44 protein-coding genes, 1 tRNA gene and 2 pseudogenes are annotated in these 48,277 nt (G+C 69.5%); 23 read left to right on the forward strand and 24 right to left on the reverse strand.

The features are described 5' to 3' along the window. On the forward strand, positions 1 to 360 hold a 360-nt coding region (locus AB0959_RS48220), incomplete at its 5' end, for a dihydrofolate reductase family protein (RefSeq protein WP_366833319.1). A gap of 213 nt (positions 361 to 573) precedes the next feature. On the opposite strand, the gene AB0959_RS48225 is transcribed toward AB0959_RS48220, so the two are convergent. The 5 genes from AB0959_RS48225 to AB0959_RS48245 form a co-directional block, all read right to left on the reverse strand. Beyond that, positions 574 to 1,848: a beta-ketoacyl-[acyl-carrier-protein] synthase family protein gene (locus tag AB0959_RS48225; RefSeq protein ID WP_366833320.1), complete on the reverse strand. Its 1,275-nt coding sequence runs from the start codon at positions 1,846 to 1,848 to the stop codon at positions 574 to 576. A 120-nt stretch (positions 1,849 to 1,968) separates the two neighbouring features. Further along, entirely contained in the window at positions 1,969 to 2,217 is a 249-nt protein-coding gene (locus AB0959_RS48230; RefSeq protein WP_152775753.1) for an acyl carrier protein, read from the reverse strand. 101 nt (positions 2,218 to 2,318) lie between these two features. Beyond that, positions 2,319 to 3,350 carry a ketoacyl-ACP synthase III gene (locus AB0959_RS48235; protein ID WP_366833321.1) on the reverse strand — a complete coding sequence of 344 codons (1,032 nt, stop codon included), beginning with the start codon at positions 3,348 to 3,350 and terminating at the stop codon, positions 2,319 to 2,321. Positions 3,351 to 3,369: 19 nt separating this feature from the next. After that, positions 3,370 to 4,341 (reverse strand): ACP S-malonyltransferase, encoded by a 972-nt coding sequence (locus AB0959_RS48240; protein WP_366833322.1) that lies wholly within the window; start codon positions 4,339 to 4,341, stop codon positions 3,370 to 3,372. An 89-nt stretch (positions 4,342 to 4,430) separates the two neighbouring features. After that, positions 4,431 to 5,624: a helix-turn-helix domain-containing protein gene (locus tag AB0959_RS48245; protein ID WP_366833323.1), complete on the reverse strand. Its 1,194-nt coding sequence runs from the start codon at positions 5,622 to 5,624 to the stop codon at positions 4,431 to 4,433. Between the two features lie 63 nt (positions 5,625 to 5,687). On the opposite strand from AB0959_RS48245, the gene AB0959_RS48250 reads away from it, so the two are divergent. Beyond that, entirely contained in the window at positions 5,688 to 6,344 is a 657-nt protein-coding gene (locus tag AB0959_RS48250; RefSeq protein ID WP_366833358.1) for a pirin family protein, read from the forward strand. Between the two features lie 28 nt (positions 6,345 to 6,372). Here the strand turns inward: AB0959_RS48250 and AB0959_RS48255 are convergent. After that, a pseudogene (locus AB0959_RS48255) lies at positions 6,373 to 6,714 on the reverse strand (GNAT family N-acetyltransferase); the annotation flags it as partial. Between the two features lie 130 nt (positions 6,715 to 6,844). Further along, positions 6,845 to 7,117 carry a hypothetical protein gene (locus AB0959_RS48260; RefSeq protein ID WP_366833324.1) on the reverse strand — a complete coding sequence of 91 codons (273 nt, stop codon included), beginning with the start codon at positions 7,115 to 7,117 and terminating at the stop codon, positions 6,845 to 6,847. 160 nt (positions 7,118 to 7,277) lie between these two features. On the opposite strand from AB0959_RS48260, the gene AB0959_RS48265 reads away from it, so the two are divergent. Then, positions 7,278 to 7,898, forward strand: a complete 621-nt coding sequence (locus AB0959_RS48265) for a helix-turn-helix domain-containing protein (RefSeq protein WP_366833325.1) — start codon at positions 7,278 to 7,280, stop codon at positions 7,896 to 7,898. Between the two features lie 119 nt (positions 7,899 to 8,017). Here the strand turns inward: AB0959_RS48265 and AB0959_RS48270 are convergent, their stop codons facing one another. The 4 genes and pseudogenes from AB0959_RS48270 to AB0959_RS48285 all read right to left on the reverse strand — a co-directional run bounded on the left by AB0959_RS48270 (position 8,018) and on the right by AB0959_RS48285 (position 9,655). Then, complete coding sequence (locus AB0959_RS48270; RefSeq protein ID WP_366833326.1) at positions 8,018 to 8,215, reverse strand: DUF397 domain-containing protein; 198 nt, start codon at positions 8,213 to 8,215, stop codon at positions 8,018 to 8,020. Further along, positions 8,175 to 8,282, reverse strand: a pseudogene (locus AB0959_RS48275) (XRE family transcriptional regulator); the annotation flags it as partial. The gene AB0959_RS48270 and the pseudogene AB0959_RS48275, both read right to left, overlap by 41 nt. 61 nt (positions 8,283 to 8,343) lie before the next feature. Further along, positions 8,344 to 9,165: a serine hydrolase domain-containing protein gene (locus AB0959_RS48280; protein WP_366833327.1), complete on the reverse strand. Its 822-nt coding sequence runs from the start codon at positions 9,163 to 9,165 to the stop codon at positions 8,344 to 8,346. Between the two features lie 19 nt (positions 9,166 to 9,184). Then, a complete protein-coding gene (locus AB0959_RS48285) occupies positions 9,185 to 9,655 on the reverse strand; it encodes a GNAT family N-acetyltransferase (protein WP_366833328.1) in 471 nt (156 codons plus the stop codon). Positions 9,656 to 9,766: 111 nt separating this feature from the next. On the opposite strand from AB0959_RS48285, the gene AB0959_RS48290 reads away from it, so the two are divergent. Together AB0959_RS48290 and AB0959_RS48295 are read left to right on the forward strand one after the other, a co-directional pair. Next, positions 9,767 to 10,228 carry a MerR family transcriptional regulator gene (locus tag AB0959_RS48290; protein ID WP_366833329.1) on the forward strand — a complete coding sequence of 154 codons (462 nt, stop codon included), beginning with the start codon at positions 9,767 to 9,769 and terminating at the stop codon, positions 10,226 to 10,228. Continuing rightward, positions 10,228 to 11,244 carry an aldo/keto reductase gene (locus tag AB0959_RS48295; protein WP_366833330.1) on the forward strand — a complete coding sequence of 339 codons (1,017 nt, stop codon included), beginning with the start codon at positions 10,228 to 10,230 and terminating at the stop codon, positions 11,242 to 11,244. Before AB0959_RS48290 ends, AB0959_RS48295 begins: the two co-directional genes overlap by 1 nt. Positions 11,245 to 11,302: 58 nt before the next feature. Here AB0959_RS48295 and AB0959_RS48300 read toward each other — a convergent pair whose 3' ends face one another. The 5 genes from AB0959_RS48300 to AB0959_RS48320 all read right to left on the reverse strand — a co-directional run bounded on the left by AB0959_RS48300 (position 11,303) and on the right by AB0959_RS48320 (position 16,366). Further along, positions 11,303 to 11,989 carry a response regulator transcription factor gene (locus AB0959_RS48300; protein WP_366833331.1) on the reverse strand — a complete coding sequence of 229 codons (687 nt, stop codon included), beginning with the start codon at positions 11,987 to 11,989 and terminating at the stop codon, positions 11,303 to 11,305. Continuing rightward, complete coding sequence (locus tag AB0959_RS48305; protein ID WP_366833332.1) at positions 11,986 to 13,275, reverse strand: sensor histidine kinase; 1,290 nt, start codon at positions 13,273 to 13,275, stop codon at positions 11,986 to 11,988. Before AB0959_RS48305 ends, AB0959_RS48300 begins: the two co-directional genes overlap by 4 nt. 183 nt (positions 13,276 to 13,458) lie before the next feature. Next, positions 13,459 to 14,322, reverse strand: a complete 864-nt coding sequence (locus tag AB0959_RS48310) for a DUF4429 domain-containing protein (RefSeq protein ID WP_366833333.1) — start codon at positions 14,320 to 14,322, stop codon at positions 13,459 to 13,461. A 67-nt stretch (positions 14,323 to 14,389) separates the two neighbouring features. After that, complete coding sequence (locus tag AB0959_RS48315; protein ID WP_366833334.1) at positions 14,390 to 15,607, reverse strand: alpha/beta hydrolase; 1,218 nt, start codon at positions 15,605 to 15,607, stop codon at positions 14,390 to 14,392. 117 nt (positions 15,608 to 15,724) lie between these two features. Further along, entirely contained in the window at positions 15,725 to 16,366 is a 642-nt protein-coding gene (locus AB0959_RS48320; RefSeq protein ID WP_366833335.1) for a TetR family transcriptional regulator, read from the reverse strand. Positions 16,367 to 16,517: 151 nt separating this feature from the next. Between AB0959_RS48320 and AB0959_RS48325 the strand changes: the two genes are divergently transcribed. Further along, positions 16,518 to 18,137: an MFS transporter gene (locus AB0959_RS48325; RefSeq protein WP_366833336.1), complete on the forward strand. Its 1,620-nt coding sequence runs from the start codon at positions 16,518 to 16,520 to the stop codon at positions 18,135 to 18,137. A 250-nt stretch (positions 18,138 to 18,387) separates the two neighbouring features. Further along, on the forward strand, positions 18,388 to 18,696 hold the full coding sequence (locus AB0959_RS48330) for a small hydrophobic protein (RefSeq protein ID WP_366833337.1): 309 nt from the start codon (positions 18,388 to 18,390) through the stop codon (positions 18,694 to 18,696). 191 nt (positions 18,697 to 18,887) lie between these two features. Here the strand turns inward: AB0959_RS48330 and AB0959_RS48335 are convergent, their stop codons facing one another. Beyond that, positions 18,888 to 19,634, reverse strand: coding sequence for a potassium channel family protein (locus tag AB0959_RS48335; RefSeq protein ID WP_366833338.1), 747 nt, complete (start codon positions 19,632 to 19,634; stop codon positions 18,888 to 18,890). A gap of 82 nt (positions 19,635 to 19,716) precedes the next feature. Next, complete coding sequence (gene aceE / locus AB0959_RS48340) at positions 19,717 to 22,464, reverse strand: pyruvate dehydrogenase (acetyl-transferring), homodimeric type (RefSeq protein ID WP_366833339.1); 2,748 nt, start codon at positions 22,462 to 22,464, stop codon at positions 19,717 to 19,719. A gap of 438 nt (positions 22,465 to 22,902) precedes the next feature. Here aceE and AB0959_RS48345 point away from each other — a divergent pair, with 438 nt between their 5' ends. The 6 genes from AB0959_RS48345 (at position 22,903) to AB0959_RS48370 (ending at position 27,775) form a co-directional block, all read left to right on the forward strand. After that, positions 22,903 to 23,340 carry a DUF3052 domain-containing protein gene (locus tag AB0959_RS48345; protein WP_366833340.1) on the forward strand — a complete coding sequence of 146 codons (438 nt, stop codon included), beginning with the start codon at positions 22,903 to 22,905 and terminating at the stop codon, positions 23,338 to 23,340. A 292-nt stretch (positions 23,341 to 23,632) separates the two neighbouring features. Continuing rightward, complete coding sequence (locus tag AB0959_RS48350) at positions 23,633 to 24,091, forward strand: peroxiredoxin (RefSeq protein WP_366833341.1); 459 nt, start codon at positions 23,633 to 23,635, stop codon at positions 24,089 to 24,091. 112 nt (positions 24,092 to 24,203) lie between these two features. After that, entirely contained in the window at positions 24,204 to 24,779 is a 576-nt protein-coding gene (locus AB0959_RS48355; RefSeq protein WP_366833342.1) for a TerD family protein, read from the forward strand. A 235-nt stretch (positions 24,780 to 25,014) separates the two neighbouring features. Then, entirely contained in the window at positions 25,015 to 25,590 is a 576-nt protein-coding gene (locus AB0959_RS48360; RefSeq protein WP_366833343.1) for a TerD family protein, read from the forward strand. Positions 25,591 to 25,715: 125 nt separating this feature from the next. Further along, the gene (locus AB0959_RS48365) at positions 25,716 to 26,864 is read left to right on the forward strand and encodes a DUF475 domain-containing protein (RefSeq protein ID WP_366833344.1); all 1,149 of its coding nucleotides are present in this window, start codon (positions 25,716 to 25,718) and stop codon (positions 26,862 to 26,864) included. 176 nt (positions 26,865 to 27,040) lie between these two features. Then, entirely contained in the window at positions 27,041 to 27,775 is a 735-nt protein-coding gene (locus tag AB0959_RS48370) for a Tellurium resistance (protein WP_366833345.1), read from the forward strand. A gap of 117 nt (positions 27,776 to 27,892) precedes the next feature. Here AB0959_RS48370 and AB0959_RS48375 read toward each other — a convergent pair whose 3' ends face one another. Continuing rightward, positions 27,893 to 28,747, reverse strand: coding sequence for a TerD family protein (locus tag AB0959_RS48375; RefSeq protein ID WP_366833359.1), 855 nt, complete (start codon positions 28,745 to 28,747; stop codon positions 27,893 to 27,895). Between the two features lie 192 nt (positions 28,748 to 28,939). Here AB0959_RS48375 and AB0959_RS48380 point away from each other — a divergent pair, with 192 nt between their 5' ends. The 3 genes from AB0959_RS48380 (at position 28,940) to AB0959_RS48390 (ending at position 33,515) form a co-directional block, all read left to right on the forward strand. Next, a complete protein-coding gene (locus AB0959_RS48380; RefSeq protein WP_366833346.1) occupies positions 28,940 to 30,106 on the forward strand; it encodes an HpcH/HpaI aldolase/citrate lyase family protein in 1,167 nt (388 codons plus the stop codon). 86 nt (positions 30,107 to 30,192) lie between these two features. Further along, complete coding sequence (locus tag AB0959_RS48385) at positions 30,193 to 32,712, forward strand: phosphoribosyltransferase (protein ID WP_366833347.1); 2,520 nt, start codon at positions 30,193 to 30,195, stop codon at positions 32,710 to 32,712. After that, positions 32,712 to 33,515 (forward strand): HAD family hydrolase, encoded by an 804-nt coding sequence (locus AB0959_RS48390; RefSeq protein ID WP_366833349.1) that lies wholly within the window; start codon positions 32,712 to 32,714, stop codon positions 33,513 to 33,515. The genes AB0959_RS48385 and AB0959_RS48390 overlap by 1 nt, the downstream gene beginning before the upstream one ends. A 139-nt stretch (positions 33,516 to 33,654) precedes the next feature. Here AB0959_RS48390 and AB0959_RS48395 read toward each other — a convergent pair whose 3' ends face one another. Together AB0959_RS48395 and AB0959_RS48400 are read right to left on the reverse strand one after the other, a co-directional pair. Continuing rightward, complete coding sequence (locus AB0959_RS48395) at positions 33,655 to 34,317, reverse strand: DedA family protein (protein ID WP_366833350.1); 663 nt, start codon at positions 34,315 to 34,317, stop codon at positions 33,655 to 33,657. Between the two features lie 75 nt (positions 34,318 to 34,392). Then, complete coding sequence (locus AB0959_RS48400) at positions 34,393 to 34,614, reverse strand: zinc ribbon domain-containing protein (RefSeq protein WP_366833351.1); 222 nt, start codon at positions 34,612 to 34,614, stop codon at positions 34,393 to 34,395. 541 nt (positions 34,615 to 35,155) lie between these two features. Here AB0959_RS48400 and AB0959_RS48405 point away from each other — a divergent pair. From AB0959_RS48405 to AB0959_RS48415, 3 genes are all read left to right on the forward strand, one after another. Further along, on the forward strand, positions 35,156 to 37,207 hold the full coding sequence (locus AB0959_RS48405) for a transglycosylase domain-containing protein (RefSeq protein ID WP_366833360.1): 2,052 nt from the start codon (positions 35,156 to 35,158) through the stop codon (positions 37,205 to 37,207). Positions 37,208 to 37,482: 275 nt separating this feature from the next. Continuing rightward, positions 37,483 to 38,697: a hypothetical protein gene (locus AB0959_RS48410; RefSeq protein ID WP_366833361.1), complete on the forward strand. Its 1,215-nt coding sequence runs from the start codon at positions 37,483 to 37,485 to the stop codon at positions 38,695 to 38,697. Between the two features lie 124 nt (positions 38,698 to 38,821). Then, complete coding sequence (locus AB0959_RS48415) at positions 38,822 to 39,979, forward strand: amidase domain-containing protein (RefSeq protein ID WP_366833352.1); 1,158 nt, start codon at positions 38,822 to 38,824, stop codon at positions 39,977 to 39,979. Position 39,980: 1 nt separating this feature from the next. On the opposite strand, the gene AB0959_RS48420 is transcribed toward AB0959_RS48415, so the two are convergent. From AB0959_RS48420 to AB0959_RS48430, 3 genes are all read right to left on the reverse strand, one after another. Then, positions 39,981 to 40,592, reverse strand: a complete 612-nt coding sequence (locus AB0959_RS48420) for a DUF4383 domain-containing protein (protein WP_366833353.1) — start codon at positions 40,590 to 40,592, stop codon at positions 39,981 to 39,983. Between the two features lie 109 nt (positions 40,593 to 40,701). After that, positions 40,702 to 42,171: a hypothetical protein gene (locus AB0959_RS48425; RefSeq protein WP_366833354.1), complete on the reverse strand. Its 1,470-nt coding sequence runs from the start codon at positions 42,169 to 42,171 to the stop codon at positions 40,702 to 40,704. Positions 42,172 to 42,245: 74 nt separating this feature from the next. Further along, a complete protein-coding gene (locus tag AB0959_RS48430) occupies positions 42,246 to 43,061 on the reverse strand; it encodes a DUF4097 family beta strand repeat-containing protein (protein WP_366833355.1) in 816 nt (271 codons plus the stop codon). A 431-nt stretch (positions 43,062 to 43,492) separates the two neighbouring features. Between AB0959_RS48430 and AB0959_RS48435 the strand changes: the two genes are divergently transcribed. The 4 genes from AB0959_RS48435 (at position 43,493) to AB0959_RS48450 (ending at position 47,819) form a co-directional block, all read left to right on the forward strand. After that, entirely contained in the window at positions 43,493 to 45,070 is a 1,578-nt protein-coding gene (locus AB0959_RS48435; protein WP_366833362.1) for an IS200/IS605 family accessory protein TnpB-related protein, read from the forward strand. A gap of 67 nt (positions 45,071 to 45,137) precedes the next feature. Further along, a tRNA-Val gene (locus AB0959_RS48440) sits at positions 45,138 to 45,209 on the forward strand. A gap of 606 nt (positions 45,210 to 45,815) precedes the next feature. Continuing rightward, positions 45,816 to 46,598: an aminoglycoside phosphotransferase family protein gene (locus AB0959_RS48445; protein ID WP_366833356.1), complete on the forward strand. Its 783-nt coding sequence runs from the start codon at positions 45,816 to 45,818 to the stop codon at positions 46,596 to 46,598. 270 nt (positions 46,599 to 46,868) lie between these two features. Further along, positions 46,869 to 47,819, forward strand: coding sequence for a MerR family transcriptional regulator (locus AB0959_RS48450; protein WP_366833357.1), 951 nt, complete (start codon positions 46,869 to 46,871; stop codon positions 47,817 to 47,819). The last annotated feature ends 458 nt before the right edge of the window (positions 47,820 to 48,277 follow it).

A 48,277-nucleotide genomic window follows, 5' to 3' on the forward strand; every position in this document is an offset into this window, starting at 1 on the left:
GCCACACCGGCGGCGATCGAGTACGCCCGCCGCTGGCGGGACATGCCGAAGGTGGTGTTCTCCTCTACGACCAGCACGGTCGACTGGAACACCCGTCTGGTCACGGGCGACGCGGTCACCGAGATCACCAGGCTCAAGGCCGACGACGGCGGCCCCATGGACATCGTCGGTGCCACACTCGCCGCGGCGGCCATGCGGGCCGGGCTGATCGACGAGTACGCGGTCGTCACCCATCCGGTCCTGGTGGGCGGCGGCACGCCGTTCTTCACGGCCCTGGACCACTGGGTGAACCTGAGCCTGGTGGAGACCCGGACGTTTCCTGACGGCGTGGTGCTGACCAGGTACGAGACAAGGCGCTGAGTGCCCGACGTCGGATCAGCGCGGCTGACGCCCTGGCGCGCGGACGAGGTGGGGTCAGAAGGGCCGGCAGTCACCCGAATGAGGCAACAGGGCCCAGGCCCAGGCACTCTCAGCCGTGCCAGGTCGGCCGACAACACACGAAAAACGGTGTGTGGCCCGAACCCCTACCCAGGGCCCGGGCCACACGCCGTTCAGCAAAAGCCGACGCCGAACTCACACCGTCCGGAACGCCAGCACAACATTGTGCCCACCAAACCCGAACGAGTCGTTCAGCGCCGCGATCCGCCCCTCGACGGGCAGCTTCCGGGCCTCCCCGCGCACGACATCCGCGTTGGCCTCGGCCTCGGGGTCGAGGTTCTCCACGTTGATCGTCGGCGGAGCCACCCGGTGGTACAGCGCCAGCACCGTGGCGACGGACTCGACACCACCGGCGCCACCCAGCAGGTGACCGGTCATGGACTTCGTGGCGGAGACCGCGAAGTGGTCCGTGTCGTCGCCGAAGACCTTGCGCAGCGCCTTCAGTTCGGCGACGTCACCGGCCGGCGTAGAGGTCGCGTGCGCGTTGACGTGCACGATCTGGGACGGGTCCAGATCGTTCCTGTCCAGCAGGTTCTGCAGGGCGTGGGCGATGCCCCGCCCCTCCGGCTCCGGCTGCACGATGTCGTGGCTGTCGGCGGAGATGCCCTGGCCGACCGCCTCGGCGTACACCCGCGCACCGCGCCTGGCGGCGTGCTCGGCGGACTCCAGGACGATCACGCCGGCGCCCTCACCGAGGACGAAGCCGTCGCGGGCGACGTCGTAGGGACGCGAGGCGCCCTGCGGGTCGTCGTTGTTCTTGGACATCGCCATCATGTTGCCGAACGCGGCGATCGGCAGCGGGTGGATGGCCGCCTCGGTGCCGCCGGCGACGACGATGTCGGCGCGGCCGGAGCGGATCATCTCGATGGCGTAGCCGATGGCCTCGGCGCCCGACGCGCAGGCGGAGACCGGGGTGTGCACACCGGCGCGGGCGCCGACGAGCAGACCCACGTTGGCGGACGGGCTGTTCGGCATCAGCATCGGCACGGTGTGCGGGGAGACACGGCGGACGCCCTTCTCCCTCAGCACGTCGTACTGGTCGAGCAGGGTCGTGACGCCGCCGATGCCGGAGGCGATGACCGCGCCCAGCCGGTCGGGGTCGACGTCCGAGCCCTCGGCGCCGGCCTTGTCGGTGAAACCGGCGTCCGCCCACGCCTCCTTGGCCGCGATCAGCGCGAACTGCGCCGAGCGGTCCAGACGGCGGGCCTGCGGCCGGGGAATGACCTCGGACGGCTCCACGGCGATCTGCGCGGCGATACGGACCGCCTGCTCGGAGGCCCAGTCCTGCTTCAGCGGGCCGGCGCCGGAACGTCCGGCGACCAGGCCCTCCCAGGTAGAGGCCGCGTCGCCACCCAGCGGTGTGGTTGCGCCGATACCGGTGACGACCACGGTGCGATTGGTCGAGCTCACGGGAATTCTTTCTCCAACGGATACGAGGATTCAGCGGCGCCACCGCCGGGTGGCGGGGCAGTCGGCCCACGGACCTGTCTGTCGATCAGGTCCGGGAGGCCGGCCCGGGTGATCGGTCGATCAGCCCTGGTGCTTGAGGATGTACTCGGTCGCGTCGCCGACCGTCTTGAGGTTCTTGACGTCGTCGTCGGGGATCTTGACGTCGAAGCGCTCTTCGGCGGCGACGACGACCTCGACCATGGACAGCGAGTCGACGTCCAGGTCGTCGGTGAAGGACTTGTCCAGCTGGACGTCCTCAACCGGGATGCCGGCGATCTCGTTCACGATGTCGGCGAGACCGGCGACGATCTCTTCCTGAGTGGCGGCCATGTCAGGCGCTCCTTCGTTGTTGTCCAGAGGGTGTGGCGCCCGCCGCGTTGGCGGCAGGTGGTGCATTTCCCGCACCGGAAGCATGATCCGGCACGGAGTGCCTAGGGGAGGGTAACGACCGTCGCTGCGTACACGAGACCCGCCCCGAAGCCGATGACGAGCGCGGTGTCGCCGCTCTTCGCCTCGCCGGTCGCCAGGAGCCGCTCCATCGCGAGCGGGATCGAGGCGGCCGAGGTGTTGCCGGTGGTACGGATGTCACGGGCGACCGTGACGTGCTCCGGCAGTTTGAGGGTCTTCACCATCGAGTCGATGATCCGCACGTTGGCCTGGTGCGGGATGAAGACATCCAGGTCGTCCGAGGTGATCCCGGCCGCGTCCAGCGCCTGCTGGGCGACCTTCGCCATCTCGAACACGGCCCAGCGGAACACCGCCTGGCCCTCCTGCGTGATCGCGGGGAACTTGACGTTGCCCGCGCTGTCCAGCGGAAGCTTGGAGACATCGCCGATCCGGAACTGGTCCCACGGCACCGTCTGCTTGATCGTCTCGGACTTGTCACCCTCGGAGCCCCACACCGTCGGGCCGATGTGCGGTTCCTCGGAGGGGCCGACGACCACGGCACCCGCGCCGTCACCGAACAGGAAGGCCGTGGCCCGGTCCTCCAGGTCGGTCAGGTCGCTCAGCCGCTCCACGCCGATGACAAGTACGTACTCCGCTGATCCCTCGACGACCATGCCCTTGGCGAGCGTCAGCCCGTAGCCGAAGCCCGCGCAGCCCGCCGAGATGTCGAACGCGGCGGCCTTGTCCGTGCCGAGCTTGTCGGCGATCTCCGTGGCGACGGCCGGGGTCTGGCTGAAGTGCGAGACGGTCGAGACGACCACCGCGCCGATCTGCTCGGCCGTGATCCCGGCGTCCGCGATGGCCTTGCCGGACGCCTCGATCGACATCGCGGCGACGGTCTCCTCGTCGCTCGCCCAGTGCCGGGTCTCGATGCCCGAGCGTGAACGGATCCACTCGTCGGACGAGTCGATCGTCTCCAGGATCACCTCGTTGGGCACCACCCGGGTCGGGCGGTAGCCGCCGACACCCAGGATGCGTGCGTAAGGTGCGCCCTTGCGTGCCTTGATCTTCGACATTGCTCTGCGGGCTCCTTGGTCAGGCACCCGCCGCGTCAGCGGCAGATGTCGCTGTCTCCGCGATGAGCTCGCGAGCAGCGTCGAGGTCGTCGGGGGTCTTGAGCGCCAGCGTCTTCACGCCGGGCAGCGCGCGCTTGGCGAGACCCGTGAGCGTGCCGCCCGGGCACACCTCGACGAGCGCGGTCACGCCCAGCTCCTTGAACGTCTCCATGCACAGGTCCCAGCGCACCGGGTTGGCGACCTGCCCGACCAGCCGGGACAGCACCTCGGAGCCGGTGGCGACGGCCTGACCGTCCTTGTTCGACACGTAGGTGACCTTCGGGTCGGCCGGCGTCAGGGCCTCGGCGGCCTTGGCGAGCGCGTCGACCGCGGGGGCCATGTGGTGCGTGTGGAAGGCGCCCGCGACCTTGAGGGCGATCACCTTGCGCACGCCCTCGGGCTTGTCCTCGTTCAGCGCCGCGAGCTGTTCCAGGGTGCCCGCGGCCACGATCTGGCCCGCGCCGTTGACGTTCGCCGGGGTCAGACCCAGCTTCTCCAGGTGCGGGATCGTCGTCTCGGGGGCGCCGCCGAGCAGCGCGGACATGCCGGTCTCGGTGATCGCGGCGGCCTCGGCCATGGCCAGCCCCCGCCTGCGTACGAGGCTCAGGGCGGCCGCGTCGTCGAGGACGCCCGCGAAGGCGGCCGCGGTGATCTCACCGACGCTGTGCCCGGCGACCGCGCCGGGAGCGAGGTCCGCGCCCGCCGCGTCAGCGGCTGATGTCTGGGTACCCAGTGCCGCGGCGGACAGCAGACCGGCCGCGACCAGCAGCGGCTGGGCCACCGCGGTGTCACGGATGGCGTCCGCGTCGGCCTTCGTGCCGTAGTGGGCGAGGTCCAGCCCGATGGCGTCCGACCACGTGCCGAGACGGTCGGCGGCGCCGGGCAGTTCGAGCCAGGGGGTCAGGAAGCCGGGCGTCTGGGCGCCCTGGCCGGGAGCGACGAGTACGAGCACTCTCACACTCTCTCTTGGGGACGGCCGCAGCCGCCCGTGGGGACAGGGACGAAGAACAGGGGGGCGTTTTGTGGGCCTCCAACAAAACCCTATGCCTGGAGATCTCCGTCGACCAGACGCCCCAGGATCAGTGCGATGCGCAGTGTGAACGCGGAGCGTACATCAGAAGGCGACCAGCCGGTGACGTCTGTCACACGTCGAAGCCGGTAGCGCACGGTGTTGGGATGGACGAAAAGCATCCGTGCGGCGCCCTCCAGACTTGACGCCTGCTCCAGATACACGCTGAGGGTCTCCAGCAGCGCCGAACCGGCCTCTTCCAGTGGTCTGTAGATCTCCTCCACCAACTGCTCGCGAGCGCTCGGATCCCCGGCGATCGCGCGTTCCGGAAGCAGATCGTCCGCCAGAACGGGCCGGGGCGCGTCCTGCCAGGCGGAACACGCCTTGAGCCCGGCCGCGGCGGCCTGCGCCGACCGCGTGGCGGCCAGCAGATCGGGCACGATCGGCCCGGCGACCACGGGCCCCGCGGCATAGGGCCCGATCAACGACTTCGCCACCTGCAACGGATCGTTGCTGCCACCCGCGATCACGACGAGCCGGTCGCCCAGCACCCCCGTGAGCACCTGCAGCTTGGCGTGCCGGGCCGCGCGCCGGATCGCCTCGACGGTCAGCTCACTGTCACCGTCGGGGGCGGTCCCCAGCACCACGCACACGTTCTCGGGAGCGTTCCACCCGAGCGCGGCCGCCCGCGACACGGCCCCCTCGTCCGCCTCGCCCGACAACACGGCGTTCACCACGAGCGACTCCAGCCGGGCGTCCCACGCGCCGCGTGCCTCGGCGGCCTGGGCGTACACCTGGGCGGTGGCGAAGGCGATCTCACGCGCGTACACGAGGAGTGCCTCGCGCAACACGGACTCGTCCCCGGGAGCGGCCACCTCGTCAATGGCGCTCTCCATCACCTCGATGGTCGTCCGCACCATCTCCACGGTCTGCCGCAGCGTGATGGCCCGGGTCAGTTCGCGAGGAGCGGTCCCGAAGACATCGGTGGAGATGGCCTGCGGGGCGTCCGGATGCCGGAACCACTCCGTGAAGGCGGCGATACCCGCCTGTGCCACCAGCCCGATCCACGAACGGTTCTCCGGCGGCATCGCCCGGTACCACGGCAGCGTCTCGTCCATGCGCGCGATGGCCTGGGCGGCGAGGCTTCCGGACGACTTCTCCAGCCGCTTCAGCGTTCCGGAGTGCGGGTGGACATCGTGGGGCGAGGACTTGCTGGCTTCGGGCACGGGACAAGACTGCCTTATCGGTACGCCGGGATGGGGCGGTGGGTCGCTACCGTGTAGTACGTGATGGACGTACGCCGTGCTGGTGAGCGCTACAGCGGTGGGGACGCGGCAGCGGGGATCTCCTCGTCGCACGCCTTCTCCTTCGGCCCGCACTACGACCCGGACAACCTCCGCTTCGGGCCGTTGCTCGCCTGCAACGAGGAGCGGCTGGCCCCTGGCGCGGGCTTCGACGAGCACCCGCACAGCCACACCGAGATCGTGACGTGGGTGGTGGAGGGGGAGCTGACGCACCGCGACTCGTTCGGTCACGAGACGGTCGTACGGCCCGGGGATGTGCAGCGGCTCAGCTCCGGGGGCGGTGTGCGTCACGTGGAGCGCAACGACGGGAACGTCCCGCTCACCTTCGTCCAGATGTGGCTGGCACCCCTTGAGCCCGGCGGCGAGCCCGCGTACGAGATCGTCCACGGCATCGCGGACTCCACGCCGTACGCGGTTCCGGAGGCGGGGGCCATGCTGCACGTGCGGCGGTTGGGGGCGGGGGAGCGGACGGCGGTTCCGGACGCGGCGTTCGTGTACGTGCATGTGGTGCGGGGGGAGGTGCGGCTGGACGGGGTTGAGCTGGGGGTGGGGGACTCGGCCAGGATCACGGACGGGAAGGACCTGGAGACGATGGCGGTGTCGGAGGCCGAGGTGCTGGTCTGGGAAATGACCGTCGGCTGAGCGCGCGTGGTGGTGTGGTTTCCTGCCGTGTCTCAAAAGCCCAGCCGGTGAGCGCCTCCAGGGCTCGGGGAGCCACCCCTCGCCCGCGAGCGTCCGCGGCGGTCCAGTAGCCCACTTCGGCCGAAGCTTTGCCGGGGGCTACGTTCTTGAGGACCACATCGCCGACCAGCCGCCCGCGATCTAAGCTGCGTTGCGTTTCAAGGACCGCAAGGCTGAACCGGACACCTGCCGTCCAACCCCGTTCCTGGGCCCGCACCCATCGGACCGCGTCGGCCTCGTCGTCCACGACAGAGCTCGTCCAGTGGCGCAGTGCGGGATCGCGGTATGCCTCGACCAGCGCCGCGACGTCCTCCGTACACCACGGGCGAAGTCCCGCAACTTTTCAGTGGACTGAGGGGCAGATGGGTCGCCGGCCTCGAAACCTGCAATGGCACAGGGTCGGTTGCCCTGACGCCGCTGTCCACCTGATCCGGCTTCCGCAGCTCTTCCGTGCAGGGGCGTCAATGACGGCGAGCGGTCAATAGCCAAGCCGTGTCGACGAAGGCGATGGCACCCCAGATCCAGCAGACGACCGGGACTGTGGCAGGCGCTAACGCCGTAGCGAGGGTGCCCAGGCTGATCGTGCCCAGCACCACTCCTGCACTGCGCCTGGTGGCCAGTGCGGTGCGGAGGGGGCCTGGCTCAGCCAGCCGCCCCGCCAGGTACGCGTCGAACGCTTCCGCGACCTGGTCGTCGATCTCGTCACGCATCTGTGCATTCAGTGAGTCGGACACGGCTGGCCCCCTCCAGTCCGGCGAACGTCAAAGTGGCAGCCGCTACTTGCCGCATGTCAGTAGCCGCGAGCACCCTTGCCCCGAATCTAGCGTCTACAGAGTATTTTTGCAAAGAATCTCTGCACCTACTGCAGAGAGTCTCTGCAGTAGAATGAGGCGCATGGCTGAGCGTCCCGAGACAAGAGTGCTGACCGGCCCGGACCTCAAGGCCTTCTACAAGGCGCTGGCCAATCCGGTGCGCCGCGACATCCTGAGCTACCTCGGCGAACACGGTGAAGCGAACTCCACCAGCGTCGCCAAGGCGCTCGGCGAGAGCACCGGCACGACGAGCTACCACCTGCGCAAGCTCGCCGACCTCAAGCTGATCGCTGAGATCGAGGAGCGCTCCAGCGGCCGTGAACGCTGGTGGAAGTCGCTCATGACGGATATTTTCACGCCCCCGGGGCTGGAAATGACAGCCGACGAACGCGAGGCCGCACTGAAGATCGGTGCGCTCAAGATGACGCAGGATCTGAGTCTGGTCGTCAAGGCCTACACGGGGTACGACAGTTCGGCAGGCTGGAACCAGATTTACCGTTCTCGTCTTTGGATGACGAAGGACCAGGCAGCGGCGTTCGCCGAGGAGTACCAGGCGCTGCTGCACAAGTACGTGACCGAGCCAGGTGACCGCCCCGCCGGCTCGAGGCGCATGGCCGTACGTCTGGTAATGCTGCCGGATGAAGGGTCCGGCTTCGCTCTCCCTGAGGAGGGCGCGCGACAAGAGGGCTCCGATCTAGGCTGAACGGCCCTCGTGCATGAACCCGGTGAGGGCCAGGTTGTGGAGCCGGGCGATGCCGAGCATGGCCTGGTGAACGCCGTCGCCCTTGAGCCGGCAGTCGCGCAGGATCTCGGGCCTGTGGACTACCGCAGACCGTCGACGAACGCCTGCCAGGCGGCCGTGCTGACGATCATGACGGGGCCGGACGGGTCCTTGCTGTCGCGCACCGGTACGGCGCCGGTGGGGCAGCCGTCGGCCACCTCGACGCAGTCACCGCCCGTGTTTCCGCTGTAGCTGGACTTACGCCACTGCGCGTTCTTCAGACCGGGGTCGTTCTCCATAACGCTCCTCCATCACCCGGGTGATCAATGCCGCCGAGGCCTCAACGCAGAGGGCAGCAGCTTGGAGTTCGAGTGCCTGGCCAAGACGCCGGACGTATTGATGGAAACCTGCGCCGACCGCACTGCTCTCAGCCCCGCAGATCCCCCAGCACCGCATCCGTGAACACCGGCCACGCCTCGATCGCCCACGGCCCGAACGCACGGTCGGTCAGCGCCACACACGCCACCCCCGCCACCGGATCCACCCACAGGAACGTGCCCGACTGCCCGAAGTGACCGAAGGTCCGAGGCGAGGACGAGGAACCCGTCCAGTGAGGCGACTTGGAGTCGCGGATCTCGAAGCCGAGTCCCCAGTCGTTGGGGTTCTGGTGGCCGTACCCCGGCAGCACTCCCTTCGTGCCGGGGTAGTGGACGGACATCGCCTCCGCGACCGTACGAGGGTCGAGCAGCCGGGGCGCCTGCACCTCCACCGCGAACCGCACGAGATCGTCCACCGTCGAGACCCCGTCCTTGGCGGGCGAGCCGTCGAGCGAGGTCGACGCCATCCCGAGCGGCTCAAGGACCGCCTGCCGCGCGTACTCCGCGAACGGAATGTCCGTCGCCTTCGCCACGTGGTCCCCCAGCGCCTCGAACCCCGCGTTGGAGTACAGCCGCCGCTCCCCGGGCGCGGACGTCACCCGGTGCTCGTCGAAGGCCAGCCCGGAGGTGTGGGCGAGCAGATGCCGGACCGTGGAGCCGGGCGGGCCCGCAGGCTCGTCCAGCTCGACGGCCCCCTCCTCGTACGCGACCAGCACGGCGTACGCGGCGAGCGGCTTGGTGACCGAGGCCAGCGGGAAGCGGTGCCCGGTGGGGCCGTACGACCCGAGGACCCTGCCGTCCGCACGGACGACGGCCGCCGCGGCCGTGGTCACCGGCCAGTTCTCGATCAACGCAAGGCTCTGAAGGGACATGTGTACGAGGTTATGCGGCTCAGAAACGCAGCCGCATCAAGGGGTCCGGTGTGCGCTGGAAACCGAGCGAGGCGTACAGAGGCCGGGCGTCGGCGGAGGCGGTGAGGTCGACCTGACCCGCTCCCTTCTCGCGGAACCAGTCCAGGAGCGCCTCCATACAGGCGCGGGCGTGCCCCTGGCGGCGCTGGTCCGGGTCGGTGGCCACGCTGAACACGTACCCGACGGTGCCCTGTGGGTTCCGGGCCCGCCCGATCCGGTACTCGATCGTCCCGACCACCAGCGCGGCGAGCGCCCCGGGCCGGGACGGGTGGTCCACCACGAAGGCCGCGAAGTCCCCGTCCGCGTCGGCCAGTCTGCCGCGTATCGTCGGGAGGGATGCGGCATGCCAGTCCGTGGAGGTCTCCGCCCCCGCCATCGCATCGATCATCACCTGACGCAGCCGGAGCACTTCCTCCGCGTCCTCGGGCACCGCACGGCGTACCAGACTCATGATCCACACGGTATCCAGTGGAGCCGTGAGCCGTCGCCGCAATTTCAGTCGCCGGAATTTCATCTGAATCCGCTTGCTTGGAGTGCACTCCAAGGTTCTAGCGTTGAGGTCATGACGGTGATGGAGACAACAGGCACCAGGACCGACAGCTGCGCCGTCGCGTGGCACGCCGACCGGCGGCCGGACGGCCAGGACAAGTACACGATCAGCGAGGTCGTCGGCCTCACCGGCCTGACGGCGCACACCCTGCGCTGGTACGAGCGCATCGGACTGATGCCGCACATCGACCGCTCCCACACCGGCCAGCGCCGCTACAGCAACCGCGACCTGGACTGGCTCGACCTCGTCGGCAAGCTCAGGCTCACCGGCATGCCGGTCGCCGACATGGTGCGGTACGCGGAACTGGTCCGCGAGGGCGACCACACGTACGGGGACCGTTTCGACCTGCTGAAGGCCACCCGGGAGGACGTGCTGGCCCGGATCGCCGAGCTCCAGGACACGCTGGCGGTGCTCGACCGGAAGATCAATTTCTACGCGAACGCCGGGCAGGCCCTGGCATCGGAGAGGGCCTGATGACCAACGGCAAGATCACGACGGCACGGCTCGGCGACGGCGGGCCCGAGGTCGGCGTACAGGGCCTCGGCTGCATGGGCATGAGCTTCGCGTACGGCCCCTCGGACGCCGGGGAGTCACGGGCGACCCTGGAGAGGGCGCTGGAACTCGGCGTCACGCTCTACGACACGGCCGACGCGTACGGCCTGGGGGAGAACGAGACGTTCCTGGCGCCCTTCTTCAAGGCGCACCGGGACGAGGTCGTCATCGCCACGAAGTTCGCCCTCTCGATCCCGCCGGACGACCCCACACGGCGGATCATCCGCAACGACCCGCCGTACATCCGCAGTTGTGTGGAGGCCAGCCTCAAGCGGCTGGACGTCGAGGCGATCGACCTCTACTACATGCACCGGCGGAACCCGGACGTGCCGATCGAGGAGAGCGTCGGCGCCATGGCCGAGCTGGTCCGCGAGGGCAAGGTCAAGCACCTCGGGCTGAGCGAGGTCACCGGCGGCGAGCTGCGGGCCGCGCAGGCCGTGCACCCCATCGCGGCCGTGCAGTCGGAGTGGTCGCTGTTCAGCCGGGACATCGAGGCGGGCGTCGTACCGGCCGCCCGCGAGCTGGGTGTGGCCCTCGTGCCGTACTCACCGCTCGGCCGGGGCTTCCTCACGGGCGCCTTCTCCAACCCCGAGAAGGACCTCCACGCTGACGACTTCCGCCGTCAGCAGCCCCGCTTCACCGGCGACAACGCCGCCGCCAACGCGGCACTCCTGGAGCCGGTCCGCTCGGTCGCCAAGTCCCACGGCGTCTCGCTCGGCCAGATCGCCCTGGCCTGGGCGCAGCAGCGGGCACAGGTGCACGACCTGCCGGTCGTGCCCATCCCCGGCACCCGCAAGCGCAGCCGGGTGGAGGAGAACGCGGCCGCGACGCGCATCGTCCTCACCGACGACGAGCTGGCCCTCCTGGAGCCGATCGCGGCCGAGGTGGCGGGCGACCGCTACGCGGACATGACGTTCACGTCGGCGGGCCGGGAGTAGGCACCCCGGCGACCCGTCGACATCGGGAACGCCCGTCGACACCGGGAACGCCCGGCGGCTAATGGTCGCCGGGCGTGACCAGCCCCGACTCATAGGCGAAGATCACGGCCTGCGCGCGGTCGCGCAGGTCCAGCTTCGCCAGGACGCGGCCGATGTGGGTCTTCACCGTCTGCTCGGCGAGCACCAGGTGGCCCGCGATCTCCTGGTTGGACAGGCCTCGGGCGATCAGTTCCAGCACCTCGGTCTCGCGCGGGGTGAGGCCCTTCAGCCGCCGCGACCGGTGCCTGCGCGGGGCGGGCCGCGCCTGCGCGAAGTCGGCGATCAGACGGCGCGTCACCCTCGGGGCGAGCAGCGCGTCACCGGCCGCCACCACGCGCACCGCCGAGATCAGGTCGGCCGGGGGCGCGTCCTTGAGGAGGAACCCCGAGGCTCCCGCCCGCAGCGCGTCGTACACGTAGTCGTCCACGTCGAACGTGGTCAGCATCAGCACCTTCGGACGGTGCGCCACGTCTTCCTCGGGGGCTCCCGGGTCCAGCAGCTCGCGGGCCGCCGCCAGACCGTCCATCTCCGGCATCCGTACGTCCATGAGGACGACGTCGGGCCGCTCCCGGCGCCCCAGCTCCACGCCCTGCCTGCCGTCAGCGGCCTCGCCCACGACATCGATGTCGCTCTGCGCGGCCAGCAGGGCGGCGAACCCGGCGCGGACCATGGCCTGGTCGTCGACGATGATCACCCGGATGGTCATGGAGAGGACGGACTCCCTTCGTCGGGCGTGGTCATCGGGAGCCGCGCCGCCACGCGGAACCCCCCGTCGGGCAGCCGTCCGACATCAAGGGTGCCGCCGACCAACCGTACGCGCTCGCTCATGCCGACCAGGCCGTGCCCTGTGCCGCCCCACTCCAGCGGCGAACTCGGTTCGGTGGCGGGCCCGTTGACCACGAGCACCGTCAGATGGCCCTCGTCGGTGGAGAGCGACACCCGGGTGGGGGCGCCGGGGGAGTGCCGCACGACGTTGGACAGGGCCTCCTGCACGATGCGGTACGAGGACAGGTCCACGGCCGGTGACACCTTCACCGACTCGCCGAGGACACCCGGCTCGGGAAGGGACAGTTCGACCGGGACGCCGCCGCGTCTGGTCGCCTCGACGAGCTGGTCCAGCTTGTCGAGGCCCGGCTGCGGGGCCCGCTCGCCCCGCGCGTCCTCGCTGCGCAGCACCTGGAGCAGCCGCCGCATCTCCCCGAGCGAGTCGCGGGCGCCGGCGGCTATCGACTCGAACTCCCCGCGCACCTCGTCCGACACACCGGAGAGCCGGTACGAAGCGGAGTCCGCCTGGACCGAGATCACCGTCATGTGGTGGGCCACGACGTCGTGCAACTCCCGTGCGATCCGGGCCCGTTCCTCCAGCAGGGTGCGCTGGGCCCGCTCGGTCTCGCTGATGGCCTCCTGCTCGACGAGCCGGCGCCGCGTCTCACCGCGCTCCCGCAGCAGTGAGCCGAGCAGCAGCACGATCCCGCTGAGGACGATCAGCAGGGCACTGGTGTCCGGGCCGTCCTTGCCGGTCGGGTTGCGGAACGCGCTCAGCAGGAGACTCGCGACCACGGTGACCAGCCAGACACCGAGCAGCGTACGACGCGTCTCGCGCAGGGAGAGCGCCAGGCACAGGAACAGATAGCCCACGACGACCATGGGGGTCCAGGGAGCCGGTCGGCCCCCCACGTCGGCCTGTACCACCAGGAACGCCCCGGCGATGTCCGCCACGACGACGATCCGCCACGCCTGCAGGGGATGGACCACGGCCAGCAGCAGGGGCGCGGCCTGAGCGAAGCCGAGCGCTATCGCCAGGCCGCCGTTCACGCGGTAGTCGTACGCGAGGACCTGGGTGGTGACGGGGATCAGGACGGCGGCGAGCCCCACCGCGACCACGTACGGCAACCGCCGCATCCACCGCCTGGGCGACCGCGCGAACAACGCCTCGCCCGCCCAGGGCGGGGTGCGGAGCTCGTGGTCGGAAGACGTCGATTCGCTGCTCATGGCCTCAAAACCTTAGGCAGCGGGCGCCGTCTCGCCGTCATACCAGGGAGCTGAGCTTCATGTCATACCTGGGTATGAGCGACCCTTCAGGGGCGCGGGGCTGTGTCGATGTGCGGCTCCGCCGCGTGGGCGCGACAAGCCACACACGGCCCGCAGTCGACGAACTCGCCCGCACCCCCACGGCTAAAGCTCCGCCAACAGCTCCGCCTTCTTCGCCGAGAACTCCTCGTCCGTCACCAACCCCGCCTCGTGCAACTCCCCAAGATGCCGAATCCGATCAGCGATATCGGCAGGGTCACGCCGCGCCCCACCCGCAGGCAACGCACCCGCCGAACCCGCGGAGCGCACCGCCGCCAACACCGCCGCCGCGAACGGCAACGACTCGTGCACGGGCCCGTACCCCAGCCCGAACACCACGGAGGCGGGATCCTGGTCGGCCTGGGGCGGCGAACCCCCGTCCGCGTCGCGGCTGAGCAGCCGCAGGTGTCCCTCGAAGACCTCGGGGGACCGCCACTCGACCCCGCTCAGGTCGGCGACCGGAAAGCTCTGGTCGCCGGCCTTCCACTTCGCCGAGGAGGCCCCCGTCCAGAACCACCGGAACGACACGGACTTCCCGTCGAAGGACGCCTTCGCGTCGTACGCCTTGAACTGCAGCGGTGCCTCGGGCGGGGCCACGAGATAGCGCTCCGCCGGGCTGTCGTCCTCGGTGAGCTGCGCGCGTAGCTCGTCCGCGTAGTACTCGGCGAGGGTTTCGCGCTCGGCGGGCAGGACGAGGCGGTACGGGTCACAGGCCTCCTTCAGCTGGCCCGCGGCAGCCTCCATCAGCGGGTCGGCGCCCGGTCGTGGCTCGGCGCGCAGGACGACGGTCCCGCGCTTCCCCTGTGTCAGCGTCACCGCCGCGATCGCTTCCAGGGGAATGCGCCGCTCGCCGAGTGCCTGGAACAGCTTCGGCGTGCGGATTCCCCGTTCGAAGCGGATGAGCACGGAGTCCGACTCGAACTCCCAGGCGGCATGAAATCCGGCCAGTACGTCACCCATGCGGCTCATCGTATGCGTGAGGCGCGTCTTCGTCCCCTCCTCCGTCAGGCGGTGATTCCTTCGTCCTCTACGCGCGTCAGGCCGCCACGGCGGCGGACAAACCCTCCTGGCACGCGTTTTCCTGGTGTTGCCGCAGTGCGCAGTGCACCGCGCGATACGCGCCAACACCGATCTCGGCGAAGTTGCGCAGGCTCTCGGTGCCGGGCTCGAAGTAGCCCGCGTGACCCTTCGCGCCGTCCGCCGACAGTACCCGTGCCCCGAACGCCGAGGACACCGGGTCGGCGCCGTGGCCGAGGCCGCCGACCTCCATGTAGGGCACGTCCTGGATCCAGTCGTCGGCGTCCCGGGTCGCCCAGACCCGGGCCGAGGTGTGCAGCTGGGACGCCTTCTCGGCGCGCATGCCGGGGCTGCCCGCCACCGCGATGTCGGAGACCCGGGCGGGTAGTTGCCGCGCGGCGACCCCGCACAGCACCGAGCCGTAGCTGTGGCAGTACAGCGCGACGGACGAGTCGCCGGGCAACGCCCGCACCAGCGCGTTGAGCCGGACGGCGCCCTGCTCGGCGCGCAGCGCGGTGGCCGCCTCCATGCCGAGCCCGCTGGGCGACGTGTAGTCGGCCCAGGCGATCACCGCCGTACGGGTCGTGGGGTCGGCCGAGCGCTCGGCCGTGTACAGGGCGCTCGCCATGCCGGCGGGTGCCGAGTACCTGCGGTTCGTGCGCTGGAAGGTGAGCACGTCGGTGTCGACGCCGGGCACGACCACCGAGACGCGCTGGGCCCTGGCGAGGTCGCCGAAGACCTCGGCGACCCGGCCCGAGCCCTCGGGGTCGAAGGCGAGGATCCGCCGCCCCGGCTGCATCAGGTCCTCGAAGCGGTGCATACGGCGGCCCGCGTCGTACTGGCCGACGTCGGAGAGCCGCTTGTCGTGCATGCGTTCGAGCTCGATGTCGCGCTGCTCTTCCAGCGCGACGCGGTTCGCGCGGTAGCGGAGCTCGACGGGCGCGCCGTTCATGTTGCCGACCGCGAGCGGGTAGCGGTCGGCGAGGTGGGTGCGCTGCCGTTCGTTGAGCGTGGCGAAGAAGTGGGCGAACCGACCCGGGGAGGAGTCGGCGTCCGGCAGCGCGCGTCCGTCGACGTGTCCGTGGTTCCACGCGGAGAGCGAGGCCTGCAGCGGTGATGACCCCCGGTGGCCGCGGATCGCGGTCCAACCGGTGGTCGCCAGCATCACGAACACGACGGCCAACGCGAGCAGTGCGCGCCAGACGTTGAGTTGGGGAGAGGGGTCGAAGGAAGTCACTGAAAGGACACACTAGGAGAACGGAAGGGTCTCGCGTTAACCGAGTGAGAGGGATCACGTTTCGCACGCAGGCGTTTCACATACCCCTTGCGTTCACGCGCGTGTCGGCCCCATTCCTCAACCTGTTCGCCACTTCCCCGCCAACACCGGCCCCACCGCGTCGAGATACCTGGTGGTCAGCGCGCGGAGCTCGGGGAGGCCGAGGTCCCCGCTCGTCCCCCAGAGCCGCTCCATGACCCTGATCACACCGGCGAAGAGGGCCACCGCGACGCGCGGCCGCGGGTCGGTGTCCACGTCGAGCCCCTCGCGCTCGGCGATGATCCGCGCGACCTCCTCGGCCACCTCGTCGTTGCGGCGCAGATGGGCGGCGAGGAGCGCGGGCGTGGACTCGGTCAGCCGGCACATGCGCAGGTAGAGGTCGATCGGCACGACCTGCTCGACGGCCGCGCCGATGGTGTCCCAGCCCTCCAGTACGGCGTTGCGCAGTGCCTCCAACGGGGCCTCGTCGAGCGGCCGTTCGCGCACCGCCGCGACGAACCGCGTGTGGGTGATCTCCTGGACGGCGAACGCCGCGTCCTCCTTGCCCGCGAAGTAGCGGAAGAAGGTGCGCTGCGAGACGTCGACGGCCGCGGCGATCTCGTCGACGGTCGTGTCCTCGTACCCCTGGGTGGTGAACAGCTCCAGGGCGGCCCGCAGCAGGGCATCCCGAGTGCGCCGCTTCTTGCGTTCGCGCAGTCCCGGCGGGGTCGCCGTGTCCATGAGCCCTCTTCCTCCAACTGTCCGCCTGTACGACCGTCCGACCGGCTCAGATGGCCGTTCGCCCAGCTCAGCCTATCTGTGAGTGACGTGACAGTTACCGACTTGTGAACTGGTTTGTCAATTGTCAGTGGCTGTCATTAGCCTCGGTCGCATGACTAGTCAGACCACCATCGACACGACGGGGCCGGGGGACAGGATCCCCGTCGCGCCGTCGGATCAACGGCCCACCACGGGGCTGCGCGGCCATCCCTGGTTCACCCTCATCACCGTGGCCGTAGGGGTCATGATGGTGGCCCTGGACGGCACCATCGTGGCCATCGCCAACCCGGCGATCCAGAAGGACCTGAACGCCAGCTTCGCCGACGTCCAGTGGATCACCAACGGCTACTTCCTCGCCCTCGCGGTCACCCTGATCACCGCGGGCAAGCTCGGTGACCGCTTCGGCCACCGTCAGACGTTCCTCATCGGTGTGGTGGGCTTCGCGCTCGCGTCCGGGGTCATCGGCCTGTCCAGCTCCATCGCCATGGTCGTCACCTTCCGCGTCTTCCAGGGCCTGTTCGGCGCGCTGCTCATGCCGGCCGCGCTCGGTCTGCTGCGGGCCACGTTCCCGGCCGAGAAGCTGAACATGGCGATCGGCATCTGGGGCATGGTCATCGGCGCCTCCACGGCGGGCGGCCCGATCCTCGGCGGTGTGCTGGTCGAGCACGTCAACTGGCAGTCGGTCTTCTTCATCAACGTGCCGGTCGGCGTCATCGCCGTGATCCTCGGCGTCTGGATGCTGCTCGACCACCGCGCGGAGAACGCGCCGCGCTCCTTCGACGTCCTCGGCATCGCCCTGCTCTCCGGCGCCATGTTCTGCCTGGTCTGGGCGCTCATCAAGGCCCCCGACTGGGGCTGGGGCGACGGCATGACATGGGCCTTCGTCGGCGCGTCCGTGCTGGGCTTCGGGCTCTTCGCCTTCTGGGAGACGAAGGTGAAGGAGCCGCTGATCCCGCTGGCGCTGTTCCGCTCGGTCCCGCTCTCCGCGGGCGTGGTCCTGATGGTCCTCATGGCCATCGCGTTCATGGGCGGGCTGTTCTTCGTCACGTTCTACCTCCAGAACGTGCACGGCATGAGCCCCATCGACGCCGGCCTCCACCTCCTGCCCCTCACCGGCATGATGATCGTCGGCTCCCCGCTCGCGGGCGCGATGATCACCAAACTGGGCCCCCGCATCCCGCTCGCCGGCGGCATGGCGGCCACCGCCATCGCCATGTACGGCATGTCCACGCTGGAGACGGACACCGGCAGCGCCGTGATGTCGCTGTGGTTCGCGCTCCTCGGCCTCGGCCTCGCCCCGGTCATGGTGGGCGCCACCGAAGTCATCGTGGGCAACGCGCCGATGGAGCTCTCCGGCGTCGCCGGCGGTCTCCAGCAGGCCGCGATGCAGATCGGCGGCAGCCTCGGTACGGCCGTCCTCGGCGCCGTGATGGCCTCCAAGGTGGACAGCGACCTGCCGGGCAACTGGAAGGACGCGGGCCTCCCGCCCCTCACCGGCACCCAGCTCGACCAGGCCTCCGAGGCCGTCCAGGTCGGCATGCCCCCCGTCGCCAAGGGCACGCCCGAGGCGATCGCGGCGAAGATCACCGAGGTCGCGCACGACACGTTCATGTCCGGCATGGGCCTCGCCAGCCTCGTCGCCTCCGGCGTCGCGGTGGTCGCGGTCCTGGTCGCCCTCCTGACCAAGCGCGGCGAGAACGCGGAGGCGGGCGCGGGGGTCGGCCACATCTAGATCCCCCTGCGCCGATCCGATCCCCTTTCAGATTTCAGGCGGCTTTCGCCTATCAGGGTGACCGGACTCAAGATCCCTCGCACCACACGCGCGCCGCAGGTCACAGTAAGTCAAGTCCTCCGTACGACATGGGGACTGACCGGTCCTGCGGCGCGCTGCCGGAGGGGGGCAGCGCGCCGGCAGGTTCAAGGCACGAAACGGGGGGTACCCGCCGTATCGACCCGAACTGACGACAGAGTTCAGGGAGTTGATGATGGCGGGTTTCGGGCACGGAACGCGCAGGCACCCCCGCTCACGTGGCCGGACGTGGTCACGGACCGGGCCGGATCGCGCGACGCTGGGAATCATCGGGCTGGTCTGCGCGGTCGCGGGCTTCTTCACCCTCGGGATCGTCCTAGGTCCCGCCGCGATCGTCTGTGGCTGGCTCGCCATGGGCCGCAGCTGGACCGGATCCCGCCCCATCCCGGCGCTCGTCGCCGTGGTGCTGGGCGCCATTGACACCCTCCTGGCGATCATCTGGCTCGCCGGGACGGCCTCTCCCGGAAACGGATTGTTCTGATCCGCGGGGAGTGAGGAAGAAACGCCGGGCACTGCCGGGCATTGAAAGGGCCCTCGGCTGAAGTCGAGGGCCCTTTCAAGTGTGCGGGCACGCCGAGGCTTTTCAGGGGCGCGGGGCTGTGTCGATTTGCGGCTCCGCCGCGTGGGCGCGACAAGCCACGACGCACCCGCACCCGCAAACGCCCCCAACCCTCAACGGCGCTGTTCCTCCAGCCGCGCACGCGACAACGCGGCAACCTCGGCCCGAAGGGCCCGAACCTCCTCCGTCAGCTCGGCGATCGCCGCCGTCTGCCGCCGCTCCTCCACGTCATCCATCTCGAACCGCGAGATGAACCACGCCGCGATGTTCGCCGTCACCACACCGAGCAGTGCGATCCCCGACAGCATCAGCCCGACCGCGAGCATCCGCCCCAGCCCGGTCGTCGGCGCGTGATCCCCGTACCCGACCGTCGTCATCGTCGTGAACGACCACCACACAGCGTCGCCCAGCGTCTTGATGTTCCCGTTCGGCGAGTCCCGCTCCACCGACAGCACCGCCAGCGAACCGAACATCAGCAGCCCGACCACCGAGCCGCCGACGTACGTCGTGAGCCGTATCTGCGAGGCCACCCGCGCCCGCTGCCCGACCAGCAGCAACGTGGACACGAGCCGCAGCAGCCTGAGCGGCTGGAGGAGCGGCAGTACCACCGCGCACAGGTCGAGCCAGTGCGTTCGTACGAACCGCGCGCGCTCCTCGGCCAGCAGCAGCCGTATGAGGTAGTCGACCGCGAACGCGCCCCACACGGCCCACTCCACGGCCGTACACACCCTGGTCACGTCCCCGCTCGCCCCGGGCCACACGATCGGGATGGCGTAGGCGACGGCGAACGCGACGGCCAACCCGAACAGCGGCCGTTGCGTGCGCTGTTCCCAACGGACTTGCGCAGGTCGGTCTTTCATGGCCGCATCGTAGAGAACGTGAAAGGGTGGTGTGACCCGCAGGCCACACCACCCTTGACGGTGCTCGGATCAGATCACCAGATCACGCGTCCCCGCCCGCCGCACCCGGATCCGCCGCCGAGACGTCCAGCAACTGGTACTGGTCGATCGCCTGCTTCAGCACCGACCGGTCGACCTTGCCCTCACGCGCCAGCTCGGTCAGTACCCCGACCACGATCGACTGCGCGTCGATGTGGAAGAAGCGCCGCGCCGCACCCCGGGTGTCGGCGAAGCCGAAGCCGTCCGCGCCCAGCGACTGGTACGTGCCCGGCACCCAGCGCGCGATCTGGTCCGGAACCGACCGCATCCAGTCCGACACGGCCACGAACGGGCCCTCGGCGCCGGTCAGCTTCCGCGTCACGTACGGGACGAGCTGCTCCTCCTCGGGGTGGAGCAGGTTGTGCCGCTCCACCTCGACGGCCTCGCGGCGCAGCTCGTTCCAGGAGGTCGCCGACCAGACGTCCGCCTTCACGTTCCACTCGGAGGCGAGGATCGCCTGCGCCTCGACGGCCCAGGGCACGGCGACACCGGACGCGATGATCTGCGCCGGGATCGTGCCCGACTCGCCGGCCCTGAAGCGGTGGATGCCCTTGACGATGCCCTCGACGTCCACGTCCGCCGGCTCGGCGGGGTGCTGGATCGGCTCGTTGTAGACGGTCAGGTAGTAGAAGACGTCCTCGCCGTGCGGGTGCTCCTCCGAGGAGCCGTACATCCGGCGCAGACCGTCCTGCACGATGTGCGCGATCTCGAACCCGTACGCCGGGTCGTACGCGACACACGCGGGGTTGGTGGAGGCGAGCAGCTGCGAGTGGCCGTCCGCGTGCTGGAGGCCCTCACCGGTCAGCGTCGTACGGCCGGCGGTCGCGCCCAGGACGAAACCGCGCGCGAGCTGGTCGCCCATCTGCCAGAACTGGTCGCCGGTGCGCTGGAAACCGAACATCGAGTAGAAGACGTACACCGGGATCAGCGGCTCGCCGTGCGTGGCGTACGACGAACCGGCGGCGATCAGCGACGCGGTGCAGCCCGCCTCAGAGATGCCGTCGTGCAGCATCTGGCCGCTCGGCGACTCCTTGTAGGCGAGGAGCAGATCGCGGTCCACCGCCTCGTACTGCTGGCCGAGCGGGTTGTAGATCTTCGCGCTCGGGAAGAACGAGTCCATGCCGAAGGTGCGGTACTCGTCGGGCGCGATCAGCACGAACCGCTTGCCGAGCTCCTTGTCCCGCATGAGGTCCTTCAGCAGCCGGACGAACGCCATGGTCGTGGCGATCGACTGCTGACCCGAGCCCTTCTTCACGCTCGCGTACGTCTTGTCGTCCGGCAGCGCGAGTGGCTTCGACCGCACGAGACGGGTCGGGACGTACCCGTCCAGACCCTTGCGGCGGTCGTGCATGTACTGGATCTCCTCGGAGTCCGGCCCCGGGTGGTAGTACGGCGGCAGGCCGCTCTCCAACTCCTTGTCGGAGATGGGGAGATGGAGACGGTCGCGGAAGCCCTTGAGGTCGGCGACCGTCAGCTTCTTCATCTGGTGCGTGGCGTTGCGGCCCTCGAAGTTGGGGCCGAGCGTCCAGCCCTTGACGGTCTTGGCGAGGATGACAGTCGGCTGGCCCTTGTGGGCGCGGGCCGCCGCGTACGCCGCGTAGATCTTGCGGTGGTCGTGACCGCCGCGGCCCAGGTGCAGGATCTGGTCGTCGGTCATGTGCTCAACCATCGCGCGCAGCCGGTGGTCGTCGCCGAAGAAGTGGTCGCGGATGTACGAGCCCGTCTCGGTGGCGTACGTCTGGAACTGGCCGTCCGGCGTGGTGTTCATCCTGTTGACCAGCACACCGTCACCGTCCTGCGCCAGCAGCGGGTCCCACGAGCGGTCCCACACCAGCTTGATCACGTTCCAGCCGGCGCCCCGGAAGACCGACTCCAGTTCCTGGATGACCTTGCCGTTGCCGCGCACCGGGCCGTCGAGGCGCTGGAGGTTGCAGTTGACGACGAAGGTCAGGTTGTCGAGGCCCTCGCGGGCGGCCAGGGTCAGCTGGCCGAGCGACTCCGGCTCGTCCATCTCGCCGTCGCCGAGGAACGCCCACACGTGGGACTGGGAGGTGTCCGCGATCCCGCGCGCCTGCAGGTACCGGTTCATCCGGGCCTGGTAGATCGCGCCGATCGGGCCGAGGCCCATCGACACGGTCGGGAACTCCCAGAAGTCGGGCATCAGCCGCGGGTGCGGGTAGCTCGACAGCCCGTACGGCGTCTTCGACTTCTCCTGCCGGAACGCGTCGAGGTGCTGCTCGCCGAGCCGGTCGAGGAGGAACGCGCGGGCGTAGATGCCGGGGGAGGCGTGGCCCTGGAAGAAGATCTGGTCGCCGCCGTCGCCCCGGTCCTTGCCGCGGAAGAAGTGGTTGAAGCCCACGTCGTAGAGGGAGGCGGAGGACGCGAAGGTGGCGATGTGCCCGCCGACGCCGATGCCGGGCCGCTGGGCGCGGGAGACCATGACGGCGGCGTTCCAGCGTGTCGCGTTGAGGATCTTCCGCTCGATCTCCTCGTTGCCCGGGAAGAACGGCTCGGCCCTGGTGGGGATGGTGTTGACGTAGTCCGTGCTGCGCATCTCGGGCACGGCCACGCGCTTCTCGCGGGCCCGCTCGATCAGCCGGAGCATCAGGTAGCGCGCCCGCTCACGGCCGCGCTCGTCCACGGCGGCGTCGAGCGAGTCGAGCCACTCCTGGGTCTCCTCGGGGTCGAAGTCAGGGACCTGACTCGGAAGGCCGCCAATGATGATCGGGTTGCGATCGGATCCGGAAGCCACGCTGTTCCTTCGCTGTCAGAGGGCCACTCTTCTAGGTGCCTGCACCGTTCCCCATCGTGTACCTCGGGAACGTAAACGTCACCTCTACCGTGGGGTAACCAGGACCTTCGCACGGGCGCTTGGGGCGGGCCCGAGCAAAACGCAACGATACGCCCGGGCCGTGACGCGTTCCGTAAAGGCATTCGAGTCTCGTACCCTCGGATAGTTACTGAATACACAAACCGGGCAGAACGGCGTGGTGCGTGTCACTCTTCTCGTGTGATTCCATGCCTGGAGTTGCGGCGACACGGCCAGGATCGTCACCGTTTCGGCGGTCTCAGTGGCTGGGTACTTGCGCGATCCGTCCCGCCCGTGTGGACTACGGCCAACGCTTCGCGTACGCGCGTGGCTGAACTTCCCTGGGGGCGACCCCACCCGAACATGATCAGGAGGCAACCCGTGAGCGCGACCGCGGACCACGCGGAGGAGCGGACGAACCCTGCCGCGAGGCTGGGGTTCCAGCCCGAGCAGGTGGTCCAGGAGATCGGCTACGACGATGACGTCGACCAGGAGCTCCGCGAGGCCATTGAGGAAGTCGTCGGCAGTGAGCTCGTCGACGAGGACTATGACGACGTGGCCGATGCCGTGGTGCTCTGGTTCCGCGACGAGGACGGTGACCTGACCGATGTGCTGGTGGATGCCATCACGTACATCGAGGAAGGTGGCTCGATCCTGCTGCTGACGCCCAAGACGGGGCGCGACGGCTACGTGGAGCCGAGTGACATCTCCGAAGCCGCGACGACGGCGGGTCTGTCGGCGACGAAGAGTGTGAGCGTCGGCAAGGACTGGAGCGGGAGCCGGCTGGCGACCCCGAAGGCGGCCAAGACCAAGAGGTGAGTGTCCTTCGGGGCGCATGTGTGTGAGCCGGGTACGGGGCGGTGGAGGGTGTTCTTTCGCCCCCGCCGCCCCTACCCGTCCCATCCCGGGGCTCCGCCCCGTCAGGCGCGCGGGGCTGTGTCGAATATGCGGCTCCGCCGCGATGGGGGTCCCCCCGCTCGAGCGAAGCCGAGAGTGGGGGAGCGACCAGCCACACTCAACCCGCAGCCAACCCACTCGCCGCAACCACTCCTTGATCGCTGCGTAGGCTGGGGGCTGCCCGAACAGCCCACGGAAGGAAACGCAGGACATCATGGCGATCCAGGTCGGCGACAAGGCCCCGGACTTCGAGCTCAAGGACAATCACGGCGCCACCGTGAAGCTCTCGGACTTCCGCGGCGCGAAGAACGTGGTGCTGCTCTTCTACCCCTTCGCCTTCACCGGCGTCTGCACCGGCGAGCTGTGCGAGCTGCGCGACAACCTCCCGAAGTTCGTCAACGACGACGTCCAGCTCCTCGCGGTCTCCAACGACTCCATCCACACGCTGCGCGTCTTCGCCGAGCAGGAGAACCTGGAGTACCCGCTGGTCTCCGACTTCTGGCCGCACGGCGAGACCTCCCGGGCGTACGGCGTCTTCGACGAGGACAAGGGCTGCGCCGTGCGCGGCACGTTCATCATCGACAAGGAGGGAGTCGTGCGCTGGACCGTGGTGAACGCACTGCCCGACGCCCGTGACCTGAACGAGTACGTCAAGGCGCTCGACACCTTGTGATTCTTGGCCCCCAAGGCCTGCGACGGGCGGGAACCCCTCACTAGGATCGACTCGTTGATCCGATGGCAACGCACGACGGGGCTTCCCGCCCCTGACACCAATGGGAGGACTCGTGGGAGTCAGCCTCAGCAAGGGCGGCAACGTATCGCTGACCAAGGAGGCCCCTGGGCTGACCGCGGTCATCGTCGGTCTGGGGTGGGACATCCGCACCACGACCGGTACCGACTTCGACCTGGACGCCAGCGCACTGCTGCTGGACGCCTCGGGCAAGGTCGGCAACGACGCGAACTTCGTGTTCTTCAACAACCTCAAGAGCCCGGACGGCTCGGTCGAGCACACGGGCGACAACCTCACGGGTGAGGGCGAGGGCGACGACGAGCAGATCAAGATCAATCTCGCCGGCGTGCCGGCCGAGATCGAGAAGGTCGTCTTCCCCGTCTCCATCTACGACGCCGAGAACCGCCAGCAGTCCTTCGGCCAGGTGCGCAACGCGTTCATCCGCGTCGTGAACCAGACCGGCGGCGCCGAGATCGCCCGCTACGACCTCAGTGAGGACGCCTCCACGGAGACCGCCATGGTCTTCGGTGAGCTCTACCGCAACGGAGCGGAGTGGAAGTTCCGCGCCATCGGCCAGGGCTACGCGTCGGGCCTGCGCGGCATCGCGCAGGACTTCGGCGTGAACGTCTGAGCCGTATCCGCATGTGATCGTCCGAGCCCCCGTGCACGCCCGAGGCGTGCACGGGACTCACTCCGTCCGGCGCCGCACCTCCTAGTCGAGTGCGGCGCCGGACGTGCTCATACCCGTGGTAACCCCATCCATAGGCACCCGCCCCCACCCACCCGCACGGAGCGGGCGTACCGTTCGTACCGCTCATTTCCGCTCGTACAACAAAACACAGCTCGATACGGGGAGGACCAGCACCATGGGCGTCACGCTCGCCAAGGGAGGCAATGTCTCCCTCTCCAAGGCCGCGCCGAACCTCACGCAGGTGATGATCGGGCTCGGCTGGGACGTCCGCACCACCACGGGCGCCGACTTCGACCTGGACGCCAGCGCCCTGCTGTGCAACACGGGCCGGGTCCTCGGCGACGAGTGGTTCGTCTTCTACAACAACCTCAGGAGTCCGGACGGCTCGGTCGAGCACACCGGCGACAACCTCACCGGTGAGGGGGACGGCGACGACGAGTCGATCCTGATCGATCTGTCGAAGGTGCCGGCGCACTGCGACAAGATCGTCTTCCCGGTCTCCATCCATGACGCCGACAACCGCGGCCAGTCCTTCGGCCAGGTCAGCAACGCCTTCATCCGGGTCGTCAACCAGGCCGACGACCAGGAGCTCGCCCGCTACGACCTGAGCGAGGACGCCTCCTCCGAGACCGCGATGATCTTCGGCGAGGTCTACCGGTACGGGGGCGAGTGGAAGTTCCGAGCGGTGGGACAGGGGTATGCATCGGGACTGCGAGGCATCGCACTCGACTTCGGGGTGCACGTCTCGTAGCGCAATATGCGCTAAAGCAGGGGCCGCACGGGGTTCGCGGAGTGCCGGACTAGACTTCGGGTTCAAAGTTTCGTAAAGCCGCGCGCGGCGCGGGGGAACCCCGTACTAACAGGATTGGGTAGCCAGTGGTTCTGAAAACCTTCGGCTGGTCGTTCGCGGTCACCGCGCTCGGCTTGGTCGCAGCGGTTCTCTACGGCGGATGGACCGCGTTCGGGATCGTCGCGATCCTGTCCATCCTGGAGATCTCGCTGTCCTTCGACAACGCGGTGGTCAACGCCGGGATCCTGAAGAAGATGAATGCCTTCTGGCAGAAGATCTTCCTCACCGTCGGCATCCTGATCGCGGTCTTCGGCATGCGGCTGGTCTTCCCCGTCGTGATCGTCGCCATCAGCGCCAAGCTGGGCCCCATAGAGGCCGTCGACCTGGCGCTCACCGACAAGAACCAGTACCAGCAGTACGTGACCGACGCCCACCCGTCGATCGCCGCCTTCGGCGGTATGTTCCTGCTGATGATCTTCCTGGACTTCATCTTCGAGGACCGGGACATCAAGTGGCTGGGCTGGCTGGAGCGCCCGCTGGCCAAGCTCGGCAAGGTCGACATGCTGTCGGTCTGCATCGCGATGATCGTCCTGCTGATCAGCTCGATGACCTTCGCGACCCACGCGCACCAGCACGGCGGCACCCATGCCGACAAGGCGCAGACGGTCCTGATCTCCGGTATCGCGGGCCTGATCACCTATCTCATCGTCGGCGGTCTCTCCGGCTACTTCGAGAACAAGCTCGAGGAGGACGAGGAACGCGAGCACGAGGAGGAGGAAGAGGCCAAGCGCAGCGGCAAGCAGGTCTCGGCCGTCAAGCTCGCCGGCCAGGCCGCGTTCTTCATGTTCCTCTACCTGGAGGTCCTGGACGCGTCCTTCTCCTTCGACGGCGTCATCGGCGCCTTCGCCGTCACCAACGACATCGTCCTCATGGCGCTGGGTCTGGGTATCGGCGCGATGTACGTCCGGTCGCTGACCGTGTACCTGGTCCGTCAGGGCACCCTCGACGACTACGTGTACCTGGAGCACGGCGCCCACTACGCGATCGGCGCCCTCTCGGTCATTCTGCTGGTCACCATCCAGTACCAGATCCACGAGGTCATCACCGGCCTCGTCGGCGTCGTCCTGATCGCCTGGTCCTTCTGGTCCTCCGTCCGCCGCAACCGGGCGCTGGCGGCCGAGGAGGGAAAAGCTGAGTCCTCGGACGACAAGGCGGAAGTCTCGTCCGGGGTGTGACCGGTTCCGGGGTGTGACCGGTTCCGGGGTGTGACCGGTTCCGGGGTGTGACACCCCTCCGGGTGAGGAACGCTCTGAGCGGGGCGGCTGTTCGAGGACGAGTCCTCAAGCGGCCGCCTCGCGGCGGTTCGGGCAACGACACGGTGACGTAGGACCACGGCAGGGTGAGGGCGGGAATGGGCTTCTTCGACGGTCTGCTGAGCGGCCGCACGCACTTCGACTCGGGCAGTGCGGCGAGCAACTCCATCGAACTGACCAAACGGCACCGGACGGTCTCGCTCACCAAGCAGGGAGCCGCCACCGGAAATCTGCGCGTCAACCTGTCCTGGCAGATGCGCACCTCCGACATCGGCGGGCCCAAGCGGCAGAGTCTGCTGCGTCACCCCTTCCAGGCCCTCAAGCCCGACGAGGTCAAGGCGCACAGCCAGAGCATGGTGAACGTGGACCTCGACCTCGGGGTGCTGTACGAGCTCACGGACGGGTCCAAGGGCGTGGTCCAGCCGCTCGGCAGCTTCTTCGGGGACACCAACGCGGCGCCGTACGTGAAGTGCAGCGGGGACGACCGGTTCGGGTCCGGGTCGGGGGAGACGATCTACGTCAACCTCGATCACCGCGACGAGATCAGGCGGCTGCTGGTCTTCGTGTACATCTACGACCAGACGCCGGCGTTCGACCGGACGCACGCCGTGGTCACGCTGTATCCGAGCAACGGGCCGCGGATCGAGATCAGTCTCGAGGACCGGCACCCCGAGGCTCGGTCCTGCGCGGTGGTGATGATCGAGAACGTGAAGGGGGAGATCATCGTCCGGCGTGAGGTGAAGTTCGTGTACGGGTTCCAGGCGGAGCTTGATCGGTTGTACGGGTGGGGGTTGCAGTGGGGGCGGGGGTACAAGTCGAAGGTTGAACGCTGACGGGGCGCTGCCGCTGGGCTCGGCCGGTTCGCCTATGAGCTCGGGTGCCTTGGGTGGGTTGGCGGGTGCGGGTGCGTCGTGGCTGGTCGCGCAGTTCCCCGCGCCCCTGAAAGGCCCCTACCGGCCGATGAACTGGGGCCCCTGCGGCGGCAGGGTGAAGTCCGGGTCGGGGAGGGCCGTGGCGGTGGCGGGGGGCTGGAGGTAGTACGCCTGGGGGGCGCCCGTCGTTGCCGGTGCCGGCTGGGGGTGGGGGTAGCCGTAGGCGGGCTGGGTCGTGGGCGGGCTGCCCGGCTGGGGGTAGCCGTACGCGGGCTGGGCCTGCGCCTGCGTGGTGGCCGCGGGAGGGTAGCCGTAGCCGGGCTGCCGCGGGACCGCCGACGTGGGCTGCTCGGGCGGGAGAGGGGCGGAGACCTCCGCTGCCGCGGCCTCCGACTCGTCCACCGAGATGCCGAAGTCGGTCGCGAGCCCCTGCAGGCCGTTGGTGTAGCCCTCGCCGAGCGCGCGGAACTTCCAGGACCCGCCGCGCCGGTAGAGCTCGCCGCAGATCAGCGCCGTCTCCTCGCCGGTCTCCGGCTTGACGTCGAAGTACGCCAGCGGCTCCGCGTCGGCGACCGTGGCGTCGTACAGCAGGATGCGCAGGGACCGTACGTGCTCGAAGGGGACGTCATCGGCCGACGCGACCAGCAGAATCTGTCCGACGGCGGACTCGACACCCGTCAGATCCGTCTGGATGGTGTCCGTGAGGCCCTCGGCGACGCGCTTCTTGCCGAGTCGCCAGACCTTGCCCGAGGGGTGGCGGGGCTGGTTGTAGAAGACGAAGTCCTCGTCGGACCGTACGCGCCCGTCGGGGCCGAGGAGCAGCGCCGAGGCGTCGACGTCCGGGATCCCCTGACCGGGTGTCCAGCGCAGCACGGCGCGCACCGCCGTGGTTTCCAGCGGAACGTTCGACCCCTTCAGCATCGCGTGCGTCATGCGGATCATCCTGCCTTCTCGGTCCTGGTCACGACAACGCGGGGTCACGATCGGCCGCCGGGAAACCGGCGAGCGATCGATACGTCCGAGTTACCTGAACTTCATGCCCGGTGGGAACCCAAGACATGGATCTCTACGTACTATTACCGGCCACCATTTCGCCAGGCCGACCAGCTGCCACGGGGGAGTCACATGCGTCATTTCGGGCACATCGCCCCTGAGGAGCGTCAGCGTCTGTTCCACCGGGAGCCAGGGTTCTTCACCGCCGACTCCCCGGCCCGAGTTCTCGCGGTCGCACTCGGGGCCACCCTCTACAGTCCCGCCACCAGGCCACGGCTGGCCGACGACGTGGTGAGGCAGGCCGGGCGCGGTGTCGTGTCCATGGTGCTCTGCCTGGAGGACTCGATCGACGACGCCGAGGTCACGGGCGCCGAGGAGAACCTGGTCCGGCAGTTCACCGAGCTCGCCGCACGCCCCGAGGCGGAGTTGCCGCTGCTGTTCGTCCGGGTCCGTACGCCGGAGCAGATACCGGACCTCGTACGGCGGCTCGGGACGGCCGTCCGGCTGTTGTCCGGATTCGTACTACCGAAGTTCACCGAGGAGCGCGGCGTCCTGTTCCTGGAGGCGCTCACCGCGGCCGAGGCGTCGAGCGGACAGCGGCTGTTCGCGATGCCCGTCCTGGAGTCGCCCGAGCTGATGTACCGCGAGACGCGGGTGGAGTCCCTCCAGGGCATCTCCCGCACGGTCGACAAGTACCGCCACCGCGTGCTCGCGCTGCGCCTCGGCGTCACCGATTTCTGCTCCTCGTACGCGCTGCGCCGGGCGCCCGACATGACCGCGTACGACGTGCAGATCGTGGCCTCCGTGATCGCCGACGTGGTGAACGTGCTCGGGCGGGCCGACGGCACCGGCTTCACCGTGACCGGGCCGGTCTGGGAGTACTTCCGGGTCCAGGAGCGCATGTTCAAGCCGCAGCTGCGCACCAGCCCCTTCCTCGAGGTGCGGGCCACCGAGTTGCGCGAGACGCTGATCGAGCACGCGATGGACGGCCTGCTGCGGGAGATCGCCCTGGACCAGGCCAACGGCCTCCTCGGCAAGACCTGCATCCACCCCTCGCACGTACTGCCCGTGCACGCGCTGTCCGTGGTCAGCCACGAGGAGTACAGCGACGCCCAGGACATCCTCCGACCCGAGCGCGGCGGCGGGGGCGTTCTGCGGTCCGCCTACACGAACAAGATGAACGAGGTGAAGCCGCACCGCGCCTGGGCCGAGCGCGTCCTGCAGCGCGCCGAGGTTTTCGGCGTCGCCAACGAGGACATCGGCTTCGTGGAGCTGCTGGCGGCGGGCCTGCCCGACTGAGGGGACCCCACGACGGGGGCCCTGCGACGGCACCCACGACGGGACCGGCGGGAACGGCTCGCTGACGCCTTACTGACAAGGATTCGATGAAGAACAAAGAGGTCTGGTCCGGGAGCTGGGTCGCGGAGCGGCTCGGTGTCGAGCTGATCGGCGACGAGGAACTGCGCGACCTGCTGGGACTCGCCCTGCGCCGCAACCCCCGGCGGGCGCATCTGCTGGTGTCGAACGTGCTGGGCAAGCACGTGCCCCAGTCGCCGTCCGTCGTGTACGGGTACGGACTCGCCCTCGGCCGGCGGGTGCGCGAGCTGCTGGGTGACCAGGCGGGCGAGGCCGTCGTGCTCGGGTACGCCGAGACGGCCACGGGGCTCGGCCACTCGGTCGCCGACGGCGTGGTGTTCGCGCCCTACCTCCACTCCACCAGGCGGCCCGTCATGGGTGTCGCCCCGGCCGGCGGCTTCGAGGAGGCCCACTCCCACGCCACCTCCCACCTGCTGCTGCCCGAGGACCCGGCGCTGCTCGCGGGGGACGGGCCGCTGGTGCTGGTCGACGACGAGTTCTCCACCGGGAACACGGTCCTGAACACCATCCGCGAGCTGCACGCCCGCTACCCGCGCGACCGGTACGTGATCGTCGCGCTGGTCGACATGCGGTCGGCGGCGGACCTCGGGCGCCTTGAGGAGTTCGCCCGCGAGATCGGCGCCCGCGTCGACCTCGTGACGGCGGCCTCCGGGACCGTACGGCTGCCGGAGGGGGTGCTGGAGAAGGGGCAGGCGCTGGTCGCGCGGTACGAGGCGGCCGGGGAGCCCGCTCGGGCGGGTGCCGCCCCGGGGCACGTCACCCGCGTCGAGCTCGACTGGCCCCGCGACGTGCCCGACGGCGGGCGGCACGGCTTCACGCGCGAGCACCGGGCACGTCTGGAGGCCGCGCTGCCCGCCGTGGCCGCGCGGCTCGCGGGCGCGCTCCCGGAAGGCACGGGGCGCGTGCTCGTGCTCGGCTTCGAGGAGCTGATGTACGCGCCGCTCCGGCTGGCCCGGGCGCTGGAGAAGGTGGTCGACGCCGAGGTGCGGTACTCGACGACGACCCGCTCACCCGTCCTCGCGGTCGACGACCCCGGCTACGCGATCCGCAGCCGAATCGTTTTCCCTGCCCATGACGACCCCGACGACGGCCCCGGCGAGCGCTACGCCTACAACGTCGCGGGCGCCGGCTTCGACGCGGTCGTCGCCGTCGTCGACTCGGCCGCCGACACGGCCCTGCTGCACGCCCCGGGCGGCCTGCTGGACCGGCTGGCCGCGCACACGCCGAGCGTGCTGCTCGCGGTCGTGCCCTCGTACGTGCCGCCGTACGCGACCCCGAAGGCGTCTTCGCACGACTCCCCGCACGTCTCCCCGCACGTCTCCCCGCACGTCTCCCCGCACATCACTCCGCACGCCCCCGAAAGGCCCTCCATGCTGCCCGAGCCCCTGCGCGGCCCCGCCTTCTCCTCGTACGCGCCCGACGAGGTCGGCTGGCTGCTGCGGGACCTCTCGGACGTCACGCTGGAGGCGCCCACCGAGGAGCGCGAGGAGGCCATCCAGAGCGGCGGCGCGCACTACGCGGAGTCGCTGCCGGTGGAGTACCAGCCGAGCGAGCGGTACCAGGCCCTCTTCCACGACGCGCTGGAGGAGTCGGCGACCCGCATAGCCCAGGCCGTGGGCGTGGTCACCGAGACCGTGCTCGCCGAGCGGTCACCCCGGCCCGTCCTCGTGTCGCTGGCCCGCGCGGGCACCCCCGTCGGCGTCCTGATGCGCCGCTGGGCCCGGCACCGGCACGGGCTGGACCTCGCGCACTACGCCGTGTCCATCGTGCGGGGCCGCGGCATCGACGCCAACGCGCTGCGCTGGCTGGCGGACCACCACGACCCGGCCGACGTCGTGTTCGTCGACGGCTGGACCGGCAAGGGCGCCATCACCCGTGAACTGGCCGACGCCCTCAAGGAGTTCGAGGCCTCCGACGGCGTCACCGGCTTCGACCCGGAGATCGCGGTGCTCGCCGACCCGGGCTCGTGCGTGCGGACCTACGGCACCCGCGAGGACTTCCTCATCCCCTCCGCGTGCCTCAACTCGACGGTCTCCGGGCTGATTTCGCGTACGGTGCTGCGCTCGGACCTGGTCGGCCCGAACGACTACCACGGCGCCAAGTTCTACCGCGAACTCGCCGGTGCGGACGTGTCGAACGACTTCCTGGACGCCGTCTCGGCCAGATTCGAGGACGTCGAGGACGCGGTGGACGCGCAGGCCAAGGAACTGCTCGCCGCCGACCGCGCCCCGACCTGGGAGGGCTGGGCGGCCGTCGAGCGGATCAGTGAGGAGTACGGCATCCACGACGTCAACCTCGTCAAGCCCGGCGTGGGCGAGACCACCCGGGTACTGCTGCGGCGCGTACCGTGGAGGATCCTCGCGCGGGCCGGGGCGGGGGCCGACCTCGACCATGTGCGCCTGCTGGCCGAGCAGCGCGGGGTGCCGGTGGACGAGGTGGCCGAACTGCCCTACACCTGCGTCGGGTTGATCCACCCCAAGTACACACGGGGCGCCACCGGCGCCGACGGGAAGGCGGTGGCCCTCTGATGGCCGTCATGGTGGCGAGCGACCTCGACCGAACGCTCATCTACTCCTCGGCGGCACTGGCGCTGACCATGCCGGACGCACGGGCGCCCCGGCTGCTGTGCGTGGAGGTGCACGAGGCCCGTCCGCTGTCGTACATGACCGAGACGGCCGGACAGTTGCTCACCGATCTCGGGGACGCGGCGGTGTTCGTGCCGACCACGACCCGTACGCGCAAGCAGTACCAGCGCATCAACCTACCGGGCCCGGCGCCCAGTTACGCGATCTGCGCGAACGGCGGGCACATCCTGGTGGACGGGGTCACGGACCACGAGTGGCACGCGTCGGTGACGGCCCGGCTCGCGGACGAGTGCGCGTCGCTGGACGAGGTGCGGGAGTACATGGAGGCCACGTCGGACCCGTCCTGGGTGCGCAAGGTCCGGGTGGCCGAGGATCTGTTCGCGTACCTCGTCGTGGAGCGCGAGCTGTTGCCCGAGGACTGGGTCAAGGAGCTGGCCGTCTGGGCGGAGAACCGTGGCTGGACGGTCTCGCTCCAGGGCCGCAAGATCTACGCCGTGCCGAAGCCGCTCACCAAGAGTGCGGCTGTGCGGGAGGTTGCGCGGCGTACTGGGGCGGAGCTCGTCCTCGCCGCCGGGGACTCGTTGCTGGACGCCGATCTGCTGCTGGCCGCGGATCGGGGGTGGCGGCCGGGGCATGGGGAGTTGGCCGACACGGGGTGGGCTGCGCCCGGCATCACGGCTCTTCCTGAGCGGGGGGTCGCGGCGGGGGAGCGGATTCTGCGGGAGTTTCTTGCGGGGTGCCGATAGCGCGGTAGCGCCTGCCGGGTTCTGTGTGTGGGCGGGTGCGGGTTCGTCGTGGCTTGTCGCGCCCACGCGGCGGAGCCGCATACAGACACAGCCCCGCGCCCCTTGAAGGCCGTCGGTTGCCCTGCGGCCTTCGCGCCCCTCAAGAGCCGTCGGTTGCCCGCGTGCGTTCAGAGCGGGCGCGGGTCGACCTGCGGAGGCGTACGGTCGCGAAGGCCAGTAGGGCGACCGCCGCGGTGATCAGGACCACCTTGGAGTAGGCGGAGGCGAGGGTGGTCACCTCCGTCCAGTTGTCGCCGAGGAGGTAGCCGGCGAGGACGAAGATCGTGTTCCAGATCGCGCTGCCGAGCGTGGTGAGGGCGGTGAACACGGGGAGCGGCATGCGTTCGACGCCCGCGGGGACGGATATGAGGCTGCGGAAGATCGGGATCATCCGCCCGAAGAAGACGGCCTTGGTGCCGTGCTTGAGGAACCACGCCTCCGTCTTCTCGATGTCCGCGACCTTCACCAGGGGCAGGCGTGCCGCGATCGCCACGGTGCGCTCACGGCCGAGGAGCGCACCGACGCCGTAGAGCGCGAGGGCGCCGGCCACCGAGCCCGCGGTGGTCCACAGCAGGGCGGCGAGCAGGTTCATCTGGCCCGTGCTCGACGCGAATCCGGCGAGCGGGAGGATGACCTCGCTGGGCAGCGGGGGAAAGAGGTTCTCCAGCGCGATGGCCAGCCCCGCCCCGGGCGCGCCGAGCGTGTCCATGAGGCTGTTGATCCACTGGGGTGCGGGGCCCGCGTCCGCCGCCATGACTGTCATGGGGCGCACGGTAGGCGCGCGGACCTGAAGAGAACCTGAGGGAGGGGCCTGAGGGAGGAACCGAGGACGGTTCCGTCAGCCGCAGCAGCCCCCGCCGCAGCAGCCACCCCCGCCACCGCCACCACCGGCCGCCGGGGCCGGGGCGGACGCCGAGCCGCCCACGGCGACCGTCGACAGCAGCTTCACCGTGTCGGCGTGACCGGCGGGGCAGTCCGCGGGGGCGGAGGACTCGGCCATGGGGCGGCTCAGTTCGAAGGTGTCGCCGCAGGTCCGGCAGCGGTACTCGTAGCGAGGCATGCGCACAGGTTAACCGGCGCCCCACCGTGGCGGCAGATCTCCGGGGTCGCTCCCTTCGGGTGGTCGGAGTGTCTGGTGTGGCCGGGTTTGATGACGTGATGCACGTGGCCATTTCTGTCCGGTTCTCGTTCGGGGCAGTTGTGAAAGTGGCTGATAATTTGTGGAGGCCGCGTGGAGGTCGAGAGACCGGGGGAAACAGGGGGTTCGTAGCCGCGTCTTCGGCGGCTGCGTCTGTCCGCGCGCGCGATTCCACGTGCGGAGGGAGACGCAGTCGTGACCACTGCTCGGCATCGGACCAATGCCGTGCACCCCTTGAGCTGTCCGGGCGCAGGGGCCTGCCGTGGCTAGCCGGCAGGGCGGCCCCTCGGGTCGTCGCCGGGCCGCGCAGAAGCCCTGGTGGCAGCGCCGTACCCCGACCAGTACGGCGACCGGCACCACGATCGGCACGGACAGCGGTCCCGTCGGCGGGGAGCACCCGGAGGCGTGGGCGGGGGAGCTGAACCGGGAGACCGGCTTACGGGAGGCACAAACAGGGCGAAGCGTGCATGAGCAGGCCGCCCAAGGGACCGGATCTCGCCATCGCGGAACGCGCCGCAGACCCGCCCCTCCGAGCGCCCTCGCACGCCTCGCGGACCTCGTCCGGCGCTGGGCGCCGCTCGCCCGTCGGCTCCGCCCGAGCTACCCGCGGCCGGGCCGCACCGGCTGGCGCCGCTGGGTGCCCTCCTGGCGCCAGTCGCTGGGCACCGCACTGGTGTCCGCGGGGCTCGGGGGCGCGCTGCTGACCGCCGCCTACGCCGCCACGGACATCCCCGGGGACCTGAACACCTTCGCCACGCAGCAGGACAACGTCTACTTCTGGTCCGACGGCACCCCCATGGCCCGTACCGGCTGGGTGCGGCGCCAGGCGATGCCGCTGAAGGACATCCCGGAGGAGGTGCGCTGGGCGGTGCTGGCCGCGGAGAACGCCAGCTTCTACTCCGACCCGGGCATATCCGTCGGCGGACTGACCCGCGCCGTGTGGCGCACCGTCGGCGAGGGCGACACCCAGGGCGGATCCACCATCACCCAGCAGTACGTCAAGAACGTCTACCTGTCCCAGGACCGCTCGGTGGGCCGCAAGTTCACCGAGGCGATGATCGCCCTCAAGCTCGACAACCGGATGAGCAAGGACAAGATCCTTGAGGGCTATCTCAACACCAGCTGGTTCGGCCGCGGCACCTACGGCATCCAGCGGGCCGCGCAGGCGTACTACGGCAAGGACGTCAGTGAACTGAACGCCGGCGAGGCCGCGTTCCTCGCCTCCCTCCTCAAGGGCGCCGGCCTCTACGACCCGTCCCTGAACAGTGCCAACCACGCGCGGGCCGAGGAGCGCTGGGCCTGGATCCTGGACCGGATGGTCGACATCGGCAAGCTGACGAAGACCGAGCGCGCCACGTACACGAAGTTCCCCGAGCCGCTGGACCAGTCCCAGGCGTACGACACCGGCCGGCAGAGCGACTACCTGGTCGAACTGGCCGCCCAGTACGCCAAGAAGGCCGCCCGCATCTCCGACAAGGACTTCGACATGGGCGGCTACCAGATCTACACGACCTTCGACCGCAAACGGGAGGCGGCGCTGACCAAGGCCGTCACCAAGGCCCGGAAGAAGGCGCTCAAGGACTCCCCGGAGAAGGCGAAGGCGGCGCACTACGGAGCCGCGTCCGTGGCCGCCGACGGCCGGATCCTCGCCGTGCACGGCGGACCCGACCACCGCGAGCAGGGCTTCAACGAGTCCAACGCCACCACGGTCCCGGCCGGTTCGGCGTTCCTGCCGCTCGTGTACGCGGCGGGCCTGGAGCACGGGGCGGGCAAGGAACGCGGGACCGCGAGGACACGTGTCACTCCGCAGTCCCTCTACAACGGCAACGACGGCGTCCCGGTCACCACGCCCGAGGGGCCCTACTGGGACCGCAGCGGCAAGAAGGTCCTCGCCCGCAACGACGACGGGAAGTCCTTCGGGAACATCACCCTGCGCACGGCCCTCGCCCAGTCCGTGAACACGCCGTTCATGCAGCTCGGCATGGACACGGGACTGGACAAGGTGCGCCAGACCGCCGAGGCGATCGGGATGCTGCCCGCCAGCATGGGGCCGCAGGTGCCCGCGCTGTCCACGGGCAACTCCACTCCCAGCGCGATCCGCATGGCGAGTTCGTACGCCACGTTCGCCGCCGGCGGCACGCACACCGAGCCGTACTCCGTGCGCAAGGTCACCCACAACGGTTCCCGGGTCGCGCTGAACGTGCCGGGGCCGCGCCGGGCGGTGCGCGCCGAGGTGGCCCGCGATGTCACCGAGGCGCTCACCGACTCCTTCCGCGGCGCCCATCCCACCGCTGCCCCCGCCTCGGCGGAGGTCGCCGGGAAGGCCGGCAGGACGGAGGACGACAAGGCGGCCTGGTACGTCGGCACGAACCGCTCGGTGTCGACCGCGGTCGTCGTCTACCGCATGGACCTGACCAAGAGCCTCGAACCACTGCCGCTCAAGGGCATCGCCGGCGCCTCGGCCGCCGACGTCCCGTACGGCGTCTGGTCGAGCGCCATGAGCCCGCTCGGCTGACCCCCGACGGCTCACCCGCACCACCGCACCACCGGCTCCACCGCACCACCGGAACCACCGCATCACTGGCACCACCGCACCACCCCCCACCCCCCTCGCAGATTGAGCTCCGCATGAAGTCGAAGCCGCGTTCCCACGCGCAGCAGCAGTCGACTGCGCAGTCGCCCTCCGGCCGTGCCGAACCGGGCCGTACAGGCCGTACGGGCCGTTCCCGTGGCCGTCGCGGTCGCCGCCGCGCACGCCCGCAACCGGGCCCGCGCCCCGGCTTCCTGGCCATGGCGGTCCTCCTCGTCGTCGCCTTCGTCGCCGCGGCCTTCCTGGGCCTGAACCGCTCGGCCGGCACCACGCCGACCGCCTCCGCCGACAAGCAGGACCGGGACGGGGGCAAGGCGTCCCCCGGGGCGACCGCGGAACCCGAATGGGACGGCAGGACGAGGTTGATCGGCGACGGCTCCACGTCGTACACCGGCCCGCAGAAGGGGCAGTTGAAGCCGGAGCCGCTCAAGCCGGGTGAGAAGCCCCCGCAGTTCGTCGTCTTCTCCTGGGACGGCGCGCTGGAGGGCGACGACCGGCTGTTCTCGCACTACCGGGAGCTGGCCAAGAAGTACGACGCCCACATGACGTTCTTCCTCACCGGGATCTACCTGCTGCCGAAGGACAAGAAGGAGCTGTACGACGCGCCCCAGCACAAGAAGGGCTCCGCGGCGATCAGTTACGCCACCGACGAGCACATCCGCACCACGCTGGAGCAGCTCGGCAAGGCGTGGCAGGGCGGCAACGAGATCGGCACCCACTTCAACGGCCACTTCTGCGGCGCCAAGGGCGGCGGGGACTGGAGCGTCGACGAGTGGCGGACCGAGATCGACGAGTTCAACTCCTTCGTCAGGAACTGGAAGACCAACACCGGCTTCGAGGACATGCCCGCGCTGCCCTTCGACATCAAGGAGATCACCGGCGGACGCGCGCCCTGCCTGGAGGGCCAGAAGAACCTGCTGACGGCCGCCAAGGACTACGGCTACCGCTACGACGCCAGCTCCAAGGGCGACTTCCAGATATGGCCGAGCAAGAAGAACGGCATCTGGGACTTCCCGCTGCAGCTGCTCCCGTACGAGGGGGGCGACTACCAGGGCCTGTCCATGGACTTCAACTTCCTCTACAACCAGTCCGACGGCTCGACCGAGGGTGACCCGGCCCAGTACCCCCGCTGGGAGGAGGAGACCGTCGACACCTACATGGACGGCTTCAACCGCGTGTACTACGGCAGCCGGGCGCCGCTGTTCATCGGCAACCACTTCGAGGACTGGAACGGCGGCATCTACATGCGGGCCGTCGACCGGATCATCGAGAACGTGTGCACCAAGAAGGACGTGAAGTGCGTGTCCTTCCGTGAGCTGACCGACTGGCTCGACGTGCAGAAACCCGAGACCCTGCAGCGGCTGCGGGCCCTGGACCCCGCGCAGTCGCCGGAGTGGTCGACGGTCGTGAAGTGACTCCGGTGATTCCTCGGTGATTCTCCGGTGACTAAGGAGACCCCTGGTGTGGAGTTGTTGAGTAGGACATGTAAAGATTCCGTCCCCGGGCATCGACCACCCCCGGGGTCAAGGAGAACTCCCAGTGAAATCAAGGACGTTCAGCCGCCGCTGCTCGGCCCTGGCGGCGGTGACCCTCTCCACCGCCCTGCTCCCCCTGTCCGCCGCCCACGCGGCCGACGCGCCCGCGTCCCAGGCCCCCCGCGTCACCAGCGCGACCACCGGCACCTTCGGCCGCGTGGCGGACGCCGTGCTCACCGACCGCACCGCCGCTCTCGTCGACCAGGGCCAGGCCCCCCGCACGGCCCTGAAGGCGACCGGCGGCACGCGCCTGTCGGCCGCCCTCGGCCGGACGGAGGGCACCGCGGTCACCGCCCTGCGCGACACGCGGTCCCGCCTCGCCGCGCTGGGCGAGGCCTACAGCGACGCCGACACCGACGTCACCGTGAACAGCACCCGGGTGAGCGGCAAGAAGGCCACGGTCCGGGTCACCGAGACCACGACCCTCACCTACGAGAAGATCCGCGGCGACGAGCCCGCCACGACCGGCTTCCGGGCGCACCACGAACTCACCTTCACCGCCCAGGCGGACGGCACCTGGCAGCTGTCGGGCATGAAGTCGACGGACAAGGGCCCCCGGCAGATCAACGAGCCTGCCGCGACCACCGGGCAGGGCAGGCCCACCATCACGCCGTTCGCCGTCATCCAGGCCCCCAAGGCCGCCACGACCCTCCCCGCGCCCGCCAACCCCAAGAAGCTCACCGGCGGCACGTACAACTACGCGGCGATGGCGACCTACAGCGAGAAGTACTGGAAGGACTACAACCCGGCCTACCGCAAGTACAACTCGCTCGGCGGGGACTGCACCAACTACCTCAGCCAGGGCCTGCTGGCCGGCGGCTGGAAGCAGATCTCCACGGTCACGCCCGAGGAGTACGACACCTGGTACTACGCGTCGAACGGCACGGCCGACGCCTGGATCGGCGTCAACGAGTGGTCATGGTTCACGCAGACCGCCAAGCGGACCACGGCGCTCGCGAACGTCTACCAGATGGACGTCGGCGACGTGATGCAGGTGGACTTCAACAAGGACGGGTCCAAGGACCACTCCATGATGACGACCTACCGCAGCTCCAGCGGCGTCCCGTACCTGACCTACCACGACGCCGACACCTACCGCCGGTCGGTGGCGAGCGTGATCGCCTCCTACCCGACCGCGGCGTACTACGCCTACCGCACCTGAGTCACCGGCCGGCGTCCTCTCCCCGGGGCCCCTGGGCTCCGCGTGACCCCTGGGGGAGGGCGCCGGCTCCCTCCGCGCGCCGTGTCCGGTCCGCCTGCCTCGCCTCCCGTTCCGCCTGCTCCGGATGGCGGGCCCGCCAGTACGGGCTGTCGTGCGGCAGGGCCGTCCCCACCCGCCCGTACATCCCGAAGGTCATCAGCAGCACGCCGTAGATGAAGCTGAACATGACGTTCTGGATGCGGAAGGCGAGGAAGTTGGAGTCCGTGTCCAGCAGGCCCAGGTTCACGAAGCCGCTGAGGATGAACAGGACCCCGAACACCATGTTGAGCGTCGACGCGAAGTTGCCGCCGATCACCATGCCCGCGAACAGCAGGAGGCCGACACAGATGGACAGGACGCTGAGCGTGCCGTTCGTGTTGAGCCCGCCGACCGTGTCCCCCCGGGTGTCGAAGTAGCCGACCTCGTCGATCAGGCCCAGAATGCCGAAGGCCAGCAGGACGAGCCCCATGAGGCCCGCGCCTATCCGGTAGACCGTGTTGAGCCGGTGGTCCACCGGCAGGTGCTCGTCGAACCGGATGCGCCGACTGGGATCCTGGCGCACGTGCGTGGCCATGGCGCCTCCCTCGGGTCTCGGCGGAGGCCGTGCGTACCTTCTCAATATCCGCCCGCGGGCGCCGTGGCGCCAACGGCGCCCCTCGCGGCCACAGGACGACGCACCCGCCTCACACGCCGCCCGAGCCCCGGTCCTCGCGGATCTGGGACACCGTCCGCGCCACCGTCGCCCGGACGGCCTCGGTCTCCGTCAGGAAGTGCCAGTAGTCGGGGTGCCGTCCCTCCAGCGTGGCGACCGCGCGGTCCAGACGGCCGACCGAGTCGTCCAGCGGGCGGGCGTGCCGGGGGTCGGGCGTCGAGCGACCCGCCATGGCCAGGCGCTGGGCGTCACGGATCGCGAACCGCGTGCGGTCGATCTCCGCCTGCGGGTCCTTCTGCACGGCGTTCAGCCGCCGCAGACGGTCGCCGGCCGCCGAGACCGCCTCGTCCGTGCCGTTCAGCAGCGCCCGTACCGTCGACAGCAGCGAGGTGGCGTCCGGCCAGCGCTGCTCGTCCCGCGCGACCCGCGCCTCGCGCAGCTTCAGCTCGGCCTGCGCCACGCTGTCCGCCGCCTGCTCCGGCACGTGCTGGAGGTCCTGCCAGCACGCGGCCGAGAACCGCCGTCGCAGCTCGCTCAGCACCGGCTCCACCTGCCCGGAGCGGGTGCGCAGCGCCTCCGCCCGCGTACGCAGCGACACCAGCCGGTGGTCGATCTCGGCGGCCCGCTCCGGCAGCCGCTCGGCCTCCGCGCGCACCGCCTCGGCGTCCCGCGCGACCCGCTCGGCGCGCTCCAGCGTCTGCGGTACGCCGTGCTGACCTGCGCCCTGGTTGAGTCTGGTCAGCTCGGGGCCGAGGGCGGCCAGCCGGGCGGCGAGGTCGTCGGCCTTGAGCCCCGAACTCCGCACGCCGTCCAGGGCGTTGGTGGCGGCGAGCAGGGCCTGGCGGGCGCGCTCCACCGCCGGGGCGAGCCGGGCCAGCTGGGTCTCGGCCTTGCCGAGCAGCGGGCCGAGCCCGTCGGTGAAGCGGTCCAGCTCCTCCTTGACCCGGGTCAGCTCGTCCTTGGCGGCGGTGAGCTCGGCCCGGGCGCGCGTGGCGACCGAGGCCTCCAGGTCGTCCCGGTCGAGGTCATGGGCGTCCACGGCGTTGATGTACTGGTGGCTGACCTCGTCGATGCGCCGCCCCAGCGCGTCGAAGTCCGACACGGCCCTGCGGGCGGCGGGGGAGTCGTCGACGGCCGTGATGGTCTCTATCGAGATCCGCAGGTCCCGCTGGGCGGTGTCGAGCTCGTAGAACGCGGCCGCCGCGGCGTCCTTCGCGGCCTGCGCCTCCGCCCGCTGGCTCTCCGCCCGTCCTCCGAACCACCGCCGCGTACCACCGCTCGCGAAGGCCGCGGGCAGGGCGAGGGCGGCGACGACCGGGAGCGCCATGAGGGTCAGCAGATCGCGGGCGCGGGGGTGGTTCCGGGTGTCATTCCGGGTGTCATTCCGGGTGTCAGGAGATACGTCGGGAGCGCCGCCGGACGGCCTCCCCTGGCGGAGACACGCTGGGTGCTGCGCGCGTGGCGCAAACGGTGTGTCCGGCCGCGAAGGTGTCGCCGTCACATCCCTCTCCCGTGCTGTGATCCGCCCTGCCAGGTGTCATTCTCCCACCCTGCAAGGACGAACACACGGGCCGTTCAGTTCAGCGTCCGCACGGTGACCGAGCCGTCCTTGGTCCGGGCCGCGACGACATGGTCGCTGGACTCGTCCCGGGGCACGGACACGTCCACGGAACCGTCGCCGGTCTCGGTCGTCACGCGGTACTTCTCGCGGGGCAGCCCGATGGAGATGGAGCCGTCCCCGCTGCTCGTGTCCACCAGGTCCGGTACGACGTCGAGTTCGAGCCTGACCGAGCCGTCCCCGCTGGAGGCCCTGACCTCGCGCGACTCGATGCCGGACGCCCGCACGGAGCCGTCGCCGGTGTGCAGGTCCAGCCCTCCGGTGGTGTCCGACACCCGCACGGACCCGTCGCCGGTGCGCACCTTCAGCGGCCCGGTGGAGTCCGCGACCCGCACGGAACCGTCTCCCGCGCGGATGTCCAAGGCCGCCTTGAACCCCTTGGCGGTGATGCCGCCGTCCCCGTCCTCCACGGTGACGGCGACCCCGCGCGGCACCTCGATACGGTGCTTGGCCGAGCAGTCCGCCACGAAGCCCGAGCACTTCATGCGCAGCTTCAGCCGGTCGCCCTTCATCTCCCAGGTCACCCGCGGGTCCCCGCCCACCACCACGCTCCCCGAGAACCACCGGGTCACCTCGACCCGGTCCACGTCCGCCGGGACGAGCTCCAGCGCGGAGTCGTCCGAGTCGATGGTGAGCGTACGGCCCTGGAGGGCGAACGAGCGGTGCTCCGGATCCTTGTCGTCCCCGGGACTCGAGCACGCGACGGCGGTCGCCATGAGCGCCACGACGGCCCCACTGACGGCCACCGCCCGGCCACGCGCTGTACGAGCCATGATCTCCCCCTGCTGCCCTGGACCCCGAGGTCCGGTTTCGACGACGACGTTTTCGACGGCGACGCCGTGCTTCTGCGGCGTACTCAGACCGTATGGACCGGGCGGGCCGTGGGGGATCCGGGCACCTCCCGGATCAGAGGTAGGGATAACCGTAGCTTCGAGTCTCCGGTCCGGCCCGCGCGGTCCGAAGCCCGCAGGAGAACCGCGAAAAAACGCTGAGTGCGACCGCACGGAGCGGGCGCGCCGAGGGGGATCCGGACCGCTACTGGAGCCGAGGTGGGCTGCAATTGCAGAAGAGGAGTTCTTGTATCGAATGCGTGACCTTTGGGATCGAGGGTCGTTGGATGGGTGACGGATCTTCGACGCGGGGGTGATGGGTGGGCGGGCTGCGACAGGCGGCGGCGCCGTTTGTGGTGCCCGCCCCGTCGGGGATGGCGATCCGGGCCCGGCTGCGGGTGTCAAAGACAGATGCGGCGGTGTTGCGGGAGGTCGGTGCGTTCCTCGGCTCTCTGGCTTCACGGGATCTCGCGGTGCGCTCCCGACAGCGACTGACACATGACACGGACGCATGGGCAGTCCGCAAGCGGGAACTGTCCGGTGTCTCGTCGGCGCGGTGGGCGGGCAGCATCACCAAGGCCACACACGACCAGTGGGCGCTGGCCCGGCGCGGCCAGATGGTGCAGATGGCATGGCTGCGCGGGCAGACCGCCGCGATCGAGGCTCGGCTGGCCCGTCCGCTGCGTGCCAAGGCGAACAAGCACGAGGGGCTGCCTCGGGGCTACGGCTCTCGGACGGAGTGGCATGCCAAGTCCCGCCGCCTGTACACGTTGAAGACCCGGCTGGTCAGGCTGGAGGAGGACTGGGTCGCGGGCGGGGTACGCGTGGTGCGCGGCGGCAAGAAGCTCGCCCATCTGCGCCACCACTTGGATGAGGCCGGGCTGGACGAGTGCGGGTGGCGGGAGCGGTGGCAGGCGTCGCGGATGTTCCTGGCCGCTGACGGAGAGTCCGGCAAGCGCTTGGGCAACGAGACGATCCGTATCGTCGGCACTGGGCAAATCTCGATCAAGCTTCCGGCCGAGTTGGCACATCTGGCCAACGCCCCGCACGGCCGCTACCTGCTGGACGCCACCGCTGTGTTCAAGCACCGCAGCGAGGAGTGGCTGGACCGGATCACAGACAACCGGGCGGTGGCCTACCGCATCCACCACGACGCTCTGCGCGGTCGTTGGTACGTGACAGCCTCCTGGCAGCGCACGCCCGCTTCGGTTGTGCCGATAGAAGCAGTCCTCACCAGGGGCGTGGTGGCGGTGGACATGAATGACGGCCACCTCGCCGCCTGGCACCTGGACGTCCATGGCAACCCGGTCGGCGAACCCCGACGCTTCTTCTACGATCTCTCGGGCAGCACCACGCGCAGGGACGCCCAGCTCCGGCACGCGCTCACTCGGCTGCTGCACCACACCCGCCGGTGCGGGGCAGCGGCGATCGCGATCGAGGACCTCGACTTCAGCGACGGCGCCAGCCGCGAAAAGCATGGCCGCAACAAGCGCTTCCGACGCCTGATCTCCCGCTTCCCCACCGCCAAGCTCAAGGCCCGGTTGGTGGCGATGGCCGCCGAGCAGGGCATCGCGCTGGTCGCGGTGGATCCGGCTTATACCTCTCGGTGGGGTGCTCGGCACTGGCAGCAGCCACTGACCACCTCCACCCGTCAAGTGTCCCGGCACGATGCGGCGAGCATCGCGATCGGGCGACGCGCCCTTGGGTATCCGATCCGGCGACGGACGGCACCGCCCCCACACGACCGGAGTGATCGTGTGGGGCATCGGACCGGCCAGGCCTGGTCGGATACCCGAGGACGTGAGGAAACCCGCCCCCACCTGCCCGGACCACGATCGCGAGTCGTGCCGCCCGGTAGTGGAGCGAACGTGGGTGACCAGCGTGCCCGACACCGTTGGGGGCACGCGGCTGAGCATGGGTTATGGCATCAGGACGCACTCCCACTCAGTTAGAAACGGCTATTCCCGGATACGGGTTTGCGGCGCATGCCATCAGGCAAGGTAGGCTGTCGACTCGTCCGGGCGCGTAGCTCAGCGGTAGAGCGCCTGCCTTACAAGCAGGATGTCGGCGGTTCGAAACCGTCCGTGCCCACAGGACTTAGGTAGCAGGTCAGTGGCCTCTCGGAGATTCTCGGGAGGCCGTTCCTGTGACCGGAGTCCACATCGAGTCCACATCCCACAGGTCGCACTCGCGCGAGTGACAGCGGCTCATGATCATCTGTGGAGCCCGGATGTGGAGATCCGGCCTGCGGGCGACCACCCCCGCCGCGGAGTCTGGCGGAGGCCGTTCGTTCAAACCAGGACCTCCCACTTGCGAAGGATGACGATTTCCGGTGGGCAGACGTACACCGGCCCCCCTATGCGTTAAGAGTGGTAGGTGGGGGCGCAGTCTTCATTACGGTGCGAAATAAAATGGTGACACGACGCACATGCGTCCTCGCCCGCCGCTGCGAAGCGGGCACGCACATCCGCCACCCACCGCAAGCCGGCCGTCGACAAGGGCTTGAGTCTCAACTCCGCCCCGCAGTCCTGACACACCGCGGAGTACCTGACAGAATCGAAAACCGCCTGCTCCATCCCCACTCCCAACGGAGACGAGGTTAAACGACGAGCTGAGCTTGTCCTTTAACCTCTACACCTCCTTGGTGCTCCCCATTAACGGGGTGATCATGGCGGCCTGATCAGACACACTGGTTCGGTGCAGCATGATGAAGGACAGCCGTTGTCCGGTGGCAACGTCAGCGATGGTGTCGTTCGAGTCGGAGATACTGTCCGCCGTCCGGCCGGACCGTGGACTCCCGCAGTGCACGCCTTACTCACCCACCTGAACGAGGTGGGATTCCGTGCGGCGCCTCGTCCTTTGGGCATCGACGACCAGGGGCGCGAGATCCTGACCTTTGTGCCGGGGCATGTGGTCTGGCCCGACCGTTTCTCTCTGCTGGAACCCGCTCGGCAACTGGCTCGTGTGGCGCGACTGATCCGGGACTTCCACGATGCAGTGCAGGACTTCACGCCACCACCCGACGCGCACTGGCAGATGCTGATCCCCGCCGAAGGCGGCGACATCATCGCCCATCACGATCTGGCCCCATGGAACCTTGTGGTCGCAGACGAGTCCCGGTGGGCCTTCATCGACTGGGACACCGCCGGCCCCGGTTCCCGCCTGTGGGACGTCGCGTATGCCATGCACGGTTTCATCCCGTTGTCCGCGCATCCTGACTGGCAACGCGGCGACGCGGGAGACCGACTGCGAGTCTTCGCCAACGCCTACGGCCTCGATGAAGCCGAACGCCGTCGGCTGGTCCCACTGCTGGGGCGCCGTACGCGTTCCATGCACGACTTCCTGCGCGAACAGGCCGCCCAGGGTGTCCAGCCCTGGGCAACTCTGTGGACCGCGGGCCACGGCGACGCCTGGCGAAGCGACGCCGAATACATCGAACAGCGCGAAGACCAGTGGATGCACGCCTTGCTCGCCGGCTGAGGCACTTCCGTCCGCTCGTCGCTCCCCAGAGGGCGCTCCTACCGGCCAGGGCGACACCGAAGGCGACGATGCCGTCCAGTCCGCACGGCGGTATCCACGCGAGGGCGGCCGGCCAATGGCTGAGCCAGTGCCGTCCCGCCAGCGCGTCGAGGCGGGTGAGCACGGGAAAACTTTTGCCGGAGCCCGCTGAGGTCAAGTCCTGCGAGCAGCCCCACAACAAGTTCGGGTCTCGGTTGAGTCTCCCCTGGAGGGAGACAGCAAGCTGGGGTCATGGACAGCGACGCGCTCTATTCCATCGGAGAATTATCCCGCCGGACCGGCCTGACGGTGAAGACCATCCGGTACTACTCCGACCAGGGCATCGTCCCGCCAACCGACCGGAGTCCAGCGGGCTACCGGCTGTACGGCTCCGAGGCACTCGCACGCCTGGAGTTGGCCCGCACGCTGCGCGATCTCGGGCTCGACTTGGCAACCGTGCGCAAGGTGCTGGACCGGGAGACATCCATACCGGAAGTCGCGGAAGCACATGCTGACGCCTTGGACGTACAGATCCAGGCTCTCCGCCTGCGACGGGCAGTACTACGAGCTGTCGCCAGACACGGCCCCACCACCATGGAGATGGACCTCATGCACCGACTCGCCACGCTCTCGCAGGCCGAACAACGCCGACTGGTAGCCAACTTCATCGACGACGCCTTCCGGGACTGCGACGCCAACCCCGAGTTCGTGACCCTCATGCGATCCGCAATGCCCGAACTCCCCGACGATCCAACCCCCGATCAGGTCGAATCCTGGGGAGAACTCGCCGAACTCTGCCAGAACGAAGACTTCCGTACCACGGTACGCCGCATAGCTGAGGACCAAGCGCAAGAGCCTTCCCGACGGGACGTCAGCGGCTTGCATGATGATCTCAACCAAGCGATGCGTGAGCGAATCGACGAAGCCGCGTCCGCCGGCGTCCTCCCGGCCTCCGCCAAAACCGCACCCCTCGCCGACTCACTGGGCGGCCTCTACGGCCACGCATTCGAGAGGGCCGGCGACGGCGACCTTCGCCGCTGGCTCCTCGCCCGCCTGCAGGCAACCGCCGACCCACAAACCGAGCGCTACTGGCAGCTCCTGGCGACGATCAATGGATGGCCTGCATCGCCCTCACTCGCTCCCGTTTACACCTGGTTCACCACCGCCCTCCGCAGTGCTTCTGCTACGGCAGCGACGTCTTGAGCTCCGGGGGGCATCACGTGAAGTACGACGTCTTACAGATCCTCGGTATGACACTCCTGGTCCTTGGGGGGTAGGGAGCAATCCGCCAGCTCGTCGACCACAACAACGTCGGCCTACTCGGCTGGCTGCCAGGCGAATTCGCGGCCGGCGTTACCGTCTACGTTGTCGCCGTCGTCATCGGAGCGGTAGTTGCAAGTTGGGCCCGCAGCAATGCGAAGGCTGTCGGGTGCAGGAACTGACGGAGCGACTAGAGAGGGCACGCAGCAGGCACCCCGAGACAGGACACAGCTCTGTGCACCCATGTCCTGTCTCGGTTGAACAAACGCTCGTCCGTCTCACCACGTAGGACACGGTCTAATTAGGAGAGAGGATGGGTCGCCCGGCGGTGGCCTGCGGCCCCTCGGGGCGAGCCGGCCCGGCGCGGATGCGCCTTGCGAGTGCTCGCCTTTGCCCCCCCC

The organism is Streptomyces sp. NPDC046862, assembly GCF_040704615.1.
Lineage (GTDB): Bacteria > Actinomycetota > Actinomycetes > Streptomycetales > Streptomycetaceae > Streptomyces.

Bases quoted from the DNA above. Each gene is read 5' to 3' on its own strand.
- AB0959_RS48230 (WP_152775753.1), bottom strand. From the start codon at position 2,217: ATGGCCGCCACTCAGGAAGAGATCGTCGCCGGTCTCGCCGACATCGTG.
- AB0959_RS48235 (WP_366833321.1), bottom strand. From the start codon at position 3,350: ATGTCGAAGATCAAGGCACGCAAGGGCGCACCTTACGCACGCATCCTG.
- AB0959_RS48250 (WP_366833358.1), top strand. From the start codon at position 5,688: ATGGACGTACGCCGTGCTGGTGAGCGCTACAGCGGTGGGGACGCGGCA.
- AB0959_RS48265 (WP_366833325.1), top strand. From the start codon at position 7,278: ATGGCTGAGCGTCCCGAGACAAGAGTGCTGACCGGCCCGGACCTCAAG.
- AB0959_RS48270 (WP_366833326.1), bottom strand. From the start codon at position 8,215: ATGGAGAACGACCCCGGTCTGAAGAACGCGCAGTGGCGTAAGTCCAGC.
- AB0959_RS48280 (WP_366833327.1), bottom strand. From the start codon at position 9,165: ATGTCCCTTCAGAGCCTTGCGTTGATCGAGAACTGGCCGGTGACCACG.
- AB0959_RS48285 (WP_366833328.1), bottom strand. From the start codon at position 9,655: ATGAGTCTGGTACGCCGTGCGGTGCCCGAGGACGCGGAGGAAGTGCTC.
- AB0959_RS48290 (WP_366833329.1), top strand. From the start codon at position 9,767: ATGACGGTGATGGAGACAACAGGCACCAGGACCGACAGCTGCGCCGTC.
- AB0959_RS48295 (WP_366833330.1), top strand. From the start codon at position 10,228: ATGACCAACGGCAAGATCACGACGGCACGGCTCGGCGACGGCGGGCCC.
- AB0959_RS48300 (WP_366833331.1), bottom strand. From the start codon at position 11,989: ATGACCATCCGGGTGATCATCGTCGACGACCAGGCCATGGTCCGCGCC.
- AB0959_RS48305 (WP_366833332.1), bottom strand. From the start codon at position 13,275: ATGAGCAGCGAATCGACGTCTTCCGACCACGAGCTCCGCACCCCGCCC.
- AB0959_RS48310 (WP_366833333.1), bottom strand. From the start codon at position 14,322: ATGAGCCGCATGGGTGACGTACTGGCCGGATTTCATGCCGCCTGGGAG.
- AB0959_RS48320 (WP_366833335.1), bottom strand. From the start codon at position 16,366: ATGGACACGGCGACCCCGCCGGGACTGCGCGAACGCAAGAAGCGGCGC.
- AB0959_RS48325 (WP_366833336.1), top strand. From the start codon at position 16,518: ATGACTAGTCAGACCACCATCGACACGACGGGGCCGGGGGACAGGATC.
- AB0959_RS48330 (WP_366833337.1), top strand. From the start codon at position 18,388: ATGATGGCGGGTTTCGGGCACGGAACGCGCAGGCACCCCCGCTCACGT.
- AB0959_RS48335 (WP_366833338.1), bottom strand. From the start codon at position 19,634: ATGAAAGACCGACCTGCGCAAGTCCGTTGGGAACAGCGCACGCAACGG.
- AB0959_RS48350 (WP_366833341.1), top strand. From the start codon at position 23,633: ATGGCGATCCAGGTCGGCGACAAGGCCCCGGACTTCGAGCTCAAGGAC.
- AB0959_RS48360 (WP_366833343.1), top strand. From the start codon at position 25,015: ATGGGCGTCACGCTCGCCAAGGGAGGCAATGTCTCCCTCTCCAAGGCC.
- AB0959_RS48370 (WP_366833345.1), top strand. From the start codon at position 27,041: ATGGGCTTCTTCGACGGTCTGCTGAGCGGCCGCACGCACTTCGACTCG.
- AB0959_RS48375 (WP_366833359.1), bottom strand. From the start codon at position 28,747: ATGACGCACGCGATGCTGAAGGGGTCGAACGTTCCGCTGGAAACCACG.
- AB0959_RS48380 (WP_366833346.1), top strand. From the start codon at position 28,940: ATGCGTCATTTCGGGCACATCGCCCCTGAGGAGCGTCAGCGTCTGTTC.
- AB0959_RS48385 (WP_366833347.1), top strand. From the start codon at position 30,193: ATGAAGAACAAAGAGGTCTGGTCCGGGAGCTGGGTCGCGGAGCGGCTC.
- AB0959_RS48390 (WP_366833349.1), top strand. From the start codon at position 32,712: ATGGCCGTCATGGTGGCGAGCGACCTCGACCGAACGCTCATCTACTCC.
- AB0959_RS48395 (WP_366833350.1), bottom strand. From the start codon at position 34,317: ATGACAGTCATGGCGGCGGACGCGGGCCCCGCACCCCAGTGGATCAAC.
- AB0959_RS48400 (WP_366833351.1), bottom strand. From the start codon at position 34,614: ATGCCTCGCTACGAGTACCGCTGCCGGACCTGCGGCGACACCTTCGAA.
- AB0959_RS48410 (WP_366833361.1), top strand. From the start codon at position 37,483: ATGGCGGTCCTCCTCGTCGTCGCCTTCGTCGCCGCGGCCTTCCTGGGC.
- AB0959_RS48420 (WP_366833353.1), bottom strand. From the start codon at position 40,592: ATGGCCACGCACGTGCGCCAGGATCCCAGTCGGCGCATCCGGTTCGAC.
- AB0959_RS48430 (WP_366833355.1), bottom strand. From the start codon at position 43,061: ATGGCTCGTACAGCGCGTGGCCGGGCGGTGGCCGTCAGTGGGGCCGTC.
- AB0959_RS48435 (WP_366833362.1), top strand. From the start codon at position 43,493: ATGGCGATCCGGGCCCGGCTGCGGGTGTCAAAGACAGATGCGGCGGTG.
- AB0959_RS48450 (WP_366833357.1), top strand. From the start codon at position 46,869: ATGGACAGCGACGCGCTCTATTCCATCGGAGAATTATCCCGCCGGACC.